Origin of the sequence: Pseudomonas sp. R43(2017) (assembly GCF_002112345.1) — a bacterium.
GTDB lineage: Bacteria > Pseudomonadota > Gammaproteobacteria > Pseudomonadales > Pseudomonadaceae > Aquipseudomonas > Aquipseudomonas kribbensis.
Genome location: NZ_NEHJ01000011.1, coordinates 1 through 56,716 on the forward strand (window position 1 = coordinate 1; position 56,716 = coordinate 56,716).

Annotated in this window: 52 protein-coding genes, 4 tRNA genes and 1 pseudogene (1 of these 57 cut by a window edge); 30 read left to right on the forward strand and 27 right to left on the reverse strand. The window is 60.3% G+C overall.

Features of this window, described 5'->3' with window-relative positions:
• Positions 1-179: 179 nt before the first annotated feature.
• From msrQ to CAG02_RS26630, 6 genes are all read right to left on the reverse strand, one after another.
• Positions 180-803, reverse strand: coding sequence for a protein-methionine-sulfoxide reductase heme-binding subunit MsrQ (gene msrQ, locus CAG02_RS26605; RefSeq protein ID WP_085712130.1), 624 nt, complete (start codon positions 801-803; stop codon positions 180-182).
• The gene (gene msrP, locus CAG02_RS26610; RefSeq protein ID WP_085712131.1) at positions 803-1,816 is read right to left on the reverse strand and encodes a protein-methionine-sulfoxide reductase catalytic subunit MsrP; all 1,014 of its coding nucleotides are present in this window, start codon (positions 1,814-1,816) and stop codon (positions 803-805) included. Before msrP ends, msrQ begins: the two co-directional genes overlap by 1 nt.
• Positions 1,817-1,879: 63 nt before the next feature.
• Positions 1,880-2,737, reverse strand: coding sequence for a CDP-diacylglycerol--serine O-phosphatidyltransferase (pssA, locus tag CAG02_RS26615; RefSeq protein WP_085712132.1), 858 nt, complete (start codon positions 2,735-2,737; stop codon positions 1,880-1,882).
• Between the two features lie 146 nt (positions 2,738-2,883).
• The gene (gene ilvC / locus CAG02_RS26620) at positions 2,884-3,900 is read right to left on the reverse strand and encodes a ketol-acid reductoisomerase (RefSeq protein ID WP_007959661.1); all 1,017 of its coding nucleotides are present in this window, start codon (positions 3,898-3,900) and stop codon (positions 2,884-2,886) included.
• 48 nt (positions 3,901-3,948) lie between these two features.
• The gene (gene ilvN, locus CAG02_RS26625) at positions 3,949-4,440 is read right to left on the reverse strand and encodes an acetolactate synthase small subunit (RefSeq protein ID WP_003205610.1); all 492 of its coding nucleotides are present in this window, start codon (positions 4,438-4,440) and stop codon (positions 3,949-3,951) included.
• A gap of 2 nt (positions 4,441-4,442) precedes the next feature.
• Entirely contained in the window at positions 4,443-6,167 is a 1,725-nt protein-coding gene (locus CAG02_RS26630) for an acetolactate synthase 3 large subunit (protein WP_085712358.1), read from the reverse strand.
• A 400-nt stretch (positions 6,168-6,567) separates the two neighbouring features.
• Here CAG02_RS26630 and CAG02_RS26635 point away from each other — a divergent pair, with 400 nt between their 5' ends.
• Positions 6,568-6,984, forward strand: a complete 417-nt coding sequence (locus CAG02_RS26635; protein ID WP_085712133.1) for a DUF4124 domain-containing protein — start codon at positions 6,568-6,570, stop codon at positions 6,982-6,984.
• Positions 6,985-7,002: 18 nt separating this feature from the next.
• On the opposite strand, the gene CAG02_RS26640 is transcribed toward CAG02_RS26635, so the two are convergent.
• The 3 genes from CAG02_RS26640 to mrcB are packed head-to-tail and all read right to left on the reverse strand — an operon-like array spanning position 7,003 to position 10,431.
• Positions 7,003-7,338: a YqcC family protein gene (locus CAG02_RS26640; RefSeq protein ID WP_085712134.1), complete on the reverse strand. Its 336-nt coding sequence runs from the start codon at positions 7,336-7,338 to the stop codon at positions 7,003-7,005.
• A complete protein-coding gene (locus CAG02_RS26645; RefSeq protein WP_085712135.1) occupies positions 7,338-8,090 on the reverse strand; it encodes a tetratricopeptide repeat protein in 753 nt (250 codons plus the stop codon). The genes CAG02_RS26640 and CAG02_RS26645 overlap by 1 nt, the downstream gene beginning before the upstream one ends.
• 16 nt (positions 8,091-8,106) lie before the next feature.
• Positions 8,107-10,431: a penicillin-binding protein 1B gene (gene mrcB, locus CAG02_RS26650; RefSeq protein WP_085712136.1), complete on the reverse strand. Its 2,325-nt coding sequence runs from the start codon at positions 10,429-10,431 to the stop codon at positions 8,107-8,109.
• A gap of 117 nt (positions 10,432-10,548) precedes the next feature.
• Between mrcB and CAG02_RS26655 the strand changes: the two genes are divergently transcribed.
• From CAG02_RS26655 to CAG02_RS26670, 4 genes are all read left to right on the forward strand, one after another.
• Positions 10,549-12,105, forward strand: coding sequence for a bifunctional aminoglycoside phosphotransferase/ATP-binding protein (locus CAG02_RS26655; protein ID WP_085712137.1), 1,557 nt, complete (start codon positions 10,549-10,551; stop codon positions 12,103-12,105).
• A gap of 91 nt (positions 12,106-12,196) precedes the next feature.
• Positions 12,197-12,541, forward strand: coding sequence for a pentapeptide repeat-containing protein (locus CAG02_RS26660; RefSeq protein WP_085712138.1), 345 nt, complete (start codon positions 12,197-12,199; stop codon positions 12,539-12,541).
• Positions 12,542-12,760: 219 nt separating this feature from the next.
• The gene (locus tag CAG02_RS26665; RefSeq protein ID WP_003228231.1) at positions 12,761-13,033 is read left to right on the forward strand and encodes a TfoX/Sxy family protein; all 273 of its coding nucleotides are present in this window, start codon (positions 12,761-12,763) and stop codon (positions 13,031-13,033) included.
• A gap of 15 nt (positions 13,034-13,048) precedes the next feature.
• Entirely contained in the window at positions 13,049-13,840 is a 792-nt protein-coding gene (locus CAG02_RS26670) for a Crp/Fnr family transcriptional regulator (protein WP_085712139.1), read from the forward strand.
• A 226-nt stretch (positions 13,841-14,066) separates the two neighbouring features.
• Here the strand turns inward: CAG02_RS26670 and CAG02_RS26675 are convergent, their stop codons facing one another.
• The 4 genes from CAG02_RS26675 to CAG02_RS26690 are packed head-to-tail and all read right to left on the reverse strand — an operon-like array spanning position 14,067 to position 17,652.
• Positions 14,067-14,915: a ChaN family lipoprotein gene (locus CAG02_RS26675; RefSeq protein WP_085712140.1), complete on the reverse strand. Its 849-nt coding sequence runs from the start codon at positions 14,913-14,915 to the stop codon at positions 14,067-14,069.
• Positions 14,916-14,936: 21 nt separating this feature from the next.
• Positions 14,937-15,704 carry a heme ABC transporter ATP-binding protein gene (locus CAG02_RS26680; protein ID WP_085712141.1) on the reverse strand — a complete coding sequence of 256 codons (768 nt, stop codon included), beginning with the start codon at positions 15,702-15,704 and terminating at the stop codon, positions 14,937-14,939.
• The gene (locus CAG02_RS26685; protein WP_170931651.1) at positions 15,704-16,687 is read right to left on the reverse strand and encodes an iron ABC transporter permease; all 984 of its coding nucleotides are present in this window, start codon (positions 16,685-16,687) and stop codon (positions 15,704-15,706) included. Before CAG02_RS26685 ends, CAG02_RS26680 begins: the two co-directional genes overlap by 1 nt.
• A 50-nt stretch (positions 16,688-16,737) precedes the next feature.
• Entirely contained in the window at positions 16,738-17,652 is a 915-nt protein-coding gene (locus CAG02_RS26690; protein WP_085712143.1) for a hemin ABC transporter substrate-binding protein, read from the reverse strand.
• A 163-nt stretch (positions 17,653-17,815) separates the two neighbouring features.
• On the opposite strand from CAG02_RS26690, the gene CAG02_RS26695 reads away from it, so the two are divergent.
• Positions 17,816-18,133: a Rieske (2Fe-2S) protein gene (locus CAG02_RS26695; RefSeq protein ID WP_085712144.1), complete on the forward strand. Its 318-nt coding sequence runs from the start codon at positions 17,816-17,818 to the stop codon at positions 18,131-18,133.
• On the opposite strand, the gene sfsA is transcribed toward CAG02_RS26695, so the two are convergent.
• Both sfsA and CAG02_RS26705 read right to left on the reverse strand, forming a co-directional pair.
• A complete protein-coding gene (gene sfsA, locus CAG02_RS26700; RefSeq protein WP_085712145.1) occupies positions 18,130-18,843 on the reverse strand; it encodes a DNA/RNA nuclease SfsA in 714 nt (237 codons plus the stop codon). The genes CAG02_RS26695 and sfsA overlap by 4 nt on opposite strands.
• A complete protein-coding gene (locus CAG02_RS26705; RefSeq protein WP_085712146.1) occupies positions 18,843-20,015 on the reverse strand; it encodes a pyridoxal phosphate-dependent aminotransferase in 1,173 nt (390 codons plus the stop codon). Before CAG02_RS26705 ends, sfsA begins: the two co-directional genes overlap by 1 nt.
• Positions 20,016-20,348: 333 nt before the next feature.
• Between CAG02_RS26705 and dksA the strand changes: the two genes are divergently transcribed.
• From dksA to CAG02_RS26780, 15 genes are all read left to right on the forward strand, one after another.
• The gene (dksA, locus tag CAG02_RS26710) at positions 20,349-20,792 is read left to right on the forward strand and encodes an RNA polymerase-binding protein DksA (protein WP_085712147.1); all 444 of its coding nucleotides are present in this window, start codon (positions 20,349-20,351) and stop codon (positions 20,790-20,792) included.
• A gap of 83 nt (positions 20,793-20,875) precedes the next feature.
• On the forward strand, positions 20,876-21,772 hold the full coding sequence (gluQRS, locus tag CAG02_RS26715) for a tRNA glutamyl-Q(34) synthetase GluQRS (RefSeq protein WP_085712148.1): 897 nt from the start codon (positions 20,876-20,878) through the stop codon (positions 21,770-21,772).
• Positions 21,773-21,849: 77 nt separating this feature from the next.
• Positions 21,850-22,026, forward strand: coding sequence for a hypothetical protein (locus tag CAG02_RS29700; protein ID WP_003176118.1), 177 nt, complete (start codon positions 21,850-21,852; stop codon positions 22,024-22,026).
• Positions 22,010-24,964: a sensor histidine kinase gene (locus tag CAG02_RS26720; protein ID WP_167748781.1), complete on the forward strand. Its 2,955-nt coding sequence runs from the start codon at positions 22,010-22,012 to the stop codon at positions 24,962-24,964. The genes CAG02_RS29700 and CAG02_RS26720 overlap by 17 nt, the downstream gene beginning before the upstream one ends.
• A 22-nt stretch (positions 24,965-24,986) precedes the next feature.
• Complete coding sequence (locus tag CAG02_RS26725) at positions 24,987-26,423, forward strand: sigma-54 dependent transcriptional regulator (RefSeq protein WP_085712150.1); 1,437 nt, start codon at positions 24,987-24,989, stop codon at positions 26,421-26,423.
• 734 nt (positions 26,424-27,157) lie between these two features.
• Complete coding sequence (locus CAG02_RS26735; protein WP_085712152.1) at positions 27,158-28,558, forward strand: polynucleotide adenylyltransferase PcnB; 1,401 nt, start codon at positions 27,158-27,160, stop codon at positions 28,556-28,558.
• 3 nt (positions 28,559-28,561) lie between these two features.
• Positions 28,562-29,047, forward strand: coding sequence for a 2-amino-4-hydroxy-6-hydroxymethyldihydropteridine diphosphokinase (folK, locus tag CAG02_RS26740; RefSeq protein WP_085712153.1), 486 nt, complete (start codon positions 28,562-28,564; stop codon positions 29,045-29,047).
• Between the two features lie 380 nt (positions 29,048-29,427).
• Positions 29,428-30,228: a 3-methyl-2-oxobutanoate hydroxymethyltransferase gene (gene panB, locus CAG02_RS26745; RefSeq protein ID WP_085712154.1), complete on the forward strand. Its 801-nt coding sequence runs from the start codon at positions 29,428-29,430 to the stop codon at positions 30,226-30,228.
• Entirely contained in the window at positions 30,225-31,085 is an 861-nt protein-coding gene (panC, locus tag CAG02_RS26750) for a pantoate--beta-alanine ligase (RefSeq protein WP_085712155.1), read from the forward strand. The genes panB and panC overlap by 4 nt, the downstream gene beginning before the upstream one ends.
• A 357-nt stretch (positions 31,086-31,442) precedes the next feature.
• Entirely contained in the window at positions 31,443-33,107 is a 1,665-nt protein-coding gene (gene pgi / locus CAG02_RS26755; RefSeq protein ID WP_085712156.1) for a glucose-6-phosphate isomerase, read from the forward strand.
• Between the two features lie 192 nt (positions 33,108-33,299).
• A complete protein-coding gene (gene acs, locus CAG02_RS26760) occupies positions 33,300-35,237 on the forward strand; it encodes an acetate--CoA ligase (protein ID WP_085712157.1) in 1,938 nt (645 codons plus the stop codon).
• A gap of 51 nt (positions 35,238-35,288) precedes the next feature.
• Positions 35,289-36,158, forward strand: a complete 870-nt coding sequence (locus CAG02_RS26765; RefSeq protein WP_085712158.1) for an oxygenase MpaB family protein — start codon at positions 35,289-35,291, stop codon at positions 36,156-36,158.
• A gap of 54 nt (positions 36,159-36,212) precedes the next feature.
• Entirely contained in the window at positions 36,213-37,229 is a 1,017-nt protein-coding gene (locus CAG02_RS26770) for a class I SAM-dependent rRNA methyltransferase (RefSeq protein ID WP_085712159.1), read from the forward strand.
• Between the two features lie 133 nt (positions 37,230-37,362).
• Entirely contained in the window at positions 37,363-40,314 is a 2,952-nt protein-coding gene (locus CAG02_RS26775) for a DUF748 domain-containing protein (RefSeq protein ID WP_085712160.1), read from the forward strand.
• A complete protein-coding gene (locus CAG02_RS26780) occupies positions 40,314-40,610 on the forward strand; it encodes a DUF2845 domain-containing protein (RefSeq protein ID WP_085712161.1) in 297 nt (98 codons plus the stop codon). Before CAG02_RS26775 ends, CAG02_RS26780 begins: the two co-directional genes overlap by 1 nt.
• A 169-nt stretch (positions 40,611-40,779) precedes the next feature.
• Here CAG02_RS26780 and CAG02_RS26785 read toward each other — a convergent pair whose 3' ends face one another.
• Both CAG02_RS26785 and CAG02_RS26790 read right to left on the reverse strand, forming a co-directional pair.
• A complete protein-coding gene (locus tag CAG02_RS26785; RefSeq protein WP_065261581.1) occupies positions 40,780-41,136 on the reverse strand; it encodes a BON domain-containing protein in 357 nt (118 codons plus the stop codon).
• A 299-nt stretch (positions 41,137-41,435) separates the two neighbouring features.
• Positions 41,436-41,879: a pilin gene (locus tag CAG02_RS26790; RefSeq protein WP_085712162.1), complete on the reverse strand. Its 444-nt coding sequence runs from the start codon at positions 41,877-41,879 to the stop codon at positions 41,436-41,438.
• A gap of 226 nt (positions 41,880-42,105) precedes the next feature.
• Here CAG02_RS26790 and pilB point away from each other — a divergent pair, with 226 nt between their 5' ends.
• From pilB to yacG, 5 genes are read left to right on the forward strand one after another with little or no spacing between them, the layout of a single operon-like run.
• Positions 42,106-43,806, forward strand: a complete 1,701-nt coding sequence (gene pilB / locus CAG02_RS26795; RefSeq protein WP_085712163.1) for a type IV-A pilus assembly ATPase PilB — start codon at positions 42,106-42,108, stop codon at positions 43,804-43,806.
• Between the two features lie 2 nt (positions 43,807-43,808).
• Positions 43,809-45,026 carry a type II secretion system F family protein gene (locus CAG02_RS26800; RefSeq protein ID WP_085712164.1) on the forward strand — a complete coding sequence of 406 codons (1,218 nt, stop codon included), beginning with the start codon at positions 43,809-43,811 and terminating at the stop codon, positions 45,024-45,026.
• Between the two features lies 1 nt (position 45,027).
• A complete protein-coding gene (locus CAG02_RS26805; protein ID WP_085712165.1) occupies positions 45,028-45,900 on the forward strand; it encodes an A24 family peptidase in 873 nt (290 codons plus the stop codon).
• Positions 45,897-46,520, forward strand: coding sequence for a dephospho-CoA kinase (gene coaE, locus CAG02_RS26810; protein ID WP_085712166.1), 624 nt, complete (start codon positions 45,897-45,899; stop codon positions 46,518-46,520). Before CAG02_RS26805 ends, coaE begins: the two co-directional genes overlap by 4 nt.
• Positions 46,517-46,717: a DNA gyrase inhibitor YacG gene (yacG, locus tag CAG02_RS26815; RefSeq protein ID WP_085712167.1), complete on the forward strand. Its 201-nt coding sequence runs from the start codon at positions 46,517-46,519 to the stop codon at positions 46,715-46,717. The genes coaE and yacG overlap by 4 nt, the downstream gene beginning before the upstream one ends.
• A 6-nt stretch (positions 46,718-46,723) precedes the next feature.
• Here yacG and CAG02_RS26820 read toward each other — a convergent pair whose 3' ends face one another.
• Complete coding sequence (locus CAG02_RS26820) at positions 46,724-46,939, reverse strand: hypothetical protein (RefSeq protein WP_007959584.1); 216 nt, start codon at positions 46,937-46,939, stop codon at positions 46,724-46,726.
• Between the two features lie 65 nt (positions 46,940-47,004).
• A complete protein-coding gene (locus CAG02_RS26825) occupies positions 47,005-47,694 on the reverse strand; it encodes an energy-coupling factor ABC transporter permease (RefSeq protein ID WP_085712168.1) in 690 nt (229 codons plus the stop codon).
• Positions 47,695-47,827: 133 nt separating this feature from the next.
• On the opposite strand from CAG02_RS26825, the gene CAG02_RS26830 reads away from it, so the two are divergent.
• The 4 genes from CAG02_RS26830 (at position 47,828) to CAG02_RS26845 (ending at position 50,758) form a co-directional block, all read left to right on the forward strand.
• Positions 47,828-48,454, forward strand: a complete 627-nt coding sequence (locus CAG02_RS26830) for a DUF1780 domain-containing protein (protein WP_065261573.1) — start codon at positions 47,828-47,830, stop codon at positions 48,452-48,454.
• 144 nt (positions 48,455-48,598) lie between these two features.
• Complete coding sequence (locus tag CAG02_RS26835; RefSeq protein WP_065261571.1) at positions 48,599-48,772, forward strand: DUF3094 domain-containing protein; 174 nt, start codon at positions 48,599-48,601, stop codon at positions 48,770-48,772.
• 66 nt (positions 48,773-48,838) lie between these two features.
• A complete protein-coding gene (locus CAG02_RS26840) occupies positions 48,839-50,137 on the forward strand; it encodes an NAD(P)/FAD-dependent oxidoreductase (protein WP_085712169.1) in 1,299 nt (432 codons plus the stop codon).
• 213 nt (positions 50,138-50,350) lie between these two features.
• Positions 50,351-50,758: a hypothetical protein gene (locus CAG02_RS26845; protein WP_085712170.1), complete on the forward strand. Its 408-nt coding sequence runs from the start codon at positions 50,351-50,353 to the stop codon at positions 50,756-50,758.
• 86 nt (positions 50,759-50,844) lie between these two features.
• Here CAG02_RS26845 and CAG02_RS30340 read toward each other — a convergent pair whose 3' ends face one another.
• The 8 genes and pseudogenes from CAG02_RS30340 to pgeF form a co-directional block, all read right to left on the reverse strand.
• Positions 50,845-51,708 (reverse strand): methyl-accepting chemotaxis protein, encoded by an 864-nt coding sequence (locus CAG02_RS30340; protein WP_371856520.1) that lies wholly within the window; start codon positions 51,706-51,708, stop codon positions 50,845-50,847.
• Positions 51,700-52,470, reverse strand: a pseudogene (locus CAG02_RS30345) (MCP four helix bundle domain-containing protein); the annotation flags it as partial. The pseudogene CAG02_RS30345 and the gene CAG02_RS30340, both read right to left, overlap by 9 nt.
• Before the next feature lie 148 nt (positions 52,471-52,618).
• Positions 52,619-52,695, reverse strand: a tRNA-Pro gene (locus CAG02_RS26855).
• 97 nt (positions 52,696-52,792) lie between these two features.
• Positions 52,793-52,868 (reverse strand) — tRNA-Lys (locus CAG02_RS26860).
• A gap of 5 nt (positions 52,869-52,873) precedes the next feature.
• A tRNA-Pro gene (locus CAG02_RS26865) sits at positions 52,874-52,950 on the reverse strand.
• A gap of 9 nt (positions 52,951-52,959) precedes the next feature.
• A tRNA-Asn gene (locus tag CAG02_RS26870) sits at positions 52,960-53,035 on the reverse strand.
• A 298-nt stretch (positions 53,036-53,333) separates the two neighbouring features.
• Complete coding sequence (clpB, locus tag CAG02_RS26875) at positions 53,334-55,898, reverse strand: ATP-dependent chaperone ClpB (RefSeq protein WP_085712172.1); 2,565 nt, start codon at positions 55,896-55,898, stop codon at positions 53,334-53,336.
• A gap of 131 nt (positions 55,899-56,029) precedes the next feature.
• Positions 56,030-56,716, reverse strand: the 3' portion of a protein-coding gene (gene pgeF / locus CAG02_RS26880; protein ID WP_085712173.1) for a peptidoglycan editing factor PgeF. It continues 36 nt past the right edge of the window; only the last 687 of its 723 coding nucleotides appear in the window; the start codon falls outside the window, past its right edge; the stop codon is at positions 56,030-56,032.

Below are 56,716 nucleotides of genomic sequence, written 5' to 3' on the forward strand. Positions count from 1 at the left end.
GAAGACCGAACCGTTGAAAGCGCCAGAAGAACCGGCATTTCCAACTCCTTCCAGGCTTCGATGATCTGAAGCGACCCACTCTCGAAACTTACATAACTCATTGAATCTCAAGGAGTTTTCCGTTTCGACTGCGCCGGAAGTGGGGCGAATTATAGAGACTCAGAATCTGCCGTCAACCCTTAATTTCGCTTTTCTTGCAAAACCTGCCTTTTACCCGGCAAACGCGGGATTCGGCGAGCCACCGGTGGTAGTCGCAGCACAAGAAGCAGCCCGCCGATGGAGGCATAGACCGCCCACTCTTTAAGATCGGCGCGCACAATCCACAACATATGCAGCAATCCCAACCCAAGAATCACATACGCCAACCGATGCAATTTCTTCCAGCGCCCACCCAAACGACGCTGACTATAACGATTGGACGTCACCGCCAATGCCAGCAACCCCAGAAACCCGAGCGTGCCGACAATAATGTACGGACGCTTGCGCAACTCCACGCCCAGTTGCGACCAGTCGAAACCCAGGATGAATGCCATATAGCTGCATAAATGCAGAACCACATACGCAAAACACCAGAGCCCCAACTGCCGGCGAACAGCGACCCACCCTGCCCACCCCGTCAGTTTCTGCAACGGCGTCATGCTCAGCGTAATCAACAGCAACACCAATGTCCCGAGCCCAAGACGATCCACTAGAACCTTCCCGGGATCCGGCCCGAGCAGATCCTCAAAGGCCTGATAGAACCACCACAACGGCCAGATAGTCGCTGCAATAAAAACGCTCACACGCCAGAACGGATATCGCATCAGTAGTTCTTCCGCAGATCGAGCCCTGTATATAAAGAAGCGACTTCGTCCGAGTAGCCGTTGAACATCTGCGTATCACGCACATTCGGCTTGAACAGACTGTTAGGCAGTCGCCGCTCCCGGGCCTGAGTCCAGCGTGGATGGTCGACAGTAGGGTTCACATTCGCATAGAACCCGTACTCATCCGCTGCAATGCTCTGCCAGGTCGTCTTTGGCTGCTCACTGACAAGACTGATCCGCACGATGGATTTGACACTTTTGAAGCCATACTTCCATGGCACCACCAGACGTAACGGCGCGCCGTTCTGATTCGGCAATTCACGGCCGTACATGCCCACAGCCAGGATCGCCAACGGATTCATCGCTTCATCCAGACGCAGGCCTTCTACATAAGGCCAGTCGATCAGGGCAAATCCTGAACGCTGTCCCGGCATGCTCTTGGGATCCTGCAAGGTTTCAAAACGAATGTACTTGGCGTTGGACGTTGGCTCGACCTGTTTGAGCAGCGCCGAAACGGGAAAGCCGATCCAGGGAATCACCATCGACCACGCCTCGACACAACGCAGGCGATAGATGCGCTCCTCCAACTGGTAAGGTTTCATGAAGTCTTCCAGTGCGTAACGCCCCGGCTTACCCACCTCCCCGTCCACCACCACACTCCATGGTTCGGTCTTCAGCGATCCGGCATTCGCCGCCGGGTCACCCTTGTCGGTGCCGAACTCATAGAAGTTGTTGTAGTGGGTCGCGTCCTTATAGGGCGTGATCGCCTCATCCTTGACGTTCACGGCCCCCCATTTAATAGAAGGCTGCTTCTCGGCAAACCAGGCGGGCGCATGTCCGGGCTCGACATCGGCATAACGGGCAACCTCTTCGGCACTGGCCCAACGTGGCAGACTGCTCACAGCCAGGCCGGCCGCCGTAGCACCGAGCAATTGTCGGCGAGAGAGATAAATGGATTCAGGCGTGACGTCCGACTCGTGGCAGTCGGACGCTTTGGGGATTTTGATCAGCATGACAACTCCGCAGTTTTGGAGGACAGATGCACCCATAGACTGCGGAGTATGAGGGAAATTACATCACTCGACGTTTTTGTGGCGACGAAGATGCAACAGGTATTGCACCGGGCCCGAAGCCGCATAGGCGAGGAACACCAGCAGCAGGATACGTGGAGGATCACTGAACACTACGGCGAACACCAGCACCACCGCCAGGATCGCAACAAATGGCACGCGCCCTTTCAGGTCCAGTTCCTTGAAGCTGTTGTACTTGATGTTGCTGACCATCAGCATGCCGGCAGCTGCCACCATCAGAGCTACCAGGAACGACATCTTCGAACCCTGGATCCCGTAATCGCTGAATGCCCAGACAATCCCCGCGACCACACCGGCAGCAGCCGGACTGGCCAGTCCGATGAAATAACGTTTGTCAGCAGTGCCGACCTGAGTGTTGAAGCGCGCCAGACGCAACGCCGCACCCGCCACATAGATGAAGGCGACCATCCAGCCGACCTTGCCCATGTCACCCAAGGCCCAGCCGAATGCCAGCAATGCCGGCGCGACGCCAAAGGCAACCATGTCCGACAGCGAGTCGTACTCGGCACCGAATGCACTTTGCGTGTTGGTCATGCGTGCCACGCGGCCGTCGAGACCATCGAGCACCATGGCGACGAAGATCGCGATGGCCGCGAAGGCGAAGTACTTGCTCGCATTCGCCGAATCCCCGGCGCTCAAGGCAGCCTGGGCACTCATCGAATTGATGATGGAATAGAACCCCGCGAACAGGTTCGCAGTGGTGAACAGATTCGGCAGCAGATAGATACCACGATGCCGGACTTTACGACCTTCTGCGTCATGCCCTTCTTCGACATGTTCATCGATGGGCAGCAGGCTTTCGGCGTCTGAAGCCTGGTTCGGCTCTTCGGGACGTTCGCTCATGGACATTACCTTGCAACGGATTGGACATTTTCGACAGGTGTCTGGGACGACGGTTCGGCCACAAACGATGCAGCTTTATACCAGAACCGCCCGCCCATACGAAAAAACGCGGCCGAGGCCGCGTTTTTCATACAAGGGTCGACGACTTAGTTTTTGGCTTTGTCGACGATCTTGTTGGCACCGATCCACGGCATCATGGAGCGCAGTTGCTCGCCGATGATTTCGATACCGTGAGCGGCGTTGTTACGACGCTTGGCGGTCATCGAAGGGTAGCCGGTTGCGCCTTCGCTGATGAACATTTTGGCGTATTCGCCGTCCTGAATACGTTTCAGGGCGTTGCGCATGGCCTGACGGGATTCGGCGTTGATCACTTCCGGACCAGTCACGTACTCGCCGTATTCAGCGTTGTTGGAGATCGAGTAGTTCATGTTGGCGATACCGCCTTCGTACATGAGGTCAACGATCAGTTTCAGTTCGTGCAGGCACTCGAAGTAGGCCATTTCCGGCGCGTAGCCAGCTTCAACCAGAGTTTCGAAACCGGCTTTTACCAGTTCAACGGTACCGCCGCACAGAACGGCTTGTTCGCCGAACAGGTCGGTTTCGGTCTCGTCCTTGAAGGTGGTTTCGATGATGCCGGTACGACCGCCACCCACGCCGGCGGCGTAGGACAGCGCAACGTTCTTGGCGTTGCCCGAGGCGTCCTGGTAGATCGCGATCAAGTCAGGGATACCGCCGCCCTTCACGAACTCGGAACGAACGGTGTGGCCCGGGGCCTTCGGCGCGATCATGATCACGTCGAGGTCGGCACGCGGAACAACCTGGTTGTAGTGGATCGCGAAGCCGTGGGAGAAGGCCAGAGTGGCGCCTTTCTTGATGTTCGGCTCGATTTCGTTCTTGTACAGCTGGGACTGGAACTCGTCCGGGGTCAGAATCATGACCAGGTCGGCGCCGGCAACAGCGGCAGCCACGTCGGTCACTTTCAGGCCGTGGGCTTCTGCCTTGGCAACGGTGGCCGAACCTTTACGCAGACCGACAGTAACGTCGACACCGGAGTCTTTCAGGTTGCACGCTTGAGCGTGGCCCTGGGAGCCATAACCGATGATGGCAACTTTCTTGCCCTGGATGATCGACAGGTCGCAGTCTTTATCGTAGAAAACTTTCATGAATTTCCCCTTTATATCCAGGCCGTTCAGGCCAATCGCTAATTTGGTTTAGATGCTGAGTACTTTGTCGCCGCGGGCAATACCGGTGACGCCACTACGGACGGTTTCCAGAATCGATGCGGTGCCGATGGACTGAATGAAGCTGTCGAGCTTGTCGCTGGTACCGGTCAGTTGAACGGTATACACGCTGGCGCTGACGTCGACGATCTGTCCACGGTAGATATCGGTGGTGCGTTTGATCTCGGCGCGCTGGGCGCCAGTGGCCTTGACCTTGACCAGCATCAGTTCGCGCTCGATGTGAGCACTTTCCGACAGGTCCACCAGCTTGACCACTTCGATCAGCTTGTTCAGGTTTTTGGTGATCTGCTCGATGATTTCATCGTGGCCGACAGTGGTCAGCGTCAGACGCGACAGGGTCGGGTCTTCGGTTGGCGCCACGGTCAGGCTTTCGATGTTGTAGTTGCGCTGCGAGAACAGGCCGACTACGCGAGACAAAGCACCGGGTTCGTTTTCCAGAAGCAAGGAAATAATGTGCCGCATGATTAGGTACGCTCCGTCTTGCTCAGCCACATATCGCGCATCGAGCCGTCTTTGATCTGCATCGGGTAGACGTGCTCGCTGGTGTCGACCGAAATATCGATCACGACCAGGCGATCCTTCAGGGCGAACGCTTCTTCCATCTTCGACTTCAAATCTTTCGATTCGGTGATGCGTACGCCGACGTGACCATAGGCTTCGGCCAGCTTGACGAAATCAGGCAGCGACTCCATGTACGAATGCGAGTGACGGCTGCCGTAGCTCATGTCCTGCCACTGACGCACCATGCCCAGAACACCGTTGTTCAGGATCACGATCTTCACCGGCAAACCGTATTGCAGGCAGGTCGACAGCTCCTGGATGTTCATCTGGATACTGCCTTCGCCGGTGACGCACGCAACGTCAGACTCGGGGAAGCTCAAGGCGATACCCATCGCGGCCGGCAGACCGAAGCCCATCGTGCCCAGGCCACCGGAGTTGATCCAGCGGTTCGGCTTGTTGAACTTGTAGTACTGCGCAGCGAACATCTGGTGCTGGCCCACGTCGGAGGTCACAAAGGCGTCGCCCTTGGTCACTTCGCACAGGGTTTCGATCACGGTCTGTGGCTTGATCTTGCTCCCGTCACCCTTGTCGTAAGGGAACAGGCCGCGATCACCGCGCCATTCATCAACCTGCTTCCACCAGCTGGTGACCGCTTCCTTGTTCGGGGTTTCGCCGATTTCCTTGAGGATCGCGACCATTTCGGTCAGGACGCTCTCCACCGGGCCAACGATTGGCACGTCGGCCTTGATGGTCTTGGAAATCGAAGCCGGGTCGATGTCGATGTGAATGATCTTGGCGTTCGGGCAGAACTTCGGCGCGCCGTTGATCACGCGATCGTCGAAACGCGCACCGACGGCCAGGATCACGTCGGCATGGTGCATCGCGAGGTTCGCGGTGTAGCTGCCGTGCATGCCGAGCATGCCGATGAACTGACGGTCAGTGCCAGGGTAGCCGCCCAGGCCCATCAAGGTATTGGTAACCGGCAGATTGAGCATTTGCGCCAGTTCGGTCAGCGGCGCGGAGCCGTTGCCCAGAATCACGCCACCGCCGGAGTACAGCACGGGACGCTTGGCCGCCAGGAGCATTTCTGCCGCCTTGCGGATTTGCCCGGAGTGACCGCGAACGGCCGGGCTGTAGGAACGCAGTTTGGCTTTCTTCGGGAAGATGTATTCGAACTTCTCGGCCGGGTTGGTCATGTCTTTCGGGATATCGACCACGACCGGGCCCGGACGACCGGATTGCGCCAGGTAGAAGGCTTTCTTCATGACTTCCGGGATTTCCGACGCGTGCTTGATCATGAAGCTGTGCTTCACGATCGGCCGGGAGATACCGATCATGTCGGTTTCCTGGAACGCATCGGTGCCGACCATGGTGCTTGGCACCTGACCGGAAATGATCACCATTGGAATCGAGTCCATGTAGGCCGTGGCAATACCGGTGATGGCGTTTGTGGCGCCTGGACCGGAAGTCACCAATACCACGCCGGCTTTACCGGTGGCACGGGCATAGCCGTCAGCCATATGGGTAGCCGCTTGTTCGTGACGAACCAGGATGTGGGTCACTTCCGGTTCTTTGAACAGGGCATCGTAAACATGAAGGAGAGCACCACCCGGGTACCCGTAGATATATTTGACGCCTTCGTCACGCAAGAAGCGGACGAGCATCTCACCGCCAGATAAAAGCTCCACGTTGTTCACCTCTAAAACGCCAGAATACCGTCCACAAAAAGGCGAACGGGTCTTAATAGGTTTACTTCTCGGCAGAGCATGAGCGACGGTGGTCGCCGACTACGTCAGCACTGACTGAGCAAGTATTGGGATCGTCCCAAGTGTTGCGGGCCTTTCCCACCCAGCGCGAGGTAACGCGTTGCGGGTGTAACAGGTCGACGCGGATATGCGCCTCATGATCTGCCGAGAGGGTCTGCTTCTGGCAGTCCCTGTACAGCGGACTTTGGATTCTTCTGTTTCGCCCTCTCCAAGTCAAGCCGTCAATGTGCTTAATTGTGGGTAAGCACATGAGAACGCAAGAAAAAACCTGAAAAGCGCTACTCTGTTAGCGTCAATTGCGCAATTTTGCCAAGGAATCAGCATGCGAACGCTCCTCGTCATACTGCTGATCGGCCTCAGCCCCTGGTGCATGGCCGGTCAGATCTACAAATGGGTCGATGCCCAAGGTGTCACACACTTCGATGCGCAGCCGCCGCAGGGGCAATCGGCGACCACCCTGCAAACGTCGCCCTCGCCCGCTCCGCGCCCGACTGCAATGCCCGGCAGCGGTGCGCTGGGCGATCAGAAAGCCATCGACGACAAGGTCAGGAAACAGGTCGCAGAGCAACAGGCTCAGCTCAAGACCTTCTGTGAACAGGCACGCACGAACCTGGCGCAGCTGCAGAACAATCCGCGCCTGAGGGAAGAAACCGAGGGGGAGTTGCGTCGGCTGAGTGATACACAACGTCAGGAGCGTATCGCAGAGACGCAGAAACAGATTGGCGAGAACTGCCAGTGATCACTGGCAGTCGGCCGTTCAGCGAGAGGCGGTGATCAGCAGGTCGAACTCTTTGAGCAACACCTGCAACTGCCGGTCCTTGCCCTGCAGATTGCGCTGGGCGAAGACCATTTCGGCCATTTCCTGAATGCCCGAGGCATTGGGCAATGGCAGGTTCTGCTCGAGGATTATCTTCATCCGCGGCAGAAAGATCCATTGCAGCCACTGCTCGAAATCGAGGGTGTCGACCGAAAACGGCTCGACACTGCTCAAGGCTTCGACCGAAGGCTGGACGTCATCCCACCAGCCCTGGGCACGCAGTTCGCGCTCGATCAACAACAGTTGATCGGCGACTTTCGAGAAGCGAGCGTCCATCACAGCGAAACCTTGGCCTTCTGACGGGCCAGTGCGGCGCCGGCGGAATCACCTTGTTTCTCACGCGCCTGAGCGATCAGTTCCCACAGGCTGGCCTGCAAGTCCGGCCGACCATTGGCCATGGTCAGCGCGCGGCGGGCGGTTTGCTCGGCTTGCGGGGCATCGCCCTGCGCCATGCGTACCTGTGCCAGGCGGTAAAGCACTTGCGGCTCACGCGGAGCTACGCGTTGGGCGCGCTCAAGGCTGGAGGACGCGCCATTGAGGTCGCCGCCGGCCTGCTGTTGTTGCGCCGTGCTCAGCAAGGCGAGTACCGGACCGTCCAGTTGTTCGTCAGCAGACAGACCGCCGCCGCTGCTGGCCGAAGGAATGCCGCTCGGCGTCGAAGGCATGCTGTAGCTGCCAGAGCTGATCGGTGCCGATTCGACCGGCGAAGGGTTGTACGGCCCTGCGGTGATACCGCCGGACGCCGGGCCCGGCACGATCGGCGAGCTGCTGATCGGTGTCGAAGCCGCTGCGCCACCAGGAACCATGACCACTACACCGGTATCGCCTTGCGGGATCGCCTGCGATTGCGCCTGACCCTGCACGGGTCGTTTCACCGTCGTCTTGCGGAAGCCGCCGTTGGCCGAAAGACGCTCGCTGTTGGACACGGTGGTGCCGGAATCCACAACCGGAATCGAACCACGCTGTACGGTGGAGCAGCCGCTGAGCAAAGCCACGGCGGTCACCGCTGGAATCAACCACTTGTTCACTTGAAACCCTCTTCGCTTAATTCATCCAGCCCTTGACCCAATCCATCACCGACTCGCTCGAGGCCGGGCTTTCGCCCGCGCAGGAGGCGCCGGGTGGCGGTTCGCTGCCGCGAATATACGGCATCTGCACGGCGCCCGGACAGTTGGCATCGGAGCCTTGGCCAGTGCGCGAATCGACCCACGCCTGCACCACGTTGTCCGGCTGCGGCATGTCCAGTGGCAGCGGGTCGGCCTTGCGCATGAAGCTGGTCCAGACCTGCAACGCACCGGTGGCACCGGTGAACGGCGTCTTGCCGTTATCGTCACGTCCGAGCCAGACCACTGCCAGCAGATCCTGGCTGAAACCGGCGAACCAGCTATCACGCGAATCGTTACTGGTACCGGTCTTGCCGGCCAGTGTCAGGGTCTTGGGCAATACGTTGTAAACCGAGCTGCCGGTACCTTCACGCATGACGCGCTGCATGGCGTTCTGGATCAGGTAGATCGACGCCGGATCGAAACGTTGCTCGATCTGGAACGGATAACGCTTGAGCGGCTCGCCCTCGGCGGTCAGCACACTGCGAATCCCGCGCATCGGCGTATTGAAGCCACCGTTGGCGAGGGTCTGGTACATGGTCGCCACTTCGATCGGCGTCATGCCACCGGCACCCAGCAACATCGACGGGAACGCCGGGAATTCACGGGTCACACCCAGGCGCCCGATGGTCTTGAGGACATTCGGAACACCCACCGCCAGGCCGAGACGCGAGGTCGACAGGTTGTAGGAATGCGCCAGCCCTTGATAGAGGAACACCGTACCGTGGGAGCGACGATCATAGTTCTGCGGTTTCCAGACCTGACCGTCCGCGCCCTTGATGGAAAGCGGATCATCCGACAGCCAACTGGTCAGCGTGTACTGGCTCGGCTTTTCCAGTGCGGTCAGATAAACCGCAGGCTTGACCAGAGAACCAATCGGTCGCACCGCATCCAGTGCCCGGTTGAACCCGGCATAACTGGCCTGACGGCTGCCAATCATCGCCTGGACTTCGCCGGTTTCCGGATTGGTCACGACCATCGCGGCTTCCACATCGTCGGCGCCCTTGCGGCCCGACAGACGCTTGAAGGTGTCATTGACCGAGGCTTCGGCTTTCATCTGCAGGATCGGATCGAAACTGGTGAAGATCCGCAGGCCTTCTTCGGTCAAGTCTTCGTCGCGGTAGTCTTCACGCAACTGGCGTTTGACCAGGTCGATGAAGCCCGGAAACGAGCTGTCGGCCAGCTTGCCGCGCGAGGTCACGCCCAGCGGCATTTTCTTCGCGGCCTCGACCTGTTCGGCGGTGGCGACACCCTGTTGCTCAAGCACGTCGAGCACCAGGTTACGTCGTTCCAGCGCCCGCTCCGGGTTGCGACGCGGGTTGTAATAGGAAGGCCCTTTGACCATGCCGACCAGCAGCGCGACCTGATGCAGTTTCAGCTCGGACAATGGCTGGCCGAAGAAGAACTGGCTGGCCAGACCGAAACCGTGCACCGCACGCTGGCCATCCTGACCGACGAAGACTTCGTTGAGGTAAGCCTCAAGAATTTCCTTCTTGTCGTAATGCAGCTCAAGCAGCATCGCCATCATCGCTTCGGTGAGCTTGCGGGTCAGGCTGCGTTCGTTGGTGAGGTAGAAGTTCTTGACCAGTTGCTGGGTCAGCGTACTGCCGCCCTGGGTCATCTTGCCGCCGGATGTGTTGACCCAGATCGCCCGGGCAATCGACTTCGGTGACACGCCCCAGTGACTGTAGTAATCCCGGTCTTCCACCGCGACCAGGGTTTCCAGCAGGTACGGCGGCACCTGATCGAGCTTGATCAGAATCCGGTCTTCAAGGTTTTTCGGGTAGATACCGCCGATCAGCAGCGGCTCCAGACGCACCACCGACAGCTTCGAACCGTTCGTCGCCGAGAGCTCGGCGACGTAATCACCGGAGAAGCGCACACGCACCGGCTGCGGTTTCTCGAGGCCTTCATAGAACTGGAAACCACGCGTGTTCAGATCGACGGTATTGCCGTTGACGGCTGCTGCGCCGGGGCCATTGCTCACGGCTTCGCGGCGATAGCCCAGGGCATCGAGTTCAGTGAGGAAATCGTCCTTGCTCAGCTTCTGTCCGACGAACAGCTCGAGCGGCCGCGCGTATACCTTGGCCGGGATGGTCCAGCGCTTGCCGGAGAACTTCTCCTGCACCACGGCATCGAGGTAAACGGCGAAGCCGGCCAGCACCACAAGGCCGACCAGACTGAGTTTCAGGGCCCAGCCCAACCATGGGCGCAGGCCCCGGGAAGGTGGTTTTTTAGGAGTGCGGGGGGATCGAGTACGAGTCATGGCGGCGGATTATACGCACTTTATTCATACTCAACAGGAGCGCTCCGAGGTTTGCGTCGGGCTGGCGAGCGGCCATAATGGCGGCCTCGAATTTCCCCAGTCTCTGAAGGATCGCCTGTGAGCCAGTCCCTGATCGCCGCCCTGCAAAACCCTGCCCTGTTTGCGCACCCTGTCGAAGGGTTTCAGGTCATCGAAACCCATATCTCGTGGGTCCTGCTCACCGGCCCTTACGCTTATAAAGTGAAGAAGCCGGTGAACTTCGGCTTTCTCGACTTCACCAGCCTCGAATCCCGCGAGCACTTCTGTGGCGAAGAGCTGCGCCTCAACCAGCGCCTGACCGAAGATTTGTATCTGGAAGTGATTCCAGTCACCGGCACTGTCGAAGCCCCGCAACTGGGTGGCGAAGGCCCGGCCATCGAATACGTGCTGAAAATGCGCCAGTTCCCGCAGACCGGCCTGCTGAGCACCCTGCAAGCCAATGGCGAGCTGACCACTACGCACATCGACGAAATGGCCGAGCAGATTGCCCGCTTCCACCTCAGCGCGCCGAAAGTCCCGGCCGAGCACGATGCCGGTACTCCGGAAAGCGTGATGGCGCCGGTTAGCCAGAACTTCGAACAGATCCTGCCGTTCCTCAGCGACAAGGCCGACCTGCTGCAACTGGATGCCCTGCAAGCCTGGGCCGAAAGTAGCTTCGAACGTTTGAAGCCTCTGTTCGCCCAGCGCAAGGCTGAAGGCTTCACCCGCGAATGCCACGGTGACATTCACCTGGGCAACGCCACGCTGATCGACGGCAAAGTGGTGATCTTCGACTGCATCGAATTCAACGAGCCGTTCCGCTTCACCGACGTCTGGGCCGACACCGGCTTCCTGGCGATGGACCTGGAAGACCGCGGCCTGAAATCCCTGGCCCGCCGTTTCATCAGCCAGTACCTGGAGCTGACCGGCGATTATCAGGGCCTGGAAGTGTTGAACTTCTACAAGGCTTATCGTGCACTGGTGCGTGCGAAAGTTGCCCTGTTCAGCATGCCTGCCGACGCGACGCCGGTGCAGCGCGCCACCACCCTGCGCCAGTACCGCAACTACGCCAACCTGGCAGAAAGCTACAGCACCATTCCTTCGCGTTTCATGGCGATCACCCACGGCGTATCCGCTGTAGGCAAAAGCCATGTGGCCATGCGCCTGGTCGAGGCGCTGGGCGCGATTCGCCTGCGTTCCGATGTTGAGCGCAAACGTCTGTTCGGCGAACAAACCGTCGCCAATGATGTTCAGGCCGGGATTTACAGCGCTGACGCCAGCACCGCGACCTATGCTCGCCTGCATGAAATCGCCGAAGTGATCCTGCACGCCGGCTTCCCGGTGGTGATTGATGCCACTTACCTCAAGCGCGAACAACGTGACAGCGCAGCCAAGGTTGCCGAGGCCACTGGCACGCCGTTCCTGATCCTCGACTGCAACGCGCCACAAGCGGTGATCGAGAGCTGGCTGGCCCTGCGTCAGGCAGACAAGAAGGATCCGTCCGACGCCACGCTGGCCGTGATCGAAGCCCAGCAGGCCAATCGTGAAGCGCTGACCCCGGATGAAATCCTGCGCAGCAAACGCGTGCAGACCAACGAATCCGGCACCCTGGATACCGTCGTGGCGCAAATCCGCCAGCGCCTGCCAGGTCTGTAAGGAACTATTTCGGCCGTGAAGCCCTCGCTCGCTTCACGGCCGTCAAATAGTGGCACTATACTGGCGCCATAAAACCAACAGGTGATCTGACATGAGCCAGCCGAAACTTCTCGACACCCCGCTTTATGCCTTGCTGCACAAAGACGACATAACCGGTTTCAATAAAGAACGTCCGAAAGACGGCCCGATCGACATGGTCGGCGGTGATTTTCGTGGCCTCGACCTGCGTGAATTGAACGCCGATGGCGTGGATTTCCGGGACGCCTACTTCCGTTCCGCTGATCTGCGCGGCATCGACTTTCGCAACGCATCCCTGGAAGGCGCGAGCCTGGCCCACGCACAGATTTCCGGTGCTTACTTCCCGCCGGAGCTGAGTGCAGACGAAATTCTGATGTCGATGAATTTCGGTACGCGCCTGCGCTATCGCACCCGCTAAGACTGCGAAAGACTAACCCGTCCAGCGCCCCCGCTTTGCGCTGGACTGCGTGCTATTTGTGCTTTCCCGCGCCCTCCCCATCCTGATCCTTCAGTGAAAACCTGACCTTTCTTAGAAGCTTTTGCGTCGAATCCGACCAAACAACCACGCTTTTCCTACTGATGGCTACACTCCTGAGATGATCGCCCACGCACCATTCGGCCGTCGCAAGGAGGCTTGATGAATGATGAACTGCAACACCTGAAGAATCTTGGCAAGACGTCGGCGCAATGGCTGCATGCCGTGGGCATCCACAGCGCCTCGGATCTGCGTCGCCTGGGCGCCGTGGATGCCTATCGGGCCGTGCGCACGCGTGGGTTCCGGGCGTCGAAGGTGTTGTTGTATGCGATCGAAGGGGCGTTGATGGATGTGCACTGGAACGACATTCCCGCCGAACGCAAGGACGCTCTGAACAAACAGCTTGAAGCCATTTCCTCTCGCCACAAGAACTGACGGGCACCCACCTTCATGTATCTGCTCGGGGAACAATCGGCGCCGGCCGAATCAATGATCAACCGTTTGCAGAACCTGCCCGGTCAATTTCTGCAGGACCTTGCACCGTGTGGGCCCATGCTGAAGCTGGAAGTCACGGATGATCTGATGGCACGGTTACCGGGCGATCAACTGTTTCTACTGATGGACGGCGTCATCAATGGCCGCTTCGGTGGTCGAGCGCTGTTCTATTGGCAAGAAGGTGATCTGGTTGGCTTGCAGCAGGGTCCTGACTGGGCAGATTGCATTCTTTGCTCCGACGGCCCATTGAGTTTGCTGCCCTTCCGTCGACGTGATTTGTTCCAGCATGTGTATTCAGAACCCGCGCGCTCGGAGCAGTTTCTGCAGTATCTGTTGGGCCAAATGACGCTGCTGGCCCATGCGATTGGCGAACTGAAGCCACGGGAGTTTCGCAGCACCAATGGCTTTAAACGGGTCGAGGCCGGAGAAGTGTTGATCCGCGAAGGCGATCCCGCCGATCACGTGTTCGTGATCATCGAGGGTCACGCACAAGCGTTCGTCAACGGGCACAAGGTTGGCGAAGTGCCCAGGGACGAGATTTTCGGCGCCATGGCGATATTTACCGGCGAACCCCGTAACGCAACCATCGTTACCTGCGAGCCGAGCACCGTGATGCTGATTCCCGGCGATCAGTTTCTGAGCATGACCCGCAGCAATCCGAAAATCGCCCACAGCCTGATCGAAAGCATGGCGCGGCGCATCGACCAGCTCAACAAGCAGCTCACGGCACTTGACCGCCCAAGCTGAAGCCCAGTGTTTTCAGGGCTTTTCAGCCATTCCCCAAACAAAACCGAAGAAATGGAAAAACACTCGTTGACTTGTTAATGAGAATCGCTATGATTATCACAACTGGTCGCGAGATCAGTCGATATTCTGAAAAGCCCTTGGTTCGGACTCTCAGATTATCTCCTCATCAGGCTAATCACGGTTATTTGACCCGGTTTTTCCGGGTCTTTTTTTGCCCGCAAGAAAGTCATTGGCCGAACTGTTTGCGCATCTCGGCACAATAATCCGGTTTCGGCGTAGCCGGTGTGAACCAGACATAATCGGCCATGGCCGCCGTCACCTCGATGCCCTGCTCCGCAAGCATCAACACCGTCGGTGTTTCGGGTGCGCCCAGATCCAGTACATGCAGCGGCACACCCACATCCTTGCGCGCATGGAACGCACCAGCGAACAACAACGCCGGCGCAGGCGCCGCCAACAAACGTGAAGCCATGCGCCGATCCCGTTGCTGCTGCACCGCCAGCATCGCCGGCATCTGCGACTGAGGCAGCAAGCCACAGTGAGAATCGCTGATCTGCCCGGCCAATTCGTTTTTCACCGACTGGGCGTTACTGCGTTCCCCTTGCAGAACCGGAGGCTGGCGATAGAACACACGAATTTCACTGTTATCGAGATTGGCCGCCAGCAGTGGATACGGTTGCGTGAAAACAAACCGGACAATTGGCCCGTAGAGATTCCAGTCCCAACCGTCCTGCCACGCCAGCTCGACCGGAAGATCAGCGGGAGGCTTTGGTGCACGCCGCACGCCATCAACCCGCGATTGTTGATCGGGGGTCAGCATTTCCAGCAAAAGGCTACCCTGTGGGCGCTTTTCGCCCAGACTCTGCAGCAGCCACAATTGCACGGCATGGTGATCGGCATTGTCGTGCTGCTCACCGACGATCACCCGCGCCGGCTCGGCCAGACGCGTCAGCAACTCTCGCGGGGTAATCATTGTTCCGCTACGCAAGTCGCGAATCTCGCCAGTGACCGGTGGCGGAGCGACATGCTGGCAACCGCCAAGCAATAACACCGCCAACAGCAAAATCCCACGCATGCTTTCACCTCGATGACGAAATCAGCGGGCGATGATCAGCGGATGCCCGCGCTCCGGGTGCGGCTGCACCAACACCTCCAGACCGAAAACAGCCTTGAGTGAGTCAGGGCGCAACACTTGCTGCGGCGTGTCCAGTGCCACCGGACGCCCGCCCTCAAGCAGCAAGATACGATCACAATAGCGCGCCGCCAGGTTCAGATCATGCAGGATCACCATCACAGCAGCGCCGCGATCGGCAAACTCGCGCACGGCTTGCAGCGTAGTGTGTTGATGCAACGGATCGAGCATCGAAGTCGGCTCATCCAGCAACAAGGTCTGCCCGGCCTGCCCCGGCCACAACTGAGCCAGCACGCGGGCCAGGTGTACCCGCTGGCGCTCGCCACCGGACAAGGCAAGATAACTGCGCCCGCTCAGGTGACCAGCATCCGCAGCCGATAACGCGGCGGCAACAATCTCGTCATCGCGCAATCTGCCGGTCTGATAAGGCAAACGCCCCATCCCGACTACCTCTTCGACGCGAAAGGCGAAATCCAGCGTCGATACCTGCGGCAATACCGCCAGCCGCTGCGCACGCTGGGTGCCACTCCAATGGCCAAGGTTTTCACCGTCGAGAAGAACACTGCCTTCGCTGGCACTCAGTTCACCGCATAACGCCCCGAGCAACGTGCTCTTGCCGGCACCGTTGGGGCCGAGCACGCCGAGCACCTCACCCGGTTCCAATTGCAGACTGACATTGGCCAATACCGTCTTACGGCCACGACGGATGTGCAGATTGTGCGCACGCAGCATCAGGCACGTCCTCGCAACAACAGATAAAGGAAGAACGGCGCACCGATGAATGCAGTGACGATACCGATCGGCAACTCCGCCGGCGCCAGCGCCAGCCGCGCCACCAGATCCGCCAGCAACAGCAGGCTGGCCCCAGCCAGCACAGAAGCCGGCAACAACACCCGATGATCCGGCCCGGCGAGCAAACGCACCAGATGCGGCACCACCAGTCCGACAAAGCCGATCATCCCCGCCGCCGCCACCGCGGCACCGACACCCAGCGCCGTGCAGAACACCAGCTCACGCTTGAGCCGCTCGACATCGATCCCCAGATGCCCGGCTTCCGATTCCCCAAGCAACAACGCATTCAAAGCCTTCGCCCGGCGCGGAAGCCACAACGCGACGCCGGCGCTGATGATCAGCAGCGGCCACAACCGCGCATAACTCGCACCGTTGAGGCTGCCGAGGTTCCAGAAAGTCAGGGTTCGCAGGGTGGCGTCATCCGCCAGATAGGTAAAAAGTCCCACCGCCGAACTGGCGAGCGCAGTCAGAGCGATGCCTGCCAGCAACATGGTCGCGACATTGGTCTGCCCGTTGCGACGGCCGAGCCGATAGACCAGCGCCGTCACCCCAAGACCGCCGAGAAACGCACACACAGACAGCAGATACGGGCCGAACCATTCCGGCAAACCGCCGAAGAACGAACCGCCGACAATCGCCACCGCCGCGCCTAAAGCAGCGCCACTGGAGACGCCAACCAAGCCGGGATCGGCCAACGGGTTGCGAAACAGGCCCTGCATCGCCACACCGGATAACGCCAGCACGCCGCCGACGGCCAGCCCGAGCAAGGTCCGCGGCAGGCGAATCTGCCCGAGAATCAGCTCAGCCTGCTCCAGCCCGTCCGGCGCCAGCGGCACGCCGATCATGCGCAATGCCGCGCGCAAGGTATCGAACAGCGGCAGGCTGACCGGTCCCAAGGCCAGCGACAGCCAGATCGCCAACAGACACAGCAGAATCAGGCCGATGAACAAGCCACGGGGTTTGACCAGTGTGGTCATTGGCCGCTCTGGGTCGGGTAGAAACCGTCAGACAGGGTTTTCAACGCAGCAGGCAAACGCGGCCCGAGACCACCGACCAGCAGTGTCGGATCCAGCTCCAACACCCGTCCGGACTTGGCCGCACGGCTGGAATTGAGGATCGGGTTTTCCTTGAACAACGCCGCTTTTGCCGCCTCGCCGGTCAGTGCGCGGTCAGCAAACACCAGCACTTCCGGGTCGAGTCCGGCCAGGGATTCCACGGAAAACGGCTTATAGCCGGTGTGAGTGGCCAGGTTGTGTCCGCCCGCCTGTTGCAGCATCCAGTCGGCAGCGGTGTCCTTGCCGGCAATCAATGGTTTGCCGCCGGCATGTCCGAGCAGCAACAGCACACCCGGCGCTTTCTGTTTCGACTGCACAGCCACCACGCGCGCCTTCTGTGCATCGAGTTGCTGTTGATAACTTTGCAGCAACTGAGTCGCCTGAGTTTCGGCGCCCAGCAGCCGGCCCAGATGAGTGACGTTCTTTTCCAGCGTCGGCAGATCCGGCTGAGCGGAGAACAACTCCACCTGCACCTTGGCACTGCGAACCTGCGAAATCACCGGCGGCGGCCCCATTTCCTCGGTGCCGATCAGGATGTCCGGGCGCAGGCTGAGAATGCCTTCAGCCGACAGACTGCGCTGGTAACCGATGCTCGGCAGCGACTTGAGGGACTCTGGATGCTGACTGGTAGTGTCCACGCCCACCAGTTTCGCCTCACCGCCCAACGCACTCACCCATTCCGACAACGCACCGCCGGCACTGACCCAGCGTTGCGGCAATTGGGCCGCTGCAGCCTGGTGGCTGACCCAGCGTTGCGGCAATTGGGCCGCTGCAGCCTGGTGGCTGACCAAAAGTCCGACACACAGCACGGCAACGCGGGTACTCAGGCGCATAGACAGCTTCCTTTATAGGATTTTCCCGGGCATCGGGGCGGCAGGCCAAGTATCCTCGGCAGCGGCCACCGCGCGGCGGACGAAGGCGGCCATTTGATAATTGTTTGCATTTAAACGTCAAGCTCGGACATATCCGGACACGAGCTGACACTTGAGGATAGCCATGAAGTTTCTGTGCACAGGCGCCGATTTGCTCGAAGCCACCAGCCGCGGGTTCGAGATCGACGGCAAAAAACTGTTTGCCGTGCGCCGGGCCGGCCAGGCGTACGTCTACCTCAACCGTTGCCCGCACCGGGGCGTCGGGCTCGAATGGCAACCCGACCAGTTTCTCGACCCGAGCAACAGCCTGATCCAGTGCGCCACACACGGCGCACTGTTCCTGATCGAGGACGGTGAATGCGTCGCTGGCCCCTGTGCCGGACAATCACTGACGTCCATCGATTGCCGTGAAGATGCCCAAGGGCTGTGGGTCGACGTTTAATCGTCGAGCAATACGTCCAGTCGACGATCGATCAACATTTCCTCATGACTTAACCGCACACCATAAGCCAGCACCTCGACCCCGGACGCCACCGCCTCACGCAAGGCAGCGGCGTAGGCAGCGTCGATTTCCACGGCCGGGCGTACCGCTTCGATACCGGTCAGATTCACGCAGTACAACTGCACCGCCCGAATCCCGTCGCGCGCCAAATGCGCCAGCTCACGCAAATGCTTGGCGCCGCGCTCTGTCACCGCATCGGGAAAGGCCGCCACCGCCGTACCGTCAAAGCCCAGCGTGACGCTCTTCACTTCCACGTACGCCGGCCCTGTCGGGTATTCGAGGCGAAAGTCGATGCGGCTTTTTTCCTGTCCGTAGGCCACTTCGCGCTTCAGTGCGGTAAAACCGTTCAACTCGCTGATGACACCGGCCTGCAAAGCCTCTTCGACCAGGGCATTGGCGCGCCCGGTATTCACACAGAACAGCCGCCCCTGCGGGGTTTCGCCGATTTCCCAGGTGCCGGGCAGCTTGCGCTTGGGGTCATTGGAGCGACTGAACCAGACCTGTCCGCCTTCGACCTGACAATTGAGCATCGAACCGGTATTCGGACAGTGAATCGTCAGCAGTTCGCCGCCAACGGTTTCGATGTCAGCGAGAAAGCGCTTGTAACGGCGGATCAACCGGCCTTCTTCAAGAAGAGGATGAAAGCGCATCAGCCTTGCCAGCTCTTCAAGCCGCGACCAATGCGCTCCACTGCTTCCTGTAAGCGAGGGAGGTTTTGCGTGTAGGCAAACCGCACATGATGACTGGCCTGATAACGACCGAAATCCAGCCCCGGGGTGAACGCCACGTGCTCGGTTTCAAGGAAATGCCGGCAGAACGCGAAGGCATCACCGCCGAACTGGCTGATATCGGCATACAAGTAGAACGCGCCTTCCGGCTCTACGGCGATATTGAATCCCAACTCCCGCAATGCTGGCAGCAGGAAATCGCGGCGACGGCCGAATTCGGCGCGGCGCTCCTCGAGAATCGCAATGGTGTCCGGCTCGAAACAGGCCAGCGCAGCATGCTGGGCCATGCTCGGTGCGCTGATGTAGAGGTTCTGCGCGAGTTTTTCCAGCTCGCTGACCGCCGCATCCGGCGCCACCAGCCAGCCGAGACGCCAACCGGTCATGCCGAAATATTTGGAGAAACTGTTGAGGACAAACGCGCTGTCGTCGACTTCCAGCACGCTGGCGGCATCGGTTCCGTAAGTCAGGCCGTGGTAGATCTCGTCCACCACCAGATGCCCGTGCCGCGCCTTGATGGCTGTGGATAACCCCGCCAGCTCATCGCGGGTCAGAATCGTGCCGGTCGGGTTGGCCGGTGACGCGACCAGTGCGCCGACACTGTCGTGATCCCAATGGCGCTCCACCAGATCAGGCGTCAGTTGATAGCGTACGTCCGGCCCGACAGGAACGAGCTGCGCCGCGCCCTCGACCAGTCGCAGAAAGTGCCGGTTGCACGGATAACCGGGGTCGGCCAGCAGCCAGTGTTTGCCCGGGTCCACCAGCAACGCACTGGCCAGCAACAGCGCCCCGGAGCCGCCCGGGGTGATCAGAATCCGTCGCGGATCGATATTCAGGCCATAACGGGTCTGGTAGAAACCGGAAATCGCCTCGCGCAACTCAGGAATGCCCCGGGCGGCGGTGTAACGGGTTTTCCCCGCCGTCAGCGCAGCCTGGCCGGCGCGGATGATCGGTTCGGCGGTCGTGAAGTCCGGCTCGCCAATTTCCAGGTGGATCACGTCATGGCCGGCGGCCTGCAATTCATTGGCCCGCGCCAGCAACGCCATCACATGGAACGGTTCGATCGCACGACTGCGCGCACTGTAGGGCTGAGCCATTGGCCTTCCTTCAACGAGTGAAAAGAAACGATTCTACCCATCTGCCGGAACGAGCGAGAACCCGCAGCGGTCACAGCCTCAAGAACGCTGGACTGTAACAAGGCAAACGTACGCTCCAGGATTGACTAAAATCAGTGATTGTCAGGTCTCCAGCACCACCAGACATGGCTTGGCAAACATTTGCAGGCACCACCGGCCGCGGGCTCGACATCCGGGAGTAGCGCGGGCCGAATTGATCTGGTAAGTTCGCCCGCTTGCAGCCGCAGGGCCGGCAGGTGTCGGTGATGGAGCAATCCTGCGCAATGGATTACAAGAGTAGAGGCGGTCCATTTCATGCCCACCCAAGCAAAGCAACAGCAGCAACAGGCGATCAGCGGTTTCGAACCTTACGTTCCGGCCGAAGGCGAAGAGTACATGGGCAAGCCCATGCGCGCGCACTTCACCAAGATCCTGACCAAGTGGAAACTGGACTTGATGCAGGAAGTCGACCGCACTGTTGATCACATGAAAGACGAAGCAGCCAACTTCCCTGATCCGGCCGACCGTGCCAGCCAGGAAGAAGAATTCGCCCTTGAGCTGCGTGCCCGCGACCGCGAGCGCAAACTGATCAAGAAGATCGACAAGACGCTGCAGTTGATCGAAGACGAAGAGTACGGCTGGTGTGATTCCTGCGGCATCGAGATCGGCGTCAAGCGCCTCGAGGCCCGCCCGACCGCCGACATGTGCGTCGACTGCAAGAACCTTGCGGAAATCAAGGAAAAGCAGGTCGGCAAGTAATCCCGACCTGAACGAGAAACGGAGCGTGTGAACGCTCCGTTTTTGTTTCTGCCGTTTTTTACTCTTCAAGTAACATCGCCCTCATGACTGCCAACACCTCCCCCGCCTACATCGGCCGCTTCGCCCCGACTCCCAGTGGACACCTGCACTTCGGCTCGCTTGTAGCGGCGCTCGCTTCTTATCTGGACGCCCGCTCGGTGAACGGCCGCTGGCTGGTGCGCATGGAAGATCTCGATCCGCCCCGGGAAGAGCCGGGGGCGCAAGCCGCGATTCTCAAGGCCCTGGAAAGCTACGGTTTCGAATGGGACGGCGAAATGATCCGCCAGAGCGACCGGCATGAGGCCTACGCCCAAGTGCTCGACAGCCTGTTTAATCACGGCCTGGCCTACGCCTGCACCTGCTCGCGCAAACAACTGGAGCCCTATCACGGCATTTATCCGGGACTATGCCGCAATGCCGGCCATGGCCAGGAAGACGCCGCAATCCGCCTGCGCGTGCCGGAGCTGGAATATCACTTCGTCGACCGGGTGCAGGGCGAGTACCGCCAGCACCTCGGCCGCGACGTGGGTGATTTCGTGATCCGTCGCCGCGACGGCCTCTACGCCTACCAACTGGCGGTGGTGCTGGACGATGCGTGGCAGGGCATCACCGACATCGTCCGCGGCGCCGACCTGCTCGACTCGACGCCACGCCAGCTCTATCTGCAAGAACTGCTGGGCCTGCGCCAGCCGCGCTATCTGCATCTGCCGCTGATTACCCAGCCGGATGGCCACAAGCTCGGCAAGTCCTACCGCTCGCCACCGCTGGAGGCCGATCAGGCCACGCCATTGTTGCTGAGAGCCTTACGTGCGTTGGGCCAAGAGCCGGGACCTGAGCTGGCCCACGCCTCCCCGCAAGAACTGCTGAAATGGGGCAGTGCCCACTGGGATGCCTCGAAAATCCCGCGCACACTGACCCTGCCCGAAGCGCAACTGCTGTGACGACACTTGCAGTGGCGCGCCCATCCGTTACCATCGCCGCACGTTTTCGGGCACGCGCATAAAAAAGAGAGGCCGGGATGTACATCTATCGCTTGGTCCTGCTTCTGGTCGTGGGGATCTACCTGTTTTCTCCCGCCATCATGGATTGGTGGATCGACGCTACGGGCGCTTGGTATCGCCCTTATCTGCTCTGGCTGATCCTGATTGTCGTGACCTTCATCCTGCAGAGCCAAAAAGATGCCGATGAGCTTTAGCCTGACCCAGATGCTGCTGATCAGCGCCGCCTACCTGGCTGCGTTGTTCGGCGTGGCGTGGATCAGTGAACGGGGCATGATCCCGCGGGCGATCATTCGCCATCCGCTGACCTACACCCTGTCGCTGGGGGTCTACGCCAGTGCGTGGGCGTTCTATGGCACCGTCGGTCTGGCCTATCAGTACGGCTACGGTTTTCTGTCCAGTTATCTCGGGGTGTCCGGCGCGTTTCTGCTGGCGCCGGTGCTGCTGTATCCGATCCTGAAGATCACCCGCACCTATCAACTGTCGTCGCTGGCGGACTTGTTCGCCTTTCGCTTTCGCAGCACCTGGGCCGGTGCGCTGACCACGATTTTCATGCTGATCGGCGTACTGCCGTTGCTGGCCCTGCAGATCCAGGCCGTGGCCGATTCCATCGGCATTCTCACCGGCGAACCGGTGCAGAATCGCGTGGCCCTGGCGTTCTGTGCGCTGATCATCCTGTTCACGATCTTCTTCGGCTCGCGCCATATCGCCACCCGTGAAAAGCATGAAGGTCTGGTGTTCGCGATTGCCTTCGAATCGGTGATCAAACTGGCCGCTCTCGGCGGCGTCGGCCTCTATGCCTTGTACGGTGTATTCGACGGCCCGCAACAGCTAGAACTTTGGCTATTGCAGAACCAGACCGCCCTCGCCGCCCTGCACACGCCGCTGCAGGAAGGCCCGTGGCGCACGTTGCTGCTGGTGTTTTTCGCCTCGGCGATCGTGATGCCGCACATGTATCACATGACCTTCACCGAAAACCTCAACCCGCGCTCGCTGGTCAGCGCGAGCTGGGGCCTGCCGCTGTTCCTGCTGCTGATGAGCCTGGCGGTGCCGCTGATTTTGTGGGCCGGCCTGAAACTCGGGGCTACCACCAATCCGGAATACTTCACCCTCGGCATCGGCATCGCCGCTAACAGCAAGGCGCTGGCATTGCTGGCGTATGTCGGCGGCCTGTCGGCGGCCAGCGGCCTGATCATCGTCACCACGCTGGCGTTGTCGGGCATGGCCCTGAACCACCTGGTGCTGCCGCTCTACCAGCCACCGGCCGAAGGCAACATCTATCGCTGGCTGAAATGGACCCGCCGCGCGTTGATCGTCGCGATCATCATGGCCGGCTTCTGCTTCTACCTGATGCTCGGTGCCGAGCAGGATCTGGCCAACCTCGGCATCGTCGCCTTCGTCGCGACCCTGCAATTCCTGCCCGGCGTGCTGTCGGTGCTGTACTGGCCGACCGCCAACCGCCGGGGCTTCATCGCCGGGCTGCTGGCGGGTATCCTGGTGTGGGTGGTGACCATGCTGCTGCCGCTGGTCGGCAATCTGCAGGGTTTCTATATTCCGCTGCTGAACATGATCTACGTGCTGGACGACACCAGTTGGCACATGGCGGCCATCGCCTCGTTGGCGGCCAACGTCCTGATGTTCACTTTGATTTCGCTGTTCACCAATGCCAGCCCGGAAGAGGCCAGCGCCGCCGAAGCCTGCGCTGTGGATAACGTGCGTCGCCCGCAACGTCGGGAACTGCATGCTGCTTCGCCGCAGGAATTCGCCACGCAACTGGCCAAGCCGCTGGGCGCCAAGGCTGCGCAGAAAGAAGTCGAACAGGCCCTGCGCGACCTCTATTTGCCGTTCGACGAGCGCCGCCCTTATGCCTTGCGCCGTTTGCGTGACCGGATCGAAGCCAACCTGTCCGGCCTGATGGGCCCGAGCGTGGCCCAGGACATGGTGGAAACCTTCCTGCCCTACAAGGCCGGCGGCGAAAACTACGTCACCGAAGACATCCACTTCATCGAAAGCCGCCTCGAGGATTACCACTCGCGCCTCACCGGTCTGGCCGCCGAACTCGACGCCCTGCGCCGCTACCACCGCCAGACCCTGCAGGAACTGCCGATGGGCGTCTGCTCGCTGGCCAAGGATCAGGAGATCCTGATGTGGAACAAGGCCATGGAAGAGCTGACCGGGATCGCCGCGCAACGAGTCGTCGGCTCGCGCCTGAGCACCATCGCCAACCCGTGGAAAGAATTGCTGCAAGGCTTCATCAACCTGCCCGATGAACACCTGCACAAACAGCACCTGGCCCTCGACGGCCAGACCCGCTGGCTGAACCTGCATAAAGCGGCCATCGACGAGCCGTTGGCACCGGGTAACAGCGGCCTCGTGTTACTGGTGGAAGACCTGACCGAAACCCAGATGCTCGAAGACAAACTGGTGCACTCCGAACGGCTGGCCAGTATCGGTCGTCTCGCGGCCGGCGTGGCCCATGAAATCGGCAACCCGATCACCGGCATTGCCTGTCTTGCGCAAAACCTCCGGGAAGAACGCGAAGAAGACGGCGAACTGACGGAAATCAGCGGACAGATCCTCGAGCAGACCAAACGCGTTTCACGCATCGTGCAGTCGCTGATGAGTTTTGCCCACGCTGGTAGCCATCAGCACAGTGACGAGCCCGTCTGTCTGGCGGAGGTGGCTCAGGATGCCATTGGTCTGCTGGCCCTGAACCGGCGCAATTTCGAAGTCCAGTTCTACAACCTGTGCGACCCCGATCACTGGGTCGAAGGCGACCCGCAGCGGCTCGCCCAGGTGCTGATCAATCTGCTCTCCAACGCCCGTGACGCCTCGCCCGCGGGCAGTGCGGTGCGGGTCAAGAGCGAAGCCGGCGAACACACGGTCGATCTGATCGTCGAGGACGAAGGCAGCGGCATTCCATCGAGCATCATGGACCGCTTGTTCGAACCTTTCTTTACCACCAAGGATCCTGGCGAAGGCACCGGTCTGGGCCTTGCACTGGTCTATTCCATCGTTGAAGAGCATTATGGACAAATCACCATCGACAGCCCGGCTGATGTTCAGAGCCAGCGCGGCACCCGTATCCGGGTGACATTGCCGCGTCATGTCGAAGCGACGTCCGCTGTGAACTGAGACCGTCGAGAGTATCGAATCAATGCCGCACATTTTGATCGTCGAAGACGAAACCATTATCCGCTCCGCCTTGCGCCGCCTGCTGGAACGCAACCAGTACCAGGTCAGCGAAGCCGGTTCAGTGCAGGAAGCACAAGAACGCTTCAGTATTCCCACATTCGATCTGATCGTCAGCGACCTGCGTCTGCCGGGTGCTCCGGGCACCGAGCTGATCAAGCTCGGCCAGGGCACGCCGGTGCTGATCATGACCAGCTACGCCAGCCTGCGTTCGGCGGTCGACTCGATGAAGATGGGCGCGGTGGATTACATCGCCAAGCCTTTCGACCACGATGAAATGCTTCAGGCCGTCGCTCGGATCCTGCGTGATCGCCAGTCGGCGCCAGCTGCCGGTGAAGTCGTTACCGGCAAGACTGCCAACGGCAACGGCAAATCCGCCACCGACAACAGCAACGGCGAGATCGGCATCATCGGCTCCTGCCCACCGATGCAGGACCTTTACGGCAAGATCCGCAAAGTCGCCCCGACGGATTCCAATGTCCTGATCCAGGGCGAGTCCGGCACCGGTAAAGAGCTGGTGGCCCGCGCTCTGCACAACCTGTCGAAACGCGCCAAGGCACCGATGATTTCGGTAAACTGCGCCGCCATTCCGGAAAGCCTGATCGAGTCCGAGCTGTTCGGTCACGAGAAAGGTGCATTCACCGGTGCCAGCGCCGGTCGTGCCGGCCTGGTGGAAGCGGCGGACGGCGGCACGCTGTTCCTTGACGAGATCGGCGAACTGCCTCTGGAAGCCCAGGCTCGCCTGTTGCGCGTACTGCAGGAAGGCGAGATTCGCCGAGTTGGCTCGGTGCAGTCGCAGAAAGTCGATGTCCGACTGATCGCCGCGACCCACCGTGACCTCAAGAGCCTGGCGAAAATCGGCCAGTTCCGTGAAGACTTGTATTACCGCCTCCATGTAATCGCGTTGAAACTGCCGGCCCTGCGCGAGCGTGGCGCCGACGTCAACGAAATCGCCAATGCGTTCCTCGCTCGTCAGAGCGCACGCATCAACCGCACCGACCTGAAATTTGCCGCCGATGCCGAACAGGCGATCCGGCACTATTCCTGGCCGGGTAACGTGCGAGAACTGGAAAACGCCGTCGAGCGCGCCGTCATCCTGAGCGAAAGCCCGGAAATCTCCGCCGACCTGCTGGGCATCGACATCGAGCTGGGGGATCTGGAGGACGACGAGTTCATCGGCCTGCCGGCGCAACCGGCCGGTAACGCCAGCAACAGCAGCCACGAGCCGACCGAAGACCTGTCGCTGGAAGACTACTTCCAGCATTTCGTGCTCGAGCATCAGGACCACATGACCGAGACCGAACTGGCGCGCAAACTGGGCGTCAGCCGTAAATGCCTGTGGGAACGCCGCCAGCGCCTGGGCATTCCACGGCGCAAGACCGGGGTCGCCAGCGAGAGCTGAACGTTACCTGTCGAGTGTGCGGGTAACCGTTGAATGTGTGAAAAAACTGTTACCTCAGTCTTTTCACGTAACAGAAGCCGGGGTTATCGGTAACGAAATCCCGGCTTTTTTTCGCCCCAAGAAAACGGTTATAACGACCTAACCCCTTGTTTTATTGGGGTTCGCAAAAGTTGGCACGCCCCCTGCTATATGTTTGGTACAAGAACAATAACAAGCAATGCACAAGACAATAAAAATAAGACGAATCGACTCACGCATAATAAAAACAAGACGGCGAGAGGCGCAGCTAACTGATTCTTTTGGAGAGGCGTTGTATTTGGGGCTTGCCCCACGACCAGGCCGAGAACAACAAAAACTGTCCTAAGACAGAGCCTGTACTGGTTGGATCGAGAGATCACTGCAATTCAGCGACCAAAGCAATCCGTTTGCTCTTGGCTCCCGATTGGGAGGGTCATGAAGGAAAAGCTTCATGGCGAGGGCACTCAACAAAAACAAGAAGCCCGAATCAATAATAAAAAGAGCACGCAACTACTTCTTGGGGAGCTTCGGCTCCCCTTGTAGTTTCTCCCTCCCGGAAAAACCTCCCCTCCTGACGCATCTTCACCCCTCTAGCCTGCGGCCTGCAGCGCAAATCGGCAGCGTCCTACACCATCCCTCGACTAAATGCTAGAATCCCCGCCCATCATGCGGTCATTCTCTGGTATGGCCGAACATTCCTTCAAACAGTGCATCCCATGCTGAAGAAGCTGTTCCAGTCATTCCGAACTCCCCTGCGTCGTACGCAACACATCCGTAGCACGCCTGAAGTCCTCAACAGCGGCCAACATTCGCTGCAAAAGGCGCAATTCAGCCGATACGCGGTCAACATCGTCGAACGTCTGCAGGGCGCCGGCTACCAGGCCTACCTGGTTGGCGGCTGCGTGCGAGACATGCTGCTGGGCATCACGCCCAAAGACTTCGACGTCGCCACCAGCGCCACCCCCGAGCAGGTTCGCGCCGAATTCCGCAATGCGCGGATCATCGGCCGCCGCTTCAAGCTGGTGCACATCCATTTCGGTCGCGAAATCATCGAGGTCGCGACCTTCCGCGCCAACCACCCGCAAAACGAAGACGACGAAGACAGCAACCAGTCCTCGCGCAACGAAAGCGGGCGCATTCTGCGCGACAACGTCTACGGCACCCTGGAAGAAGACGCGCAACGCCGCGACTTCACCATCAACGCCCTGTATTACGATCCGGTCAGCGAGCGCATCCTCGATTACGCCAACGGCGTGCACGACATCCGCAATCATCTGATCCGCCTGATCGGCGACCCGAAACAGCGCTACCAGGAAGACCCGGTACGGATGCTGCGGGCCGTGCGTTTCGCCGCCAAGCTCAACTTCGGCATCGAAAAGCACACCGTCCAGCCGATCCGCGACTTGGCACCGATGCTGCGCGAAATTCCATCGGCCCGCCTGTTCGAGGAAGTGCTCAAGCTGTTCCTCTCCGGCCATGGCGCCATCACCTTCGAAATGCTGGTCGACCTGCAACTGTTCGCGCCGTTGTTCCCGGCCAGCGCCGATGCGCTGGAATACAACCCGGAATACACCCACACGCTGATCAGCGAAGCACTGACCAACACCGACCTGCGGATCAAGCAGAACAAACCGGTGACCCCGGCGTTCCTGTTTGCCGCCCTGTTGTGGCCAGCCCTGCCGGCTCGCGTGTTGCGTCTGCAGGAACGTGGCATGCCGCCGATTCCGGCGATGCAGGAAGCCGCCCACGAGCTGATCGCCGAGCAGTGCCAGCGCATCGCGATTCCAAAACGCTTCACCATGCCGATCCGCGAGATCTGGGACATGCAGGAACGCCTGCCACGCCGCAGCGGCAAACGCGCCGACCTGTTGCTGGACAATCCGCGCTTCCGCGCCGGCTACGACTTCCTGCTGCTGCGTGAAAGCGCCGGCGAGCAGACCGATGGCCTGGGCGAATGGTGGACCGACTATCAGGACGCCAACGACAGCGAGCGCCGCGACATGATCCGCGACCTCAGCGGCAAGGAAGACGGTGCCAGCGGTGCTCCGCGCAAGCGTCGCCGCAGCAGCGGTTCCAAGCGCAAACGCGCCGGCGCACCGAGCGCTACGGGCGAATAACGCATGGAACGCATCTACATCGGCATGGGCAGCAACCTGGCTGACCCGGCCGAACAACTGCGCAGCGCGGTCGATTCATTGGCGCAACTGCCGAGTACAGCACTGGTCGGTGTCTCTGCCTTTTTCCAGAGCGACTCGCTGTTGCCGGGTCAGCCGCGTTACACCAACGCGGTCGCGGCGCTCGACAGCACCCTCGCCCCACTGGAACTGCTCGATGCCCTGCAAGCCATCGAAAACGGCCAGGGTCGCGAACGCCTGGAACGCTGGGGCCCACGCACGCTGGACCTGGACATCCTGCTGTTCGGTGACCGTCTGATCGATGAACCGCGCCTGAAAGTCCCGCATTACCAGATGCAGGAACGCGCCTTCGTACTTTATCCCCTGGCCGAACTGGCCCCTGAAGATCTGCGCCTGGCCGACGGCCGCACCCTTGACGATCTGCTGGCAGCCTGCCCGTTCGTCGGCCTCGAACGCATTACCTCAAACTGATACCACACCCTGTGGGAGCGAGCTTGCTCGCGAAGGCAATCTGACCGTCAATATTTGCATTGGCTGACTGACCGCTTTCGCGAGCAAGCTCGCTCCCACAGGTTTTTTTGTAGGACGAAAATCCTGCGAATCAGGCCCGCCGGCCCGCTGAATCGCATCAGTAACGCCGGTAACACTCCCGTCGTAACAATGCGGTAACACATGCAATTGACTTCCTGAGGTCTCATCACGACTATAGGCGTCCCGCTGCCGCCAACCCGGCATACAAGGGCGCAATCCAGGCCTTATAAGCACGACAAAAGAGCGTGCGCCTGAGTAGATGACGAATCACGCGCGTTACTCGCAGTAGTTTCCAAAGCGCCTGAACGAGGATTTCTTACATGCCAGCCATCACCCTGACCACGCTCCAGAGCCTCAAGCAGAAAGGTGAAAAGATCACCATGCTGACCTGCTATGACGCGACCTTCGCCCACGCCTGCAACGAGGCCGGTGTCGAAGTGCTGCTGGTGGGCGACTCCCTCGGCATGGTCCTGCAAGGTCACGACAGCACCCTGCCGGTGACCATTGCGGAAATGGCCTACCACACCGCCTGCGTCAAGCGCGGCAACACCGACGCCCTGATCCTGGCCGACCTGCCGTTCATGGCCAACGCCACCCTCGAACAAACCATGACCAACAGCGCCATGCTGATGCAGGCCGGCGCGCACATGGTCAAGGTCGAAGGTGCGCTGTGGCTGGCGGAATCGATCCGCCTGCTGGCCGAACGCGGTGTACCGGTCTGCGCCCACATGGGCCTGACCCCGCAAGCCGTGAACATTCTCGGTGGCTATAAAGTGCAGGGTCGCAACGAAAACCAGGCACGCCAGATGCGCGCCGACGCGATCTCCCTGGAGCAGGCCGGCGCGGCCATGCTGCTGCTGGAATGCGTGCCGAGCGAACTGGCTGCCGAAATCACCCAGGCGGTGAAAATCCCGGTGATCGGCATCGGCGCCGGCACCGACACCGACGGTCAGGTCCTGGTGCTGCACGACATGCTCGGCCTGTCGATCAGCGGCCGCGTACCGAAATTCGTGAAGAACTTCATGCAGGGCCAGGACAGCATCCAGTCCGCACTGAAGGCTTATGTGAACGAAGTCAAAGCCGCCACTTTCCCTGGGATCGAACACGGATTCTCTGCATGAACACCGTCAAAACCGTACGTGAACTGCGCGCTGCCGTGGCGCGCGCCCGCAGTGAAGGCAAGCGCATCGGCTTCGTGCCGACCATGGGCAACCTGCACAGCGGCCACATCGCGTTGATCACTAAAGCCAGGCAGCGAGTGGACTTCGTGGTCGCGAGCATTTTCGTCAACCCGCTGCAGTTCGGCGCCGGCGAAGACCTCGACAAATACCCGCGCACCCTGGCGGCGGATCAGGAAAAACTGCTGGAAGCCGGTTGCTCCCTGCTGTTCGCCCCGACCGTCGAAGAAATGTACCCCGACGGCATGGCCGGGCAGACCCGGGTCAGCGTGCCACAGCTTTCCGAAGGCCTGTGCGGTGCCAGCCGCCCGGGGCACTTCGAAGGCGTGGCGACCGTGGTCAGCAAGCTGTTCAACATGGTCCAGCCGGACCTGGCGATCTTCGGTCAGAAGGACTACCAGCAACTGGCCGTGATCCGTGCGCTGGTGCATGACCTGAACATGCCGATCCAGATCATCGGCGAACCGACCGTACGTGCTGCCGATGGCCTGGCCCTGTCCTCGCGCAACGGTTTCCTCAGCGAGGAACAACGCGCCGTGGCGCCCGTCGTTTACCGCGCCCTGAGCAACATTGCCGAGTCGATCAAGCAGGGCGAGCGCGACTTCCCGGCCTTGATCCTGGCACAGCGGCAACAGCTGGAAGCCGCCGGCCTGCGCCCGGATTACCTGGAAATCCGCCACGCCCTGACCCTGCGCCCGGCCACGGCGGAAGATCGTGATCTGGTGATTCTGGTTGCTGCGTTCCTCGGCACCACCCGGTTGATCGACAACCTGCACATGAACCTCGATACCCCCGCCTGAATACCGCAACAGCAGAATGAGGGAGCGAGCCTGTTCGCTCCCTCATTCGTCTTTCATCCCCTTCCAGATCGTATTGCCGGGCACCTGACCATCGGGCAAACTGCCCGCCGATCCACTGCGCGCGAAAGCAGGGACTTGCTCGCATTACCCGCCGTCTGTCGGCGTCTGCCGTTATCGATGTTAAAAAAGTACAGGTAACAGGTCAGAAGAAGCCAAGACAGATCGCGGCGCTGGGTTTACTGTATTCGCCCTGCGCCCGTGTAATCGTGTCGACGCAGTTGCCCCCTCGCCCAAACATGGCGGGGAGGTCTTTTCAGTGTTCAAAAGGCCGTTCAAGTAAAAAGGAAAACCGCAGCGATGGCGTACTACCGCACTCCTCATGACGTTACCGCTCTGCCTGCCTGGCAGGCGTTGAAAGACCACCGCCAAGCCATGCAGGATTTCAGCATGCGCGAAGCCTTCAACGCCGATCCGCAGCGCTTCACTCAGTTCACCCTCAGCAGCTGCGGACTGTTTCTCGATTATTCGAAGAATCTGATCAACGCCGAGACCCGCAACTTGCTGGTGGGTCTGGCCAACGAAGTCGATCTCAAGGGCGCGATCAAGGCGCTGTTCGACGGCGAAATCGTCAACTCCTCCGAAGGCCGCCCGGCGCTGCATACCGCCCTGCGTCGCCCGGTGGGCGACAAGCTGTCGGTCAATGGCGTCAACGTGATGCCTGAAGTACACAAGGTGTTGAACCAGATCACCGATCTGGTCGGCAAGATCCATGACGGCCTGTGGCGCGGTTACACCGAAAAGCCGATCACTGACGTGGTCAACATCGGTATCGGTGGTTCGTTCCTCGGCCCGGAACTGGTCTCCGAAGCCCTGCTGTCCTACGCCCAGAAAGGCGTGCGTTGCCATTACCTGGCGAACATCGACGGCAGCGAATTCCACGAGCTGACGCAAAAACTGCGCGCCGAGACCACGCTGTTCATCGTTTCGTCGAAATCGTTCAACACCCTCGAAACCCTGAAAAACGCCCAGGCCGCCCGTGCCTGGTACCTGGCCCAGGGCGGTTCGGAAGCCGAGCTGTATCGTCACTTCATCGCCGTATCGAGCAACAACGCGGCGGCCGTGGCCTTCGGTATCCGCGAAGAAAACATCTTCCCGATGTGGGACTGGGTCGGCGGTCGTTATTCGCTGTGGTCGGCCATCGGTCTGCCGATTGCCCTGGCCATCGGCATGTCCAACTTCAAGGAACTGCTGTCCGGTGCCTACACCATGGACCAGCATTTCCAGAGCGCGCCGTTCGAACAGAACATGCCGGTGCTGCTGGCCCTGCTCGGCGTGTGGTACGGCAACTTCTGGGGCGCGCAAAGCCACGCGATCCTGCCGTACGACCACTACCTGCGTAACATCACCAAGCACTTGCAGCAGCTGGACATGGAATCCAACGGCAAGAGCGTGCGTCAGGACGGCACTCCGGTGTCGACCGATACCGGCCCGGTGATCTGGGGCGGCGTCGGCTGCAACGGCCAGCACGCTTACCACCAGTTGCTGCACCAGGGCACCCAGCTGATTCCGGCCGACTTCATTGTGCCGATCGTCAGCTTCAACCCGGTGTCCGACCACCATCAGTGGCTGTACGCCAACTGCCTGTCCCAGAGCCAGGCACTGATGCTCGGCAAGACCCTGCCGGAAGCCGAAGCCGAACTGCGCGACAAAGGCATGAGCGAAGAACAGGTGCAGAAACTCGCACCGCACAAGGTGATCCCGGGCAACCGTCCGAGCAACACCCTGGTGGTCGAGCGCATCAGCCCGCGGCGTCTCGGCGCGCTGGTGGCGATGTACGAACACAAAGTCTTCGTTCAGAGCGTGGTCTGGGGCATCAACGCCTTCGACCAGTGGGGCGTGGAATTGGGCAAGGAACTGGGCAAGGGCGTCTACAACCGCCTGGTCGGCAGCGAGGAAACCGCGGCCGAAGATGCGTCCACTCAAGGCCTGATCAACTACTTCCGCGGCCGTCACCGCGGCTGATTTGATCGCGTTGCTGTAACCCTGTGGGAGCGAGCTTGCTCGCGATTTCGGTTATTCATTCAACATCGACGTTGACTGAAACTCCGCTATCGCGAGCAAGCTCGCTCCCACAGTTGTTTTGCACGTGACTTGAACCTGTTGACCTCTCGGCGCATCTTTATCCTTGCCGCACAACAAGAATAAGGAACCGTCATGTTCGATATCAGCACGTTCCCCAAAGCCGATGCCGTCCGCCGGGCAGCCCAGTTGAGTCAGGACGACTACCATCGCCTGTACCGCGAATCCATTGAACACCCCAGCACCTTCTGGGCCGAACAGGCCACTCGCTTCCTCGACTGGAGCACCCCGTGGCAGACCGTCCAGCGCTATGACCTGAAGACCGGCGAGGCTTCCTGGTTCGCCGGGGCGAAACTGAATGTCAGCTACAACTGCATCGATCGCCACCTGGAGAAACGCGGTGACCAGACCGCCATTGTCTGGGAAGGCGACGATCCCGCCGAATCCACGCAAATCACCTACAACAAACTCCACCACCACGTCTGCCGCCTGGCCAACGTGCTGAAAAGCCGCGGCGTGAAGAAAGGCGACCGGGTGTGCATCTACATGCCGATGATCCCCGAGGCGGCTTACGCCATGCTCGCCTGCGCGCGGATCGGTGCGATTCATTCGGTGGTGTTTGGCGGTTTCTCCCCGGACTCGTTGCGCGACCGCATTCTCGATGCCGATTGCCGCACCGTGATCACCGCCGACGAAGGCGTGCGCGGTGGCAAGTTCGTGCCGTTGAAACAGAACGTCGACAAGGCCCTGCAAAGCTGTCCCAAGGTCAGCACTGTCGTGGTCGTCGAACACACCCAGAACAAGGTCGACTGGGCCGAAGGCCGTGACCTCTGGTATCACCAGGCCGTGCGCGATGTCAGCGACGATTGCCCGCCGGAACCGATGGACGCCGAAGACCCGCTGTTCATCCTCTACACCTCCGGCAGCACCGGCAAACCCAAAGGCGTGCTGCACACCACCGGCGGTTACCTGCTGCAAGCGGCGATGACCTTCAAGTACGTGCTCGATTACCGCGACAGTGAAGTGTTCTGGTGCACCGCCGACGTCGGCTGGGTCACTGGCCACAGCTACATCGTCTACGGCCCGCTGGCCAACGGCGCGACCACCCTGATCTTCGAAGGCGTACCGAGCTACCCGAGCACGTCGCGGTTCTGGCAGGTGATCGACAAACACAAGGTCAACATCTTCTACACCGCGCCGACCGCACTGCGCGCACTGATGCGTGAAGGCGCCGGCCCCTTGCAGGAAACATCCCGTGAAAGCCTCAGATTGCTCGGCAGCGTCGGTGAGCCGATCAACCCGGAAGCGTGGGAATGGTATTTCAACGTGGTCGGCGAACAGCGCTGCCCGATTGTCGATACCTGGTGGCAAACCGAGACCGGCGGCATCATGCTCAGCCCGCTGGTCAGCGCCCAGCGGATCAAACCGGGCTGTGCCACCCAGCCGATGTTCGGCGTGCAACCGGTGCTGCTCGACGAACACGGCAAGGAAATCAAGGGCGCCGGCAGCGGCGTGCTGGCGATCAAGTCGAGCTGGCCGGCGCAGATCCGCAGCGTCTACGGTGATCCGCAGCGCATGGTCGACACCTACTTCAAGCCGTACCCCGGCTACTACTTCACCGGCGACGGCGCCCGCCGCGACGAGGACGGCGATTACTGGATCACCGGGCGCATCGATGACGTGATCAATGTTTCCGGCCACCGCATCGGCACCGCAGAAGTCGAAAGCGCCCTGGTGCTGCACGACAGCATCGCCGAAGCCGCCGTGGTCGGTTACCCCCACGACGTCAAAGGCCAGGGCATCTATGCCTTCGTCACGCCCATGAACGGCGCCGAACCCAACGACGAACTGAAGAAGGAATTGCTGGCCCACGTCAGCAAGGAGATCGGCAGCTTCGCCAAACCGGACCTGATCCAGTGGGCCCCGGCCCTGCCGAAAACCCGTTCGGGCAAGATCATGCGGCGGATCCTGCGCAAGATCGCCTGCAACGAGCTCGACAGCCTTGGTGATACTTCGACCCTGGCTGACCCGAGCGTGGTGCAGGGGCTGATCGACAAGCGCCTTAACCAGTAGAATCACAGGCGCGGTCAACCGGGCCGCGCCGCCCTTCACCACTGAGTTGCCATGGAATTCATTCGCAGCCGTATCGAAAACCAGCTCATGAGCCTGACCGGTCTGTCCCTCGGACAGCTCGATCTGGAAAACCCCAAGGGCGATCCCGGCCTCTTCGGCCCGGACTCGATCAGTTGGCAAGTGCACGGCGACTTCACCAGTATGTTGATCGGCGGCATCAGTGCCTTGTTGCTGCAAGCCCTGCACCCACTGGCACTGGCCGGCGTCTGGGATCACTCGAACTTCCGCCAGGACATGCTCGGTCGCCTGCGCCGAACCAGCCAGTTTGTCTCCGGCACTACGTTCGGCTCCAAACGGGACGCCGAATGGCTGATCGAGAAAGTCCGCACCATTCACCTGCAAGTCGTCGGCACCGCGCCGGATGGCCGGCCCTATGCGGCCAGTGATCCGGATCTGCTGACCTGGGTACATGTGGCGGAAGTCAGCAATTTTCTCGCCGCCCATTTGCGTTACCGCAACCCGCTGTTGTCACCGAAGGATCAGGACCGTTACTACGCAGAAATCGCCGTGGTCGCTGAACGCCTGGGTGCCCGCGATGTGCCTAAGTCGCGCCAGGCCGTGGCCGATTACCTGCAACGCATGCGCCCGCAGCTGGTGTGCGACGATCGTAGCCGCGAAGTCCTGCGCCTGTTGCTTGATGCCCCGGCGCCCAGCGTGCTGGCGCGGCCGTTTGGCGACCTGATGATGAAGGCCGGCATCGACCTGCTGCCGGACTGGGCCAGCGACATGCTCGATGCCCGGCAGAATCCCTTGCAACGTCAGCTGATCCGCGCCAGCGTCAAACGCAGCGCACCGATGCTGCGCTGGGCGATGCGCAATGGTTCGGTGCAACGGGCCCAACGGCGGATGGGGCTGAGCTGAAGCTCAGTAGCTGCTAAACTCCCGCGCCCCGATTCCCTCCAGCAAGGCGCAAGCATGTCTTCCCTGAATCAGGCGCTGCGCGCCGCCCTCGATCAACGCCAGGATTTGCTCGCCGAGCTGCACCGCCAGGGCACCGACTGCTATCGCCTGTTCCACGGCAGTCAGGAAGGCGCCGGCGGCCTGACCGTTGACCGCTACGGCCCGCAGCTGATGGTGCAGAGTTTCCACCAGACGCTGGAACTCGCCGACCTGCTGCAACTGCACGCCACGGTGAACGAAACGCTGGGCTTGCAAACCTTGCTGGTCTACAACGACCGCTCCCGTGGCAACTCGCGCATCGACCGCGAAGACAACGTGTACCGCGCCGACGACGCAGCGCTGGTCGATCTGGTCGGCCACGAGTGGGGCCTGAACTACCGCGTGCGCGGACGCCATGCCGGCCAGGATCCGCTGCTGTTCCTCGACCTGCGCAACACCCGCGGCTGGGTCAAGGATCACGCCAAGGGCAAAAGCGTGCTCAACCTGTTCGCCTACACCTGCGGCGTCGGCCTCAGCGCGGCCGCCGGCGGTGCACGCGAGGTGTGCAACCTGGACTTCGCCGAAGGCAACCTGGCAGTCGGGCGCGAGAACGGTTTGCTCAATCCGCAACTGCCGACCATGGAATTCATCCAGTCCGACTACTTCCCGGCGATCCGCCAACTGGCCGGTCTGCCGATCAGCCAGCGTCGCGGGCAGAAACTGCCGAGCTATCAGCGCCTCGAACAACGCCAATACGATCTGGTGCTGCTCGACCCACCGGCGTGGGCCAAAAGTGCGTTCGGCACCGTCGACCTGCTGCGCGATTATCAGAGCCTGCTCAAGCCAGCCCTGCTGACCACCGCCGAAAATGGCGTGCTGATCTGCTGCAACAATCTGGCAAAAGTCAGCATGGACGACTGGCGCGAACAGGTGCTGCGCTGCGCCGAGAAAGCCGGGCGCCCGGTGCGCGAATGGAGCGTGATGACCCCGGGCCGGGATTTCCCTTCACTGGACGGGCAACCGCCGCTCAAGACCCTGATTCTCCAGCTCTGAAATTTCCCCCGGCAGGAGCCGCCTTCGGCAGCTCCTACAGACATTGCAGACAAATCTGAACAATCCTGTCTCGCGCGATGTACTTCGGAACCGGAATCGCGTGCCATACTCCAAGGCACTCCGATTCAGACAGATGAAGCCGCACATGCCCAAAGGATTGATTCGCGCAATTGGCGCCCTGTTGACTGCTCTGGCCCTCTACAGCCTGCTGGGGTTTCTGATTCTGCCGGGCATCGCGCTGCGCGTAGCCAACCAGCAACTGGCCAACTACGCCACGGTGCCCGCGCACATCCAGCGTATCGAACTCAATCCGTTCAGCCTTGAAGTCACACTGTGGGGTCTGGTCATCGGCGAGCCGGGCAAGGAACAGGTCGGTTTCGAACGCCTGTACGCCAACCTGCAACTCGACAGCCTGTGGACAAAAGCCCTGCACCTGTCCGACATCGAACTGGACAAACCGAAGACCGAAATCCTGTTCGCCAAGGACGGCAAACTCAATCTGCTCGGGCTGTTCAACCTGCCGGCCAGCGAACCGACGCCGGCCGATCCGAATGCCAAGCCGTTTCCGCTGCGTATCGACCGGATCAAACTGGCCGGTGGCAACGTGCATTTCGAGGATGCACGCCCGAGCGAGCCGATCGAGTTCCTCTACGACAAACTCGATTTCGAACTGAACAACCTCAGCACCTTGCCTGAAGACAACGCCGACATGACCCTGGTCGCCATCGGCCCGGCCGGTGGGCAGATCGACTGGAAAGGCAACTTCAGCCTGATCCCGATTGCCTCCGAAGGCACGCTCAAGGTCACCGATGGCCAGATGAAAGCGTTCTGGCCCTACGTGCGCGACGCCGTACCGCTGGTGCTGGAAAACGGCGTGGTCAGCCTCAGCACCGATTACAAGCTCAATCTGTCCAAGGAAACCGAACTGCTGTTGAGCAACGTGGCGGTCAGCGTCGCGCCGTTTGCAATCAAGGCACCGGACGGACGTCCGCTGGCAAAACTCGACCGCCTGGACGTCAGCGAAACCACCGTGGACCTGGCCAAGCAACAAGTGGTGGTCGGCAAGATCCGCAGCCAGAAGCTCGAAACCTGGGCCGCCCTCGAAGCGGACGGGCAACTGGACTGGCAGAAACTGTTCGCCAGCCAGCCGTCCAAACCTGCCGCCAAAGCAGCGGCTGAACCGAAAAGCACTCCGGCCGCCGCCGACTCGCCGAAAACGGAACCGACCGCGCCGGGCAAGCCATGGCAAGTGCTGCTCAAGGACGTGCAACTGCGTGACTACAAGGTGCATCTGGCGGACCGCTCGGCGAAGCCCGAAGTCACGCTGGATGTCACGCCGCTGAACGTCGATCTGCAGAATTTCGACAGCCTCAACGGCTCACCCTTCAACGTCAAACTCGACGCTGGCCTGGGCAAGCAAGGCAAGATCAACGCCGACGGCGTGGTCAACCTGGCGCCTGTGACCGCCCAGCTCAACGTGAAGACCCAGGACATCGACCTGCGCGTCGCCCAGTCCTACATCAACCCGTTCATTCGTCTGGAACTGCGCAGCGGCATGCTCGGCAGTGACCTGAAAGTGAACCTGAAAAGCACCGAGCCGCTGGCACTCAGTGTCACCGGTCGCGCTCAGGTCGATCAGTTGCACACCCTCGACACCCTGAAGACCCGCGACTTCCTCAAGTGGCAGCAGGTGGTGGTCGAAGGCCTGAATTATCAGCATGGTGACAGCCTGTCGATCGACAGGATCAACCTGTTCCAGCCGTATGCGCGCTTCATGATCAACGATGACCGCACCACCAACATCGATGATTTGCTGATCCCGCAGCCTGCGGACTCCGGGGCGAAAACCACAGCGGCCAAACCCGCCGGCAACTCGAAACCGCTGGGCATTCACATCGGCGGCATCGTGATCAATGACGGCTCGGCCAACTTCGCCGACTTCAGCCTGACGCCAAACTTCGCCACCGCGATCCAGCAGCTCAACGGGCAGATCGGCACCATCGACAGTCGTCAGGCGAAACCGGCCAGCGTCGACGTCAAGGGCAAGGTCGATCGTTATGCGCCGGTGACCATCAAAGGCGCGGTCAACCCGTTCGACCCGATGGCCAGCCTCGACATCGCCACCAGTTTCAAACGGGTCGAGCTGACCACCCTGACCCCCTACTCCGGCAAGTTCGCCGGTTACCGGATCCGCAAGGGCCGGCTCAATCTCGACCTGCACTACCTGATCACCAAGGGCCAGCTCAAGGCCGAGAACAAAGTGGTGGTCGAGCAACTGCAACTGGGCGAGAAGGTCGACAGCCCGGATGCCGTGAGCCTGCCGCTGAAACTGGCGATTGCGCTGCTCAAGGACGTGGACGGCAAAATTTCCATCGAGCTGCCGGTCACCGGCGACCTCAACAACCCGCAATTCAGCGTGATGCCGATTGTCTGGCAGACCCTGCGCAACCTGATCGTCAAAGCCGCCGCCGCACCGTTCAAGCTGATTGGCGGTCTGGTCAGCGGTGGCGGATCGGAAGATCTGGGCACCGTGTCCTTCGCACCGGGCTCCAGCGAACTGAACAAGGATGCCGAAGCGGCGCTGGTCAAATTGTCCCAGGCCTTGAAAGAGCGTCCGGCCCTGCGTCTGGAAATCGAAGGCACCGCCGCACAAAGCAGCGACGGCCCGTTGCTTGCCGAGCAGCGTCTGGAACGCGAATACCAGTACAACTACTACAAGATGCTCCAGCGCCGGGGCGACAAGGTGCCGGCTCAGGCTTCGCTGATCCAGGTACCGGACAACGAAAAAGGTCCGCTGCTCGAAGGTATCTATCGCACCCGTCTGAAAACCCAGCCGCCTGCTGAATGGAAAGATCTGGGCAAGGAAGAACGCACGGCGAAAATGCGCGCCGACGTGATCAAGTTCTGGAGTTCCAGCGATGTGCTGTTGCGTCAGCTCGGACAGGACCGTGCCAGCAGCATCAAGGATTACCTGGTGGACAAGGGCCAGTTGGCCGACGACCGCGTGTACTTCATCGACGCCAATCTTGGCGAAGCGGAAAGCGACGGCCGCGTGGTGACACAAATGCATCTGGACGCCGAGTGATGAACAGTCAGTGGCTGGCCGCAATGGCGCTGGCGCTCGTCGCCAGCCAGGCTTCGGCATCCGACACCCTGCGCTGTGGCAGCCAGTTGGTCAGCCTCGGTGATCGCGCCAGCGAGGTACTGCAGAAATGCGGTGAACCGGTCAGCCGCGACGTGCTGGGCTACAAGCGCAGCGCCAATCGCCGTGAAGAGTTTCAGGTCGAGGAATGGACCTACGGCCCGAGCAACGGCATGTATCAATACCTGCGCTTCGAAGGCAATCGCCTGCGGCAGATCAACAGCAAGCGCGGCGACTGACTTCTCTGCACTTTTCCAGCCCCTGAAATAGAACAGGCCCCGACACGAATGTCGGGGCCTGTAATGGCCACATTCCGTGTGGCCGTTCGCATGAACTCTAAAGGGGCGGCAGACGTATTGCTCGGCCCGCCTGTCGCGTCTTCTCCCGGTCCAGGCGAGAAGTCTTGCCTTACTCGGCTTTCAGGCCGTCAGCGGAGACCGCTTTGACGCCTTTGATTTTCTTGGTGATGTCTACGGCCATTTTTTTCTGTGCTTCTGTCACTGCAACAGTGGAGGACAGAGACACGACGCCTTTGTTGGTTTCTACTTTGATGTCAGTGCCTGGAATGCCTTTTTCGGTCACCAGGTCGCTTTTGACTTTGGTGGTAATCCAGGTGTCGGAAGTGGCTTCTTTCGCCTTGGTCATTTCACCGGCAGCCAGAGTCATTGGAGCCTGGGTCGCCTGGGTGGATTGTGCGAATGCGCCGGTGGCCATGGTCAGGGTCAGCGCGGTAGCAGCAGCGGCAGTGATAGCGAACTTCTTCATACGAGTAACTCCTGTTTTTCTGGAAAGTCTGCTGCGTGTCTTGTCAGCAGGGTTACCGGAGATATTGCGAACGCTGTGCCAACTTTTGAAAATACAATAATTCCTTATAAATCAATAAGTTATAAAAATATAAAATTCTCGGAATCATGCAAATTGCATGACCCCTGAATTATCTACATGCAACTTGCGGCTTTTTGGAAAGTTCCTAACACGCTGAAAAGATTGAAGCTTTTTGTGAAGCACCGCGCAAAAGAAAATGCCCCGCAAAGCGGGGCATTTGATGAGCAGGGATCAAGCAATCAAGTACCGCTGCCAGGGCAACCTTTGGGGGCGTAGTCAGGGTTGACTGTCGAAGCACAGCTCCAGACACCGGCCACGTTACCGGTGGCGCCGCCGGTGCGGGTCAGCGTAATGGTTTTGCCCAGCACAGGCGCCGGGGCATTCGCGATGGTGCAAACGATGGTGCCTGCCCCGGTGTTCGCCGTACCCGACACGCTGACAGTACCGCAGTTGGTCGTTACATAAGCTGCGGAACCGGTCACCAGCGTGCTGTTCGGGTCAGTACCTTGATTGATGGTGTCCTCGAACGGCACTTTCAGCGCGCTGATTTCCGCCAGCCCCGCCGTCACTTTCGACCGTGCCTGATACTTCGTGTATTGCGGCAGTGCGATGGTGGCCAGGATGCCGATGATCGCCACGACGATCAGCAGCTCGATCAGAGTGAAACCTTGTTGTTTTTTCATAGACACGCTCCATGCATGAGTCGGAATCTCATGATCTGAGATGAACCGAGCATAGCCCGTGCCAAGTGCTTCGCCAGCCCGAGGATTGGGCGAGAGATCGGGGCAATGCCGTTTCCTACAACCTGTAACCGCACTATCTGACACTTTTTGTCACCTGCACCGAGGCGGTTTGGCGCTGTCACTTGACTAGGCTATAAGTCATGAACTGTCTGCATCCGGGATTCCCATGAATGACATCGCTCTGAGCGGTCTGGCCAAGCAATTGGTCCAGGCCGAACTGCTCACGGAAAAAAGCGCCCAACAAGCCTGGCAGCAAGCCCAGCGCAATCGTCTGTCGCTGGTCAGCTATCTGGTACAGAACAAACTGGTAAAAAGTTGGCAGGTCGCCGAAATCGCCTCGGAGCATTTCGGCATGGCGTTCCTCGACCTCAACTGTCTGGACAAGGAAACCCAGCCCAAGGGCCTGGTCAGCGAAAAACTGGTTCGCCAGCACCATGCCCTGCCCCTGTGGCGACGCGGCAACAAACTGTTCGTGGGGATCTCCGACCCAAGCAATCACCAGGCGATCAACGACATTCAGTTCAGCACCGGGCTGACCACCGAAGCCATCCTGGTAGAGGATGACAAGCTCACCGATGCCATCGAGAAATTCTTCGACACTCACGCCTCCGGTCTGGAAGACATGGCCGATGTCGACCTCGACGGGCTGGACGTCGAATCCGTCGATGACAGCAAACAGGACGCCATCGGTGGAATGGACGCCGACGATGCGCCGGTGGTGCGCTTCGTCCACAAGATGCTGCTGGATGCGATCAAGAGCGGCTCTTCCGACTTGCACTTCGAGCCTTACGAGAAAAACTACCGGGTGCGGGTGCGCACCGACGGCATCCTGCGCGAAGTGGCCAAACCGCCGATTCAACTGGCCGGACGCATCGCCGCACGCTTGAAAGTCATGGCCAGCCTCGACATCTCGGAACGGCGCAAACCCCAGGACGGGCGTCTGAAAATGCGCCTGTCGAAAACCAAGTCGATCGACTTCCGGGTCAACACCCTGCCGACCCTGTGGGGCGAAAAAGTGGTGATCCGGATTCTCGACCCGTCCAGCGCGCAGATCGGCATCGACGCCCTCGGCTACGAGCCGGAGCAGAAAGAGCTGTACCTGGCCGCCCTGAAGCAGCCACAAGGCATGATTCTGGTCACCGGCCCCACCGGTTCCGGCAAGACCGTGTCGCTGTACACCGGGCTCAACATCCTCAATACCGTCGACATCAACATCTCCACCGCCGAAGACCCGGTGGAGATCAACATGGAAGGCATCAACCAGGTCAACGTCAATCCGAAGCAGGGGCTGGATTTCGCCCAGGCGCTGCGCTCGTTCCTGCGTCAGGACCCGGATGTGATCATGGTCGGCGAGATCCGCGACCTCGAAACAGCAGAGATTGCGATCAAGGCGGCACAGACCGGTCACCTTGTACTGTCCACGCTGCACACCAACAGCGCGGCGGAAACGCTGACCCGTTTGCACAACATGGGCATTCCCGGCTTCAACATCGCCACGTCGGTCAGCCTGATCATCGCCCAGCGTCTGGCGCGCAAACTGTGCAGCCACTGCAAGAAGCCCATCGAGATTCCCCGCGAAACCCTGCTCAAGGAAGGCTTCCCCGAGGAACGCATCGGCAGTTTCACGATCTATGAGCCCGTCGGTTGCGATCACTGCAACGGCGGCTACAAGGGCCGCACCGGCATCTATGAAGTGGTCAGGAACACGCCCGAACTGCAGCGGCTGATCATGGCCGAGGGCAACTCACTGGAAATCGACAGCCAGATGCGCCTGGACGGCTTCAACGACCTGCGCACTTCGGGACTGATCAAGGCCATGCAAGGCATCACCAGCCTTGAAGAAATCAACCGGGTCACCAAGGACTGAACATGGCCGTCAAGGCAGCGAAAATCAGCGTCTACGCCTGGGAAGGCACCGACAAGAAAGGCAGCAGGATCAGCGGCGAACTGAGCGGGCAAAACCCCGCGCTGATCAAGGCCCAGTTGCGCAAACAGGGCATCAACCCAGGCAAGGTGCGCAAGAAATCCGCGTCGTTGCTGAACTTCGGCAAACGCATCAAGCCGCTGGACATCGCCCTGTTCACCCGGCAGATGGCGACCATGATGAAGGCCGGCGTACCGTTGCTGCAGTCATTCGACATCATCGGCGAAGGCTTCGAGAACCCGGCGATGCGCAAGCTGGTGGACGAGGTGAAACAGGAAGTCGCCGCCGGTAACAGCTTCGCCGCGGCCCTGCGCAAGAAGCCGCAATACTTCGACGAGTTGTACTGCAACCTGGTGGATGCCGGCGAGCAATCCGGTGCCCTCGACACCCTGCTCGAACGCGTGGCGACCTACAAGGAGAAGAGCGAAAGCCTCAAGGCCAAGATCAAGAAAGCCATGACCTACCCCACCGCCGTGATTCTGGTAGCGGCGGTCGTCACCGGCATTCTGCTGGTAAAAGTGGTGCCGCAGTTCCAGTCGGTGTTCTCCGGCTTCGGTGCCGAACTGCCGGCGTTCACCCTGATGGTCATCGGTCTGTCGGAGTTCATGCAGCAATGGTGGTGGGCGATTCTGGGTATGCTGATCGTGGCGTTTTTCGGCACCCGCCACGCGCTGAAGAAATCCCAGTCCCTGCGTGACCGACGCGATGCCTGGCTGCTGAAACTGCCACTGGTAGGCACCATGATGTACAAGTCCGCCGTCGCCCGTTTTGCCCGGACCCTGTCGACCACGTTTGCCGCCGGCGTGCCGCTGGTCGAAGCGCTGGACTCGGTCGCCGGCGCCACCGGCAACGTGGTGTTCAAGCGCGCGGTGCTGCGCATTCGCCAGGACGTAGCCACCGGCATGCAGTTGAATTTCGCGATGCGCACCAGCGGAATCTTTCCGAATATGGCCGTGCAGATGACCGCCATCGGCGAAGAATCCGGCGCCCTGGACGACATGCTCGACAAGGTGGCCGGGTTCTACGAGGAGGAAGTGGATAACATGGTCGACAACCTCACCAGCCTGATGGAGCCTTTCGTCATGGTGGTACTCGGGGTGATCGTCGGCGGACTGGTCGTGGCCATGTACCTGCCGATCTTCCAACTCGGCTCAGCGATCTGACATGTCCATCGACGAACTCTTCGCCCTCTATCCGCTGGCCTTTGTCTTCACTGCTCTGATACTCGGGCTGGTGGTCGGCAGCTTCCTCAATGTGGTGATCTGGCGCCTGCCGAAAATGCTCGAGCGCGAATGGCGCCAGCAGGCCCACGACGTGCTCGGGCTGCCCGTCGAAACGCCGTTGCCGGTCTACAACCTGATGTTGCCGCACTCGCAATGCCCGCATTGCGCTCACCGCATTCGTGCGTGGGAAAACATCCCGCTGCTCAGCTACCTGTTTTTGCGCGGGCGCTGCTCGTCATGCGCGGCGCCGATCAGCAAGCGTTATCCACTGACCGAACTGGCCTGCGGCCTGCTCTCGGCGTTCATCGCCTGGCACCTGGGTTTCGGCTGGCCGGCATGCCTGCTGATCGTGCTGACCTGGGGCTTGCTGGCGATGAGCCTGATCGACACCGAGCATCAGCTGTTGCCCGACGTGCTGGTGCTGCCGCTGCTGTGGCTGGGCTTGATCGTCAACAGCTTCGGGCTGTTCGTCTCGCTGCACGATGCGATGTGGGGCGCGGTGGCCGGTTACATGGCACTGTGGTCGGTGTTCTGGCTGTTCAAACTGCTCACCGGCAAGGACGGCATCGGTCACGGCGATTTCAAGCTGCTGGCACTGCTGGGGGCCTGGGGAGGCTGGCAGATTCTGCCGCTGACCATTCTCCTGTCGTCGCTGGTGGGCGCCGTGCTCGGGGTGATTCTGCTCAAGCTGCGCGACCGGAAAACCTCGACGCCAATTCCCTTCGGGCCCTATCTGGCAATTGCCGGCTGGATTGCCTTGCTCTGGGGTGGTCAAATAACCGACTTCTATTGGCAGTTTGTCGGTTTGAAATGAATACCCCTGTGGAAAAACCCTGGATTCTCGGTCTGACCGGCGGCATCGGCAGCGGCAAAAGCGCTGCCGCCCAGCACTTCATCGATCTTGGTATCCACGTCGTGGACGCCGATCATGCAGCACGCTGGGTGGTTGAACCGGGGCGCCCGGCGCTGGCGAAAATTGCCGAGCACTTCGGCCCCGATGTCCTGCAGGCCGACGGCACGCTGGATCGCGCGGCGCTACGCAAGCTGATCTTCGAAGTGCCGGAGCAACGCCGCTGGCTCGAAGCGCTGCTGCATCCGCTGATCGCCGAGGAAATCGCCCATCACCTGGCGCTGGCAAAATCACCTTACGCGATTCTGGTTTCACCGCTGTTGATCGAGTCCGGACAGTACGCGATGACCCAGCGAATCCTGGTGATCGATGCGCCGCAGCAACTGCAGATCGATCGTACCCTGCAGCGTGACCAGACCAGCGAACAGCAGGTCCAGGCGATCCTCAAGGCCCAATCCAGCCGCGAAGACCGCGTGAGCCGTGCCGACGATGTGGTGGTCAACGACCGCGACCTCGCCTGGCTGCACAGCGAGGTCGAACGCCTGCATCACTTTTACCTGACTTTATCCGGAGGCCAGTCATGAGCCAGACCCCAACCGTTAATTGCCCGACCTGCGGCGCCCCGGTGGAATTCACCCCCGCAAACAAATTCCGGCCGTTCTGCTCGGACCGCTGCAAACTGATCGACCTCGGCGCCTGGGCGTCGGAAGAACACAAGATTCCGGTGGCCCCGGATGCCGAGGACGAACTGTTTTCCGGCGACTTCGACCCGCGCCACTGATCCCGCTCAGGGCCGCATGAAGCCGTAGTCCTGATCGTCGTCGAGGTTTTCCGCCAGAAAGCGCAACTCGTCGGCCAGGTCTTCGGCGTTGCGCACCGCCTTGCTCTGCTGCACCACCGCACTGAGCAAGGCCCGCAGGCTCAGGCCCGGATCGAATCCCACCTCCTGCGCCATTTCCAGACTCTGCCGGGTTTCCTGCCTCGCCCACTCGTAAACGCTCATGCCGCTGCTCCTGAAGGGATTTGGCCGAGCATGAAATGCCGCGCGCGGGGTGGATTTGATGTGGATCAAGACTTGGGATCGTCGTCCTTCCAGGGCGCCGAAAGGTAGCGGGTGCGGTTGAAGGTCTCCAGCCATTCCGGGCAGAACACCACCAGTGCGCTGATCACCATGCCATTGATGAACGCTTCCGGAAAAATCAGCAGCCACAGGTAACCGATGAAGTCTTCCAGCCATTCGGGCATGGCGAACAGGCCGTCGTACCAGAGCAAGGTCAGGCTCAGAATCAGACAGGACAGCGCCGACAAGGCCGCCGCGAAGAATCCCGAGCAGAAGATATACACGAACGGATTACGCGGTTGCGCCCGTTCGACCAGAATCGCCACCCCTTCGGTGATCAGCACCGGCAGCAGGATCAGCAACGCGCCGTTGACCCCGACCGCCACCAGATCCTGGCGGCCCAGCAGAACCAGCCCGATCTGCGCCACCAGCCCGCCGACAATCGCCAACGGCCAGTCGAGCAGCAAGGTCACGGCCGTCATACCGATGAAGTGATACGACACGCCCGTATCGAAATCCCTGCGCACCATCCACAACAGAAACAGCGCAAACACGGTGCCGAACAGCAAGTGCTGACGACGGCTGTCGCTGAACAATTCGACCCACGGCGCACGGCAGATCGCCCAGAGCAGCACCGGCAGGTAAATCAGCCAGCCGAGGGCCAGACTCGTCGATGACAGCAGTTCTGCACCGATCATGATCCCATCACCTTCATTCGCACCGCAGACTCCCTTGATTGGCGCTCCTGTGTCGAAGTCTACACCGCCACCCGGGTGAATCTGCCGATGCAAAGCTTTCTGCTTGTCGCAATTGAACGCTAAGCTTGGGCCTATGGATGACTCAGATTATTTACGCCTGCTGACCATCGCGGCCGAGCAGGCCAACGCGTTCCTGTCCAATGCCCGCAAATGGGAGCGTGAGCGTTGGGTCTGCCAGCGCCTGCTGCAAGGCTTGAATATCCCCTATCGCGCCGACGAATTCGCCCCCGCCGGTGAGCCGCCGGACGTGTTGTTTCGCGATGCCAACTTCGAGGTGTTCTTCGTCCTCGATGAAGGCCGTCGGCTCAATGATGAATGGCGCGACGAGCTGCAACGTCGGCGCAGTGCGTTTTCCCTGAGCCAACTGGTACGCCGCGAGGCCAAGCCACGACGGATTCCGGCCAACGAATTTCTGCTCAGGCTGGCGCCGACCCTGCGCAAGAAAGCGCACAACTACAAGGAACGCGGCATGGACCTGGGCGAGCTGGACATCATCGCCTTCGCCAGCCTCAAGCGCGAAGTGCTCGACCTCAACAGCCACTTTCCACCACCCACCGAATATTTGCGTCAGGGCTGGCGCTCGCTGTCACTGGTCGGGCCGACGTTCGCCCGCGTCTTGTTCGCTCACCCCGATGCACCGGACTTCCTGCGCAGCAACCTGGGTCGCAGCATTCTGTTCGATGTCGGGATCAGCCTGTAAGCCCTAAGCAGGATGGCGCAAACACTGGCCGGATGTTACAAAAGCGCAATCATTCGCCCGGATGACATGCGCCGTTCAACGCTCGCAGACAAACCGCTGTAACGTCTGCGCATTCAGCAACGTCTATCCCTGACGAGGCCTCATATGACCAGCCGCCTGAACCCCGAAGACCAGAAGCATGTCGAAGAGTACCTGCAGTTGTCCCAGCACCGTGTCGAGCGCCGGCCATTCCGGCCGTGGATGCTCCTGGTGGTGGTGCTGGCAGCGACCATCGGTCTGGGCCTGTTGAGCCGATTTATCAGTTACCTGACGCTATGAGCTGCATCGCGCTCGCTTGGGTTACGACGACAACGATTTCCTTTAAAAACCTTGCGAGCTATCACCATGTCCCATCGTATTGTCATTGTCGGCGGCGGCGCCGGCGGTCTGGAGCTGGCTACCCGTCTGGGTAAGACTCTGGGCAAGCGCGGCACTGCCAGCATCATGCTGGTCGACGCGAACCTGACGCACATCTGGAAACCGCTGTTGCACGAAGTGGCCGCCGGATCGCTGAACTCTTCCGAAGACGAACTCAACTATGTCGCCCAGGCCAAATGGAACCACTTCGAGTTCCAGCTGGGGCGCATGAGCGGGCTCGACCGTGAGCAGAAGAAGATCCAGCTTGCCGCCACCTACGACGAAAACGGCGTGGAGCTGGTGCCGGCGCGGGAAGTGCCGTATGACTCGCTGGTGATCGCGGTCGGCAGCACCACCAACGATTTCGGCACCCAGGGCGCAGCGCAGCACTGCCTGTTCCTCGACACCCGAAAACAGGCCGAGCGTTTCCATCAGCAACTGCTCAATCACTACCTGCGTGCTCACGCCGGGCAAACCGATGTGGTTCAGCAGATCAGCGTGGCCATCGTCGGCGCCGGCGCCACGGGCGTTGAACTGGCGGCCGAGCTGCACAACGCCGCCCATGAACTGGCGGCCTATGGTCTGGACCGGATCAAACCGGAAAACATGCACATCACCCTGATCGAAGCCGGGCCACGGGTGCTGCCGGCACTGCCGGAACGCATCAGCGGGCCGGTGCACAAGACCCTGGAAAAACTCGGGGTCAACGTGATGACCAACGCCTCGGTCAGCCAGGTCACCGCCGACAGCCTGATCACCGCCGATGGCAACGAGATCAAGGCCAGCCTGAAAGTCTGGGCCGCCGGGATCCGTGCGCCGGGGTTCCTCAAGGACATCGATGGCCTGGAAACCAACCGCATCAACCAGCTGCAAGTGCTGCCGACGCTGCAGACCACCCGCGACGAAAACATTTTCGCCTTCGGCGACTGCGCCGCCTGCCCGCAACCGGGTTCGGATCGCAACGTGCCGCCACGGGCCCAGGCTGCGCACCAGCAGGCGTCGCTGCTGGCCAAGTCGCTGAAACTGCGGATCGAAGGCAAGACCCTGCCGGAATACAAGTACACCGACTACGGCTCGCTGATTTCGCTGTCGCGTTTTTCGGCTGTGGGTAACTTGATGGGCAACCTGACCGGCACCGTGATGCTCGAAGGCTGGCTGGCGCGGATGTTCTACGTTTCGTTGTACCGCATGCACCAGATGGCGCTGTACGGCCCGTTCCGCACCGCCATGCTGATGCTGGGCAGCAAGATCGGACGCGGCACCGAGCCACGCCTGAAGCTGCACTGATGTAAAACGCTGTGGGGGTGGGCCTGCTCGCTCCCACAGCGTTTTGTCTTTTACTGTATCTGCCCCCGCTTTCCCCACCTTCGCTTACAAACGCCCCCGCTCCTCGACACAGACGCGATACACCGCCACCGCTTAATGGCCACACCCGAGCACAACTGCTCCGGCTGATCGCCCTTAACGTGTGGTTGCGCAGCGCAACCGAAGGAGAATGAAATGACCCGCACTTCGAAAATTGGCAACACCTCCCTTGGCCTGGTCGGTGCCGTACTGGCCGGCGGCCTGATGCTGTCCGGCTCGGTGTTCGCCGCACAACCGCTGGCCCAGGGCTACATGGTCGCCTCGGCCGAGACCTCGGTGAAAACCCCGGAAGGCAAATGCGGTGAAGGCAAATGCGGCGACGCGTCGATGGCCAAAACCGACACCGATGGTGATGGCAAAGTCTCCCGCGCCGAATTCCTGAAGGTCGCGCCGCACTCCGACTTCGACAAGATCGACACCAACCACGATGGCTTCATCGACGAGCAAGAGGCTTACGACAACGTCAAAGCCAACTACGAAGCCAACGGCAAGAAAATGCCCAAAGGCCTGTTCGAACACCTGAAAGAGCGTGACGGTGCCTGATATTCAGTCCGTCCCGGCAAAACAGCCCCGACAAAAAAGCCGCGCTGTCTCTCACGAGAAGCGCGGCTTTTTTATGTCTGCCGGGATTACAGCTGGAAGCGCCGCACCATGCCCTGCAATGCATTGGCGAGTTTCGACAGCTCATGGCTGGAAGCGCTGGTCTGATCGGCGCCGGCCGCCGAGCGCACCGACAGGTCGCGAATGTTCACCAGATTGCGGTCCACTTCCCGCGCCACTTGCGCCTGCTCTTCGGCGGCGCTGGCGATCACCAGGTTGCGTTCATGGATCTCATGCACCGACGCGGTGATGGTTTGCAGCGCCTCGCCGGCTCGCTCGGCCAGCACCAGCGTGGTGGTCGCACGCGAAGCACTGGCCTGCATCGACTCCAACGCCAGGCTCGAACCGTTGCGCATGCCCTGCACCATCTGCTCGATTTCCTGGGTCGATTGCTGCGTGCGATAGGCCAGCGCCCGGACTTCGTCGGCGACCACGGCAAACCCGCGTCCGCTCTCCCCGGCCCGCGCCGCTTCGATGGCAGCATTGAGCGCCAGCAGGTTGGTCTGTTCGGCAATCGCGCGAATCACGTCCAGCACCTTGCCGATGTCTTGCGACTGATTGGCCAGTGATTGCACCAGTTCGCCGGTGTGCTGCACGTCGCTGGCCAGGGCGTTGATAGCGCTGGCGGTTTCACTGACCCGCTCTTGCCCCAGATGCGCCGATTCGCTGGACTGGCGCGTCGCGTCGGAAGTCGACACCGCATTGCGTGCGACTTCTTCGACCGCCGTGGTCATCTCGTTGACGGCGGTGGCGGCCTGTTCGATTTCGTTGTTCTGTTGTTGCAGGCCCTGGGTGCTGTCGAGCGTGACGGCATTGAGCTCATCGGCGGCAGTCGCCAGTTGCGTGGCAGAACCGTTGATGCCTTGCAGGGTTTCGCGCAGGTTCTGTTGCATGGTCGCCAGCGCCTTGAGCAAACGGCTGACTTCGTCGTTGCCCTGGGTCTCGATCGGTCGAGTCAAATCCCCTTTCGCAACACTTTCTGCGGCGCTGACGGCGGTGCTCAACGGGCGAACGATACTGCGGGTGAGCAACATCGCCAGAGCCACGGTCGCCAACGCTGCCAGTGCGATGAACAGGCTGACGATGGTGCGCGAGGTTTCGTAATGGGCGGCGGAGTTGCTGCTTTCTGCCGCAACCTGCTTGGCGAACAGATCCGCCAGGTCATTGAGTTGCTTGCCGGAGCCGTCGACCACGGTTTTCATGTCGACCAGCAGCAGCTTGGTCAGCTCGTCGCGTTTGCCTTGCTGGGCAAGGACGAACGATTGCGCGATGCCGGCGCGGTAGGCCGCGAAGGTTTTCTTGAACTGATCGTACAACTGCTGGCCTTCCGGAGTAGTCACCAGTCGGTCGTAAGCGGCGATCTTCTCGCTCAGCTCCTTGTCGCGGGTGTCCATCTGGCTGCGGTAAGTCGCAACGTTGTTCGGATCAGGATCCAGCGCCATGCGCAGGGAAATGGTGCGGATGCGCAGCATGATCTCGCGAATCTCGTCGCCGCCACGAATGCTCGGCAGCCACTGGTTCTCCACCGCGACCTCGCTCTCGCGGATGCTCGACATCTGCCCCAGGGCAAACACGCCAAGCAGCGCCACCAGCACCGCGATCAGGGCGAAGCCCAAGGCGGCACGGGGAGCAATATTCAACTGACGAAGCAACATGACGAACGCCCTTTTTCTTGTATTGGCCGGATTCAAGGGGCGATCGATGGCAGGCCCCTTTCGTTAGCGGGCTATCGGCAAGTTGTACGATGACTTGAGCGAAGGGCAAAAAAAATCCCCGTATCTTTCGATACGAGGATTTTTAATATGGTCGGGGTAAGGGGATTCGAACTCCTGACATCCTGCTCCCAAAGCAGGCGCGCTACCGGACTGCGCTATACCCCGGTAAAAAAAAGGCGACCTTTCAAAGATCGCCTTCTTCGATCAGCGCTTTTGGCCTCTGATCTTAAGATTCGATCCCAGCGTTAACTGGTTTCAAAAATGGTGGGTCGTGTGGGATTCGAACCTACGACCAATTGGTTAAAAGCCAACTGCTCTACCAACTGAGCTAACGACCCAAAAATGGTCGGGGTAAGGGGATTCGAACTCCTGACATCCTGCTCCCAAAGCAGGCGCGCTACCGGACTGCGCTATACCCCGGCTTGAAATTGGCTCCGTGACCAGGACTCGAACCTGGGACCCAATGATTAACAGTCATTTGCTCTACCGACTGAGCTATCACGGAACTACACATTTCAATTTACTACGGTGAAACTTGCAGCTTCTCGACATCGTTTTCGCATCGCTGCGTTCGTGTGTCTGAGGCGCGCTATTCTACAACCTAGAACACCTCTGTCAACCCCCTAAATTGCTTTCAAGTTAATGATTTGCAACTTATTTCAGATTTCTGCCCAGTGAGCTGAAACCGTGTTGGTGACTGACTGCGGGGCGCACTTTACAAGCCTTTTCCTTTGAGTTCAACAGCCTAACGAAAAAAAAGGCCTCGCATTGCGAGGCCTTCCTTACTTCACCACCCAAAGCTGTCAGTTGAACGTGATCTCGTCGTTCTCCACGACGCCGGTCGCGGTCTCGCCCGGCAGGAAGCGTCCCGACAGGATCAACTGCGCCAACGGGTTCTCGATCCAGCGCTGGATCGCCCGTTTCAGCGGCCGTGCGCCATAGACCGGGTCGTAACCGACGGCAATCAGCTTGTCCATCGCCTCCGGGCTCAGTTCCAGCTTCAGCTCGCGCTCGGCCAGACGGCTGCGCAGACGGCCCAGCTGGATCTCGGTAATGCCCGCGATCTGATCCCGCGCCAGAGGCTCGAAGATCACCACTTCGTCGACCCGGTTGATGAACTCCGGACGGAAGTGGGTGGAAATCGCATCCATCACCGCTGCCCGTTGCGCTTCACGATCACCCACCAGTTCCTGGATCTGCATCGAACCGAGGTTGGAGGTCATGACGATTACGGTGTTGCGGAAATCCACCGTACGACCGTGGCTGTCGGTCAGGCGACCATCCTCCAGCACTTGCAGCAGGATATTGAACACATCCGGGTGCGCCTTCTCGACTTCGTCCAGCAGGATCACCGAGTAAGGCTTGCGCCGTACCGCTTCGGTCAGGTAACCGCCCTCTTCGTAACCGACGTAGCCTGGTGGTGCACCGATCAGCCGTGCCACGGAATGTTTCTCCATGAACTCGGACATGTCGATCCGCACCATCGCCTCTTCAGTATCAAAGAGGAACTCGGCCAGTGCCTTGCACAGCTCGGTTTTACCGACACCGGTCGGGCCGAGGAACATGAACGAGCCGCTCGGGCGGTTTGGATCGGACAACCCGGCACGGGAACGCCGCACCGCGTTGGCCACTGCAACCACCGCTTCGTCCTGACCGATCACGCGCTGGTGCAACAGGCTTTCCATCTTCATCAGCTTGTCGCGCTCGCCTTCGAGCATTTTCGACACGGGAATACCGGTCCACTTCGAAACGACTTCGGCGATTTCCTCTTCGGTCACCTTGCTGCGCAGCAACTGGTTCTCGCTCTTGCCGTGCTGGTCGACCATTTGCAGGCTGCGTTCCAGATCCGGGATCACCCCGTACTGCAACTCGGCCATGCGGTTCAGGTCGCCTTTGCGGCGCGCGGCTTCCAGTTCCTGACGGGACTGTTCGATCTTCTGCTGAATCTGTGCAGAACCCTGCACCTCGGCTTTTTCCGAGTTCCAGATTTCTTCCAGATCCGAGTACTCACGCTCGTGGCGGACGATTTCTTCCTGGAGTTTTTCCAGGCGCTTGATCGCCGCTTCGTCGCTTTCTTTCTTCAGTGCCTGGGACTCCACCTTCAGCTGAATCAGACGCCGTTCCAGACGATCCAGCACTTCCGGCTTGGAGTCGATCTCCATGCGGATGCGGCTGGCGGCTTCGTCGATCAGGTCGATCGCCTTGTCCGGCAACTGCCGGTCAGTGATATAGCGATGGCTGAGCTTGGCTGCGGCAATGATCGCACCGTCGGTGATCGCCACTTTGTGGTGAACCTCGTAACGCTCCTTGAGGCCACGCAGGATAGCGATGGTGTCTTCTTCGCTCGGCTCGTCCACCAGCACTTTCTGGAAGCGCCGCTCGAGGGCCGCGTCCTTCTCTATATATTGGCGGTACTCGTTGAGCGTGGTCGCACCGACGCAATGCAGCTCGCCACGGGCCAGGGCCGGTTTGAGCATGTTGCCGGCGTCCATCGAGCCTTCGCCTTTGCCGGCGCCGACCATGGTGTGCAGTTCGTCGATGAACAGAATGATCTGCCCTTCCTGCTTCGACAGCTCGTTGAGCAGCGCTTTCAGGCGTTCTTCGAACTCGCCGCGATACTTGGCGCCGGCAATCAGCGCACCCATATCGAGGGACAGCAGACGCTTGCCGCGCAGGCCATCCGGCACTTCGCCGTTGATGATGCGCTGGGCCAGACCTTCGGCAATCGCGGTTTTACCCACACCAGGCTCACCGATCAGCACCGGGTTGTTCTTGGTCCGGCGTTGCAGGACCTGAATGGTGCGACGGATTTCATCGTCACGGCCGATCACCGGGTCGAGCTTGCCGTCTTCGGCACGCTTGGTCAGGTCGACGGTGTATTTATCCAGCGCCTGACGCGACTCTTCGTGGTTGGCGTCGTTGACGGCCTCGCCACCGCGCAGGTTATTGATGGCGTTTTCCAGCGCCTTCTTGCTCACGCCCTGGCCGAGCAGCAACTTGCCGAGCTTGCTGTTCTCGTCCATCGCCGCGAGCAGTACCAGTTCGCTGGAAATGAACTGGTCACCCTTCTGCTGGGCCAGACGGTCGGCCTGGTTGAGCAGACGCGCCAGATCCTGCGACATGTTCACGTCGCCGGTCGGGTTCTGGATTTTTGGTAATTGATCGAGTTCTTTGGTCAGCTCTTTACGCAAGCTGTTGACGTCGAAGCCCACCTGCATCAACAGGGGTTTGATCGAACCACCCTGCTGTTCAAGCATGGCTTGCATCAAATGCGCCGGTTCGATGGCCGGATGATCGTGGCCGACAGCCAGGGATTGGGCATCGGACAACGCCAACTGTAATTTGCTGGTTAAACGGTCTATACGCATGGGTCACCTTCCTTTTGAGCAGGCCGGACCTAAAAAACCATCCTGAATAAAGAAACCTGCCAGATACCGCTATAGATGCGGTCGATTCTGGAAGATTCAAGCGTCAGGAGGTTGATGCAAGTCAGACAAGTCTAGCGGGTGAGCCAAACGAGGGAGGCGAAGCGGCCAGTGCGCGATGCACGGCGATAAGAGAAGAAGCGCGGATCGGTCACGGTACAGAAACCGCCACCATAAACAGCCGTGACACCGCGAACCGCCAGACGCAGTCGCGCCAGCTTATAGATGTCGGCCATGAACTTGCCCGCGTTGTGGCTCGGGACAAAGGCTGTCGCGGCTTCGGGCAATTGATTGATGAAGACTTCCCGGACTTCCGGGCCGACTTCGAAGGCTTGCGGGCCGATGGCCGGGCCGAGCCAGACCAGAATGTCTTCGGCAGGTACATCCAGACTGTCGAGGGTGGCTTCCAGCACGCCGGCCGCCAGCCCACGCCAACCGGCATGCGACGCTGCCACGCGCGTACCGGCACGGTCGCAGAACAGTGCCGGCAGGCAATCGGCGGTCATTGCCGCACAAGCGATACCCGGTGTTGCCGTCCAGCTGGCATCCGCCGTGGCCACCACGGACGGATCAGCATGCGCCACGGCAATCCCGTGCACTTGCTGCAACCAGGCAGGCTTCATAGAGAAGTGATCGGTCAGTCGCCGACGGTTTTCGGCGACGGCCTCAGGACGATCATCGACATGATCGCCCAGATTGAGGCTGTCGAACGGCGCCTCGCTGACGCCGCCCTCACGGGTGGTGACACAGGCCTTGACGCT

Excerpts from the sequence above, each read along its gene's own strand:
- CAG02_RS26670 (WP_085712139.1), top strand. The coding sequence starts at position 13,049 with ATGTATCTGCTCGGGGAACAATCGGCGCCGGCCGAATCAATGATCAAC.
- CAG02_RS26820 (WP_007959584.1), bottom strand. The coding sequence starts at position 46,939 with ATGAGCGTTTACGAGTGGGCGAGGCAGGAAACCCGGCAGAGTCTGGAA.
- CAG02_RS26840 (WP_085712169.1), top strand. The coding sequence starts at position 48,839 with ATGTCCCATCGTATTGTCATTGTCGGCGGCGGCGCCGGCGGTCTGGAG.
- CAG02_RS26780 (WP_085712161.1), top strand. The coding sequence starts at position 40,314 with ATGAACAGTCAGTGGCTGGCCGCAATGGCGCTGGCGCTCGTCGCCAGC.
- CAG02_RS29700 (WP_003176118.1), top strand. The coding sequence starts at position 21,850 with ATGTACATCTATCGCTTGGTCCTGCTTCTGGTCGTGGGGATCTACCTG.
- CAG02_RS26675 (WP_085712140.1), bottom strand. The coding sequence starts at position 14,915 with ATGCGTGGGATTTTGCTGTTGGCGGTGTTATTGCTTGGCGGTTGCCAG.
- CAG02_RS26635 (WP_085712133.1), top strand. The coding sequence starts at position 6,568 with ATGCGAACGCTCCTCGTCATACTGCTGATCGGCCTCAGCCCCTGGTGC.
- ilvC (WP_007959661.1), bottom strand. The coding sequence starts at position 3,900 with ATGAAAGTTTTCTACGATAAAGACTGCGACCTGTCGATCATCCAGGGC.
- sfsA (WP_085712145.1), bottom strand. The coding sequence starts at position 18,843 with ATGCGCTTTCATCCTCTTCTTGAAGAAGGCCGGTTGATCCGCCGTTAC.
- CAG02_RS26800 (WP_085712164.1), top strand. The coding sequence starts at position 43,809 with ATGGCCGTCAAGGCAGCGAAAATCAGCGTCTACGCCTGGGAAGGCACC.
- gluQRS (WP_085712148.1), top strand. The coding sequence starts at position 20,876 with ATGACTGCCAACACCTCCCCCGCCTACATCGGCCGCTTCGCCCCGACT.
- CAG02_RS30340 (WP_371856520.1), bottom strand. The coding sequence starts at position 51,708 with ATGCAACAGAACCTGCGCGAAACCCTGCAAGGCATCAACGGTTCTGCC.
- CAG02_RS26665 (WP_003228231.1), top strand. The coding sequence starts at position 12,761 with ATGAATGATGAACTGCAACACCTGAAGAATCTTGGCAAGACGTCGGCG.
- acs (WP_085712157.1), top strand. The coding sequence starts at position 33,300 with ATGTTCGATATCAGCACGTTCCCCAAAGCCGATGCCGTCCGCCGGGCA.
- CAG02_RS26770 (WP_085712159.1), top strand. The coding sequence starts at position 36,213 with ATGTCTTCCCTGAATCAGGCGCTGCGCGCCGCCCTCGATCAACGCCAG.
- CAG02_RS26690 (WP_085712143.1), bottom strand. The coding sequence starts at position 17,652 with ATGCGCCTGAGTACCCGCGTTGCCGTGCTGTGTGTCGGACTTTTGGTC.
- folK (WP_085712153.1), top strand. The coding sequence starts at position 28,562 with ATGGAACGCATCTACATCGGCATGGGCAGCAACCTGGCTGACCCGGCC.
- CAG02_RS26695 (WP_085712144.1), top strand. The coding sequence starts at position 17,816 with ATGAAGTTTCTGTGCACAGGCGCCGATTTGCTCGAAGCCACCAGCCGC.
- pilB (WP_085712163.1), top strand. The coding sequence starts at position 42,106 with ATGAATGACATCGCTCTGAGCGGTCTGGCCAAGCAATTGGTCCAGGCC.
- panC (WP_085712155.1), top strand. The coding sequence starts at position 30,225 with ATGAACACCGTCAAAACCGTACGTGAACTGCGCGCTGCCGTGGCGCGC.
- CAG02_RS26845 (WP_085712170.1), top strand. The coding sequence starts at position 50,351 with ATGACCCGCACTTCGAAAATTGGCAACACCTCCCTTGGCCTGGTCGGT.
- CAG02_RS26735 (WP_085712152.1), top strand. The coding sequence starts at position 27,158 with ATGCTGAAGAAGCTGTTCCAGTCATTCCGAACTCCCCTGCGTCGTACG.
- CAG02_RS26660 (WP_085712138.1), top strand. The coding sequence starts at position 12,197 with ATGAGCCAGCCGAAACTTCTCGACACCCCGCTTTATGCCTTGCTGCAC.
- ilvN (WP_003205610.1), bottom strand. The coding sequence starts at position 4,440 with ATGCGGCACATTATTTCCTTGCTTCTGGAAAACGAACCCGGTGCTTTG.
- CAG02_RS26785 (WP_065261581.1), bottom strand. The coding sequence starts at position 41,136 with ATGAAGAAGTTCGCTATCACTGCCGCTGCTGCTACCGCGCTGACCCTG.
- CAG02_RS26830 (WP_065261573.1), top strand. The coding sequence starts at position 47,828 with ATGGATGACTCAGATTATTTACGCCTGCTGACCATCGCGGCCGAGCAG.
- CAG02_RS26805 (WP_085712165.1), top strand. The coding sequence starts at position 45,028 with ATGTCCATCGACGAACTCTTCGCCCTCTATCCGCTGGCCTTTGTCTTC.
- CAG02_RS26725 (WP_085712150.1), top strand. The coding sequence starts at position 24,987 with ATGCCGCACATTTTGATCGTCGAAGACGAAACCATTATCCGCTCCGCC.
- msrP (WP_085712131.1), bottom strand. The coding sequence starts at position 1,816 with ATGCTGATCAAAATCCCCAAAGCGTCCGACTGCCACGAGTCGGACGTC.
- mrcB (WP_085712136.1), bottom strand. The coding sequence starts at position 10,431 with ATGACTCGTACTCGATCCCCCCGCACTCCTAAAAAACCACCTTCCCGG.
- CAG02_RS26720 (WP_167748781.1), top strand. The coding sequence starts at position 22,010 with ATGCCGATGAGCTTTAGCCTGACCCAGATGCTGCTGATCAGCGCCGCC.
- CAG02_RS26705 (WP_085712146.1), bottom strand. The coding sequence starts at position 20,015 with ATGGCTCAGCCCTACAGTGCGCGCAGTCGTGCGATCGAACCGTTCCAT.
- panB (WP_085712154.1), top strand. The coding sequence starts at position 29,428 with ATGCCAGCCATCACCCTGACCACGCTCCAGAGCCTCAAGCAGAAAGGT.
- pssA (WP_085712132.1), bottom strand. The coding sequence starts at position 2,737 with ATGAGCGAACGTCCCGAAGAGCCGAACCAGGCTTCAGACGCCGAAAGC.
- yacG (WP_085712167.1), top strand. The coding sequence starts at position 46,517 with ATGAGCCAGACCCCAACCGTTAATTGCCCGACCTGCGGCGCCCCGGTG.
- CAG02_RS26640 (WP_085712134.1), bottom strand. The coding sequence starts at position 7,338 with ATGGACGCTCGCTTCTCGAAAGTCGCCGATCAACTGTTGTTGATCGAG.
- pgi (WP_085712156.1), top strand. The coding sequence starts at position 31,443 with ATGGCGTACTACCGCACTCCTCATGACGTTACCGCTCTGCCTGCCTGG.
- CAG02_RS26835 (WP_065261571.1), top strand. The coding sequence starts at position 48,599 with ATGACCAGCCGCCTGAACCCCGAAGACCAGAAGCATGTCGAAGAGTAC.
- CAG02_RS26775 (WP_085712160.1), top strand. The coding sequence starts at position 37,363 with ATGAAGCCGCACATGCCCAAAGGATTGATTCGCGCAATTGGCGCCCTG.
- msrQ (WP_085712130.1), bottom strand. The coding sequence starts at position 803 with ATGCGATATCCGTTCTGGCGTGTGAGCGTTTTTATTGCAGCGACTATC.
- coaE (WP_085712166.1), top strand. The coding sequence starts at position 45,897 with ATGAATACCCCTGTGGAAAAACCCTGGATTCTCGGTCTGACCGGCGGC.
- CAG02_RS26765 (WP_085712158.1), top strand. The coding sequence starts at position 35,289 with ATGGAATTCATTCGCAGCCGTATCGAAAACCAGCTCATGAGCCTGACC.
- CAG02_RS26680 (WP_085712141.1), bottom strand. The coding sequence starts at position 15,704 with ATGCTGCGTGCGCACAATCTGCACATCCGTCGTGGCCGTAAGACGGTA.
- dksA (WP_085712147.1), top strand. The coding sequence starts at position 20,349 with ATGCCCACCCAAGCAAAGCAACAGCAGCAACAGGCGATCAGCGGTTTC.
- CAG02_RS26790 (WP_085712162.1), bottom strand. The coding sequence starts at position 41,879 with ATGAAAAAACAACAAGGTTTCACTCTGATCGAGCTGCTGATCGTCGTG.
- clpB (WP_085712172.1), bottom strand. The coding sequence starts at position 55,898 with ATGCGTATAGACCGTTTAACCAGCAAATTACAGTTGGCGTTGTCCGAT.
- CAG02_RS26825 (WP_085712168.1), bottom strand. The coding sequence starts at position 47,694 with ATGATCGGTGCAGAACTGCTGTCATCGACGAGTCTGGCCCTCGGCTGG.